44 protein-coding genes and 1 tRNA gene are annotated in these 46,249 nt (G+C 60.0%); 31 read left to right on the top strand and 14 right to left on the bottom strand.

Annotation, left to right across the window (positions count from 1 at the left end; all coding sequences use genetic code 11):
• The first annotated feature begins 66 nt into the window (after positions 1–66).
• Positions 67–142, top strand: a tRNA-Gly gene (locus L972_RS04570).
• 231 nt (positions 143–373) lie between these two features.
• On the opposite strand, the gene L972_RS04565 is transcribed toward L972_RS04570, so the two are convergent.
• The 3 genes from L972_RS04565 to L972_RS04555 all read right to left on the bottom strand — a co-directional run bounded on the left by L972_RS04565 (position 374) and on the right by L972_RS04555 (position 3,728).
• Entirely contained in the window at positions 374–583 is a 210-nt protein-coding gene (locus tag L972_RS04565; RefSeq protein ID WP_005338972.1) for a cold-shock protein, read from the bottom strand.
• Between the two features lie 274 nt (positions 584–857).
• Entirely contained in the window at positions 858–1,526 is a 669-nt protein-coding gene (locus L972_RS04560; RefSeq protein WP_047436096.1) for a LysM-like peptidoglycan-binding domain-containing protein, read from the bottom strand.
• A 99-nt stretch (positions 1,527–1,625) separates the two neighbouring features.
• Positions 1,626–3,728, bottom strand: a complete 2,103-nt coding sequence (locus tag L972_RS04555; RefSeq protein WP_047436093.1) for a methyl-accepting chemotaxis protein — start codon at positions 3,726–3,728, stop codon at positions 1,626–1,628.
• Positions 3,729–4,000: 272 nt separating this feature from the next.
• Between L972_RS04555 and gltX the strand changes: the two genes are divergently transcribed.
• Positions 4,001–5,416, top strand: a complete 1,416-nt coding sequence (gene gltX, locus L972_RS04550) for a glutamate--tRNA ligase (protein WP_047436090.1) — start codon at positions 4,001–4,003, stop codon at positions 5,414–5,416.
• Positions 5,417–5,560: 144 nt separating this feature from the next.
• Here the strand turns inward: gltX and L972_RS04545 are convergent, their stop codons facing one another.
• Positions 5,561–6,811, bottom strand: a complete 1,251-nt coding sequence (locus L972_RS04545; RefSeq protein ID WP_005335445.1) for a methyl-accepting chemotaxis protein — start codon at positions 6,809–6,811, stop codon at positions 5,561–5,563.
• A 101-nt stretch (positions 6,812–6,912) separates the two neighbouring features.
• Here L972_RS04545 and L972_RS04540 point away from each other — a divergent pair, with 101 nt between their 5' ends.
• From L972_RS04540 to L972_RS04490, 11 genes are all read left to right on the top strand, one after another.
• Positions 6,913–7,665, top strand: a complete 753-nt coding sequence (locus tag L972_RS04540; protein ID WP_005354446.1) for a potassium channel family protein — start codon at positions 6,913–6,915, stop codon at positions 7,663–7,665.
• 146 nt (positions 7,666–7,811) lie between these two features.
• A complete protein-coding gene (locus L972_RS04535; protein WP_005335443.1) occupies positions 7,812–8,417 on the top strand; it encodes a TIGR04211 family SH3 domain-containing protein in 606 nt (201 codons plus the stop codon).
• A 312-nt stretch (positions 8,418–8,729) separates the two neighbouring features.
• Entirely contained in the window at positions 8,730–11,894 is a 3,165-nt protein-coding gene (gene putA / locus L972_RS04530) for a bifunctional proline dehydrogenase/L-glutamate gamma-semialdehyde dehydrogenase PutA (RefSeq protein ID WP_047436087.1), read from the top strand.
• Positions 11,895–12,133: 239 nt separating this feature from the next.
• Entirely contained in the window at positions 12,134–12,913 is a 780-nt protein-coding gene (gene nudC, locus L972_RS04525) for an NAD(+) diphosphatase (RefSeq protein ID WP_047436085.1), read from the top strand.
• Positions 12,914–13,095: 182 nt separating this feature from the next.
• Positions 13,096–14,163: a uroporphyrinogen decarboxylase gene (gene hemE, locus L972_RS04520; RefSeq protein WP_005335440.1), complete on the top strand. Its 1,068-nt coding sequence runs from the start codon at positions 13,096–13,098 to the stop codon at positions 14,161–14,163.
• 112 nt (positions 14,164–14,275) lie between these two features.
• Positions 14,276–15,205, top strand: coding sequence for an ROK family protein (locus L972_RS04515; RefSeq protein ID WP_047436083.1), 930 nt, complete (start codon positions 14,276–14,278; stop codon positions 15,203–15,205).
• A gap of 60 nt (positions 15,206–15,265) precedes the next feature.
• Positions 15,266–16,276: an erythrose-4-phosphate dehydrogenase gene (gene epd, locus L972_RS04510; RefSeq protein WP_047436081.1), complete on the top strand. Its 1,011-nt coding sequence runs from the start codon at positions 15,266–15,268 to the stop codon at positions 16,274–16,276.
• A 61-nt stretch (positions 16,277–16,337) separates the two neighbouring features.
• On the top strand, positions 16,338–17,501 hold the full coding sequence (locus tag L972_RS04505) for a phosphoglycerate kinase (RefSeq protein ID WP_005340965.1): 1,164 nt from the start codon (positions 16,338–16,340) through the stop codon (positions 17,499–17,501).
• Between the two features lie 115 nt (positions 17,502–17,616).
• Positions 17,617–18,696 carry a class II fructose-bisphosphate aldolase gene (gene fbaA, locus L972_RS04500; RefSeq protein WP_005340963.1) on the top strand — a complete coding sequence of 360 codons (1,080 nt, stop codon included), beginning with the start codon at positions 17,617–17,619 and terminating at the stop codon, positions 18,694–18,696.
• A 159-nt stretch (positions 18,697–18,855) separates the two neighbouring features.
• Positions 18,856–20,160, top strand: coding sequence for an NAD(P)/FAD-dependent oxidoreductase (locus L972_RS04495; RefSeq protein WP_139714615.1), 1,305 nt, complete (start codon positions 18,856–18,858; stop codon positions 20,158–20,160).
• 240 nt (positions 20,161–20,400) lie between these two features.
• On the top strand, positions 20,401–20,988 hold the full coding sequence (locus tag L972_RS04490; protein ID WP_047436078.1) for a hypothetical protein: 588 nt from the start codon (positions 20,401–20,403) through the stop codon (positions 20,986–20,988).
• A gap of 54 nt (positions 20,989–21,042) precedes the next feature.
• On the opposite strand, the gene L972_RS04485 is transcribed toward L972_RS04490, so the two are convergent.
• From L972_RS04485 to cutA, 4 genes are all read right to left on the bottom strand, one after another.
• Positions 21,043–21,456, bottom strand: coding sequence for a hypothetical protein (locus tag L972_RS04485; protein WP_042080037.1), 414 nt, complete (start codon positions 21,454–21,456; stop codon positions 21,043–21,045).
• Positions 21,457–21,526: 70 nt separating this feature from the next.
• Complete coding sequence (locus L972_RS04480; RefSeq protein WP_047436076.1) at positions 21,527–22,018, bottom strand: GNAT family N-acetyltransferase; 492 nt, start codon at positions 22,016–22,018, stop codon at positions 21,527–21,529.
• Positions 22,008–23,807, bottom strand: coding sequence for a protein-disulfide reductase DsbD (locus L972_RS04475; RefSeq protein WP_047436074.1), 1,800 nt, complete (start codon positions 23,805–23,807; stop codon positions 22,008–22,010). Before L972_RS04475 ends, L972_RS04480 begins: the two co-directional genes overlap by 11 nt.
• The gene (gene cutA / locus L972_RS04470) at positions 23,804–24,121 is read right to left on the bottom strand and encodes a divalent-cation tolerance protein CutA (protein ID WP_047436072.1); all 318 of its coding nucleotides are present in this window, start codon (positions 24,119–24,121) and stop codon (positions 23,804–23,806) included. The genes L972_RS04475 and cutA overlap by 4 nt, the downstream gene beginning before the upstream one ends.
• 244 nt (positions 24,122–24,365) lie before the next feature.
• Here cutA and L972_RS04465 point away from each other — a divergent pair, with 244 nt between their 5' ends.
• Complete coding sequence (locus L972_RS04465; RefSeq protein WP_047436071.1) at positions 24,366–24,722, top strand: hypothetical protein; 357 nt, start codon at positions 24,366–24,368, stop codon at positions 24,720–24,722.
• 162 nt (positions 24,723–24,884) lie between these two features.
• Here L972_RS04465 and L972_RS04460 read toward each other — a convergent pair whose 3' ends face one another.
• Entirely contained in the window at positions 24,885–25,331 is a 447-nt protein-coding gene (locus tag L972_RS04460) for a PACE efflux transporter (protein ID WP_047436069.1), read from the bottom strand.
• Between the two features lie 125 nt (positions 25,332–25,456).
• On the opposite strand from L972_RS04460, the gene L972_RS04455 reads away from it, so the two are divergent.
• Positions 25,457–26,338 carry a LysR family transcriptional regulator gene (locus L972_RS04455; RefSeq protein ID WP_042080104.1) on the top strand — a complete coding sequence of 294 codons (882 nt, stop codon included), beginning with the start codon at positions 25,457–25,459 and terminating at the stop codon, positions 26,336–26,338.
• Between the two features lie 6 nt (positions 26,339–26,344).
• Here L972_RS04455 and ygfZ read toward each other — a convergent pair whose 3' ends face one another.
• Positions 26,345–27,253: a tRNA-modifying protein YgfZ gene (gene ygfZ / locus L972_RS04450; RefSeq protein WP_047436067.1), complete on the bottom strand. Its 909-nt coding sequence runs from the start codon at positions 27,251–27,253 to the stop codon at positions 26,345–26,347.
• 111 nt (positions 27,254–27,364) lie between these two features.
• Here ygfZ and L972_RS04445 point away from each other — a divergent pair, with 111 nt between their 5' ends.
• Positions 27,365–27,634 carry an FAD assembly factor SdhE gene (locus L972_RS04445; protein ID WP_047436065.1) on the top strand — a complete coding sequence of 90 codons (270 nt, stop codon included), beginning with the start codon at positions 27,365–27,367 and terminating at the stop codon, positions 27,632–27,634.
• A 19-nt stretch (positions 27,635–27,653) separates the two neighbouring features.
• Complete coding sequence (locus L972_RS04440) at positions 27,654–28,046, top strand: protein YgfX (protein WP_047436271.1); 393 nt, start codon at positions 27,654–27,656, stop codon at positions 28,044–28,046.
• 155 nt (positions 28,047–28,201) lie between these two features.
• Here L972_RS04440 and nadB read toward each other — a convergent pair whose 3' ends face one another.
• A complete protein-coding gene (nadB, locus tag L972_RS04435; protein WP_005335413.1) occupies positions 28,202–29,809 on the bottom strand; it encodes an L-aspartate oxidase in 1,608 nt (535 codons plus the stop codon).
• Positions 29,810–29,991: 182 nt separating this feature from the next.
• Between nadB and rpoE the strand changes: the two genes are divergently transcribed.
• The 11 genes from rpoE (at position 29,992) to cysQ (ending at position 39,647) form a co-directional block, all read left to right on the top strand.
• Positions 29,992–30,573: an RNA polymerase sigma factor RpoE gene (gene rpoE / locus L972_RS04430; protein WP_005335411.1), complete on the top strand. Its 582-nt coding sequence runs from the start codon at positions 29,992–29,994 to the stop codon at positions 30,571–30,573.
• 22 nt (positions 30,574–30,595) lie between these two features.
• Positions 30,596–31,198 (top strand): RseA family anti-sigma factor, encoded by a 603-nt coding sequence (locus L972_RS04425; RefSeq protein WP_047436063.1) that lies wholly within the window; start codon positions 30,596–30,598, stop codon positions 31,196–31,198.
• Positions 31,199–31,219: 21 nt separating this feature from the next.
• The gene (locus L972_RS04420; RefSeq protein ID WP_047436059.1) at positions 31,220–32,200 is read left to right on the top strand and encodes a MucB/RseB C-terminal domain-containing protein; all 981 of its coding nucleotides are present in this window, start codon (positions 31,220–31,222) and stop codon (positions 32,198–32,200) included.
• A 93-nt stretch (positions 32,201–32,293) separates the two neighbouring features.
• The gene (locus L972_RS04415) at positions 32,294–32,755 is read left to right on the top strand and encodes a SoxR reducing system RseC family protein (RefSeq protein WP_047436058.1); all 462 of its coding nucleotides are present in this window, start codon (positions 32,294–32,296) and stop codon (positions 32,753–32,755) included.
• Between the two features lie 116 nt (positions 32,756–32,871).
• Positions 32,872–34,665 (top strand): translation elongation factor 4, encoded by a 1,794-nt coding sequence (gene lepA / locus L972_RS04410; RefSeq protein WP_005335396.1) that lies wholly within the window; start codon positions 32,872–32,874, stop codon positions 34,663–34,665.
• 3 nt (positions 34,666–34,668) lie between these two features.
• A complete protein-coding gene (gene lepB, locus L972_RS04405; protein ID WP_005335395.1) occupies positions 34,669–35,592 on the top strand; it encodes a signal peptidase I in 924 nt (307 codons plus the stop codon).
• Positions 35,593–36,264 carry a ribonuclease III gene (gene rnc / locus L972_RS04400; protein ID WP_005335394.1) on the top strand — a complete coding sequence of 224 codons (672 nt, stop codon included), beginning with the start codon at positions 35,593–35,595 and terminating at the stop codon, positions 36,262–36,264.
• A complete protein-coding gene (gene era, locus L972_RS04395; protein WP_005335393.1) occupies positions 36,261–37,160 on the top strand; it encodes a GTPase Era in 900 nt (299 codons plus the stop codon). The genes rnc and era overlap by 4 nt, the downstream gene beginning before the upstream one ends.
• On the top strand, positions 37,161–37,871 hold the full coding sequence (recO, locus tag L972_RS04390; RefSeq protein ID WP_041210624.1) for a DNA repair protein RecO: 711 nt from the start codon (positions 37,161–37,163) through the stop codon (positions 37,869–37,871). It abuts the gene before it with no gap.
• An 83-nt stretch (positions 37,872–37,954) separates the two neighbouring features.
• Positions 37,955–38,692: a pyridoxine 5'-phosphate synthase gene (gene pdxJ / locus L972_RS04385; protein ID WP_047436053.1), complete on the top strand. Its 738-nt coding sequence runs from the start codon at positions 37,955–37,957 to the stop codon at positions 38,690–38,692.
• Positions 38,693–38,879: 187 nt separating this feature from the next.
• Positions 38,880–39,647 carry a 3'(2'),5'-bisphosphate nucleotidase CysQ gene (gene cysQ, locus L972_RS04380; protein WP_139714614.1) on the top strand — a complete coding sequence of 256 codons (768 nt, stop codon included), beginning with the start codon at positions 38,880–38,882 and terminating at the stop codon, positions 39,645–39,647.
• 78 nt (positions 39,648–39,725) lie between these two features.
• Here the strand turns inward: cysQ and L972_RS04375 are convergent, their stop codons facing one another.
• From L972_RS04375 to L972_RS04365, 3 genes are all read right to left on the bottom strand, one after another.
• A complete protein-coding gene (locus tag L972_RS04375) occupies positions 39,726–40,022 on the bottom strand; it encodes a YciI family protein (protein WP_047436050.1) in 297 nt (98 codons plus the stop codon).
• Between the two features lie 24 nt (positions 40,023–40,046).
• Entirely contained in the window at positions 40,047–40,610 is a 564-nt protein-coding gene (locus L972_RS04370) for a septation protein A (RefSeq protein WP_047436048.1), read from the bottom strand.
• A 90-nt stretch (positions 40,611–40,700) separates the two neighbouring features.
• Positions 40,701–42,224, bottom strand: a complete 1,524-nt coding sequence (locus L972_RS04365; RefSeq protein WP_047436047.1) for an aminotransferase class V-fold PLP-dependent enzyme — start codon at positions 42,222–42,224, stop codon at positions 40,701–40,703.
• 175 nt (positions 42,225–42,399) lie between these two features.
• On the opposite strand from L972_RS04365, the gene trhA reads away from it, so the two are divergent.
• From trhA to L972_RS04350, 3 genes are all read left to right on the top strand, one after another.
• Positions 42,400–43,035 (top strand): PAQR family membrane homeostasis protein TrhA, encoded by a 636-nt coding sequence (gene trhA / locus L972_RS04360; protein WP_005335337.1) that lies wholly within the window; start codon positions 42,400–42,402, stop codon positions 43,033–43,035.
• A 127-nt stretch (positions 43,036–43,162) separates the two neighbouring features.
• A complete protein-coding gene (locus L972_RS04355) occupies positions 43,163–44,824 on the top strand; it encodes a putative transporter (protein WP_005335335.1) in 1,662 nt (553 codons plus the stop codon).
• Between the two features lie 231 nt (positions 44,825–45,055).
• A partial coding sequence (locus L972_RS04350) for a retention module-containing protein (RefSeq protein WP_047436044.1) occupies positions 45,056–46,249 on the top strand: 1,194 nt, incomplete at its 3' end.

Raw genomic sequence — 46,249 nt, 5'->3', positions numbered from 1 at the left:
CCAAGGTCGGGGTCGCGAGTTCGAGTCTCGTTTCCCGCTCCAAACATTTGTAAGTGACATTCCGTTGCGGGAATAGCTCAGTTGGTAGAGCACGACCTTGCCAAGGTCGGGGTCGCGAGTTCGAGTCTCGTTTCCCGCTCCAATCTCTCTTCGACGTTTTCATAATCTCTTTGAATTGCCCTTCACATCGCGCTGCGATGCTTTGCCGTATCTGGCGTCTACTCAGCGTGTCTCTGCCGCCTTCTGCAAACAGGGGGGGGTTACTCTGTGGGCTGATCGAGGCAAGCGGTTGTGACAGGTGGTGGAAGGCGAAAATTGCGGGCAAAAAAGAGGAGGGGCCTTGGCTCCTCCTGCATGATTCACTGGCGCGGGCTTAGACCAGAGTAACGTTCTCAGCCTGAGGGCCTTTTTTGCCCTGGGTCACAGTGAACTGGACTTTTTGACCTTCAGCCAGGGTTTTGAAACCGGTGCTCTGGATGGAGGAGAAGTGAACGAATACGTCCGGACCCTGGGATTGTTCAATAAAGCCAAAACCCTTGGTTTCGTTGAACCATTTTACCTGGCCGGTGCGAATGTCAGACATGTGCTAAATCCTATCAATAACAAAATGAAACTAAGCCCGTGCTGGGCTGCATTTGCCTTGCAAGCAGGGGTTGGCTCATGACTGACCACGTCTCTTTGTCCCAGTAGCACGTAGAACAATCCCTGTCTAAAGCACAAACGATTGTACGTTAGCGCCGATCCTTGTCAATTTGACCCCTTTCGTTTTTTGAACAAGCTAAAAATATTGTGAAGTCAGTAGCTTATTTGAAGATATTTGACTGAAAAAAACGGGAGGCCAGCGCCTCCCGTTTTTGTTATTCCTTGAGGGCGAACCCTTCGCCCTGCCGGTCGTAGCGGTAAACCGCCTGACCGTATGAGCGGATCTCCACCCGCTGGATGCGGCGGGTGTCGTCCACCAGGATGAAGATAGAGCGGCCCGATTGCAGGCGGGTCAGCGGCCGATCCGGCCCCTCGATGGCGATCAGGCGGCTCAGCTCGGCACCCGGCAACTCGAATTTGCGCCAGATGGAGTAGAGGGTCTCACCCGCCTGCACATCGTGTTGCAGCCAGGTGCCGTTGACCTTCTCTTCGACCGGCTTGGCAGCCGCGGGGGCACTGCCTGCTGCGCCACTGCCGACAGTTAGAGCTTGAGCAGGTACGGCCAGCGGCACTTCCAGCGAGCCGGAAGGGGCGGCTTTGGGGGCGGATGGTGCCGGCTCCCAGGCCAGCACCAGCAGCCAGAGCGGGATCAGGATCAGCAGACCTATGGTGTTTTTGCGGGGCAGCGGGCTGGACAGCTTGAATTTGCCTGCTTTGGCATCCTGGCGGCGTTGGCCGAGGTTGCTCATCCCTTGGCCAAAACGTTGGCGCAGGGACAGGGTCGCGGCATTGATGCGATGGAGCAGGGATCCTTGTGATTCGTCTTGGCGACGCTGCTGGGCTCGTCTGTTATGGCCTCGTGGGCGACGGTCCGGGGTGGGCACGGCATTTACCTCTCACTACATTGCCTGCCATCAGGCAAATTCGCCGCCTATGGTAAACGGACTCGCCCCCGAGGGGGAGAGTCCTGAGGCGGAAAATTATCAGCTGAGACGAAATTGACCCAATAATTGCTGCAATTTGTCGGCCGCCTGACGCAATGCCTGACTGGCTTTGGCCGTTTCGGTCGCATCCTGAGCAATGTCGTTGGCCAGTGCGTTGGTTTTTGACAGGTTGCCGGAGACGGTTTCTGAGACAGAGCTCTGCTCTTCGGCGGCGGAGGCGATCTGATAGGTCATGTCGTTGATGGTGGAGATGGCCTGGTAGATGCTGCCGAGCGCCTCTTCCGCCAGATCCGCCTCGCCCACCGCCTGATGGGTCAGCTGCTGGCTCTGGGTGATGGCGTTGACTGCATTGGTGGAGCTCAGGCGGATCTTCTCGATCAACTCCTGGGTGTTCTGCACCGCCTGCTGGGTATTACCCGCCAGTTTGCGCACCTCGTCGGCCACCACCGCAAAGCCGCGGCCCTGTTCGCCAGCTCGGGCTGCCTCGATGGCGGCGTTGAGAGCCAGCAGGTTGGTCTGATCGGCAATCCCCTGAATGACGGTGAGGATACTGGTGATCTGGGCGCTGTCGTGAGCCAGCCCTTCCACCACTTCTGCCCCTTTCCCGGCTTCTGCCGCGACCTTGTGCATAGACTGGATCACCTGCTGGAAGCGCTCCTTGCCCTGATCGGCGGCGCTTTGCGCCTGTTTGGCCGAGTCGGCGGTGTTGTTGGCGTGGGTGGCGACCTCCTGACTGACGTAGGACATCTCCTGCACCGCGGTCAGCATCTGCTCCATCTCTGCCTGATGATGCTGCAGGTTGGTGTCGGTCTGACCGGCGATGCGGTCGGTATCGCCGGCGTAACGGTTCACCTCGCTGGCAGTCTTGAGCACATCCCCGAGCAGCCCCTGCAGCTTGTCGATAAAGCGGTTGATGCCCTTGGCCAGATCCCCCAGCTCGTCTACCGAGCGGGTGTTGAGGCGTTTGGTGAGATCCCCTTCGCCATCGGCGATGTCATCCACCAGACTCACCATCTGACGGATGGGGCCGGTGATGCTGCGGGCGATCACCAGCATGGTCACCAGCGCCAGTACCAGCACGATAAAGGCGCCGACCAGCTGCTGGGTCACTGCGGCCCGGTTCATCCCATTGAGTTGGCTCTCCAGCTGATCGGCCCCCGCCAGTACCACCTTGTAGGGCAGGGTGACGATGATGGCCCAGTTGCGGCTCATTCCCGGCACCATGATGGGGACGGAAATGCGGAATGACTCGTCCAGCTCCTGACGCTGAACTTCCGGTTTCAGGTACTGCTGCCACTGGTTGCCCAGCACCTTACTTGCGCTGCTACCGAGCAGGCTGGCATCGCCGCTGGTGCCGGTGATGACACCGGCGGCGCTGACGATCAGGGTTTCCCCCTTGCCGTCATAGATGTTGCTGTTGAGGGACTGTGCCTGACGGCTGATGGAGTCCACCGCCAGATCGAGCGCGGCGATCCCCTTGAACTGACCATCCACCATGATGGGGGTGGTGATGGTGCTCACCAGCACCTGCTGGCCGTTGATATCCACCTTGAAGGGATCGATGAGGCAGGAGCGTCCTTCCCGTTTCGGGCAGGCGTAGTAGTCGTTGGCCGGGTTGCCGAATTCGTCCGGGTCGGTTTTTTCGATGGAGAGCAGCAGATCGGTACCGATTTGATCCTTGTCGCGATAGAAATAGGGCACGAAGCGTCCCTTGTCGTCACTGCCCAGCGCACTCTGGCCAGCAAAGCTGGCATCCTGACCGTCGAAACCGTTTGGCTCGAAGCCGGCGAAGGCGCCATAAAGTTGGGGTTCAAGGGCGAGCTGCGCCTTGAGCAGGTCAGTGGCCTGCTGGCGATCCAGCGGCAGTTTGCCCTGTTGCTGCAGGGCGAGGGCGCTGGCCATCTGCTGGGTGTAGGAGAGCCCTTTTTGCAGCAGCTGGGTGATGGTAGCCGCCTCGGCGCGGGCATTGGCGCTGACCTTCTGCCATGCCTCCTGCTGCAGCGCTTCACGGCTGGAGCTGATGGTGAGTTGTTGGGTCTGTTGGCCGGAGTATTGGTTGAGCAGGATCAGGATGACCAGGGCTACGGTCATGGCGATCCCGGCCATCACTAGAATGCGATTCTGGATAGAACGGAACTGCATCGTCTCTTCCTTGTTCGTGAGAGTGTGGTGAGCGTTATTTGGGTATCGACCGGAGGAGGCAGCTCTCCAGCATTGTGCATAGCAAATCGGAAACGGGGCTTCTGTTTTGCGATCCTCTTCAAATATCGGGCTACAGATGCAAATGGCGACAGATTTAATCCCCTACTTTAGCCCGCAATGGCGTCATGGTTTTCCCATCCGTGATTGTCGGTGCTAAAATGCGACGGTTTTTTTAACGAATTGGCCCAAGGCCCTCTACACAAGGCTTAAAGATGAAAGTCAAAACCCGTTTTGCTCCCAGCCCGACCGGCTTTTTGCATGTCGGCGGTGCCCGTACCGCACTCTATTCCTGGTTGTTTGCAAAGAACCAGGGCGGTGAGTTCGTGCTGCGTATTGAGGATACCGACCTGGAACGTTCCACTCAGGAGGCGATCGACGCCATCATTGAGGGCATGGAATGGCTGGAGCTGAACTGGGATGAGGGCCCCTACTACCAGACCAAGCGCTTCGATCGCTACAACGGTCTGATCGACGAGATGCTGGCCGATGGCCGCGCCTACAAGTGCTACTGCTCCAAAGAGCGTCTGGAAGCGCTGCGTGAAGGCCAGATGGCCAACGGCGAGAAGCCCCGTTATGACGGAAAGTGCCGCGACCACGCCCACGATCACCCGGCCGATGCGCCGCACGTGATCCGCTTCCGCAACCCGACCGAAGGTTCCGTGGTGTTCGATGACCACGTCCGTGGCCGCATCGAGTTCGCCAACACCGAGCTAGACGATCTGATTATCCGCCGTACCGACGGTGCCCCGACCTACAACTTCTGTGTTGTAGTCGATGACTGGGATATGGAGATCACCCACGTGGTGCGTGGCGAAGACCACATCAACAACACCCCGCGCCAGATCAACATCTACAAGGCGCTGAACGCGCCGGTACCGGAGTTTGCCCACGTCTCCATGATCCTGGGTGACGACGGCGCCAAGCTCTCCAAGCGCCACGGTGCAGTCTCCGTGATGCAGTACCGCGATGACGGCTACCTGCCGGAAGCGCTGCTGAACTATCTGGTGCGTCTGGGCTGGTCCCACGGTGATCAGGAGATCTTCACCCTAGACGAGATGATCAAGCTGTTCAGTCTGGATGCCATCTCCAAGTCAGCCTCCGCGTTCAATACCGACAAGCTGCTGTGGCTGAACAACCACTACATGCGCAGCCTGGATCCGGCTTATGTGGCCAAACATCTGGCATGGCACATGGAAAACCAGAATATCGACACCAGCAATGGCCCGGCGCTGGCCGACGTGGTCACCCTGCTGGCCGAGCGCTGCAACACCCTGGTAGAGATGGCTGCCCAGAGCCGCTACCTGTTCGAAGATTTTGAGGCGATCGACGAAGCGGCTGCCAAGAAGCACCTGCGTGGCGTCGCTGCCGAGCCGCTGGCTCTGGCCAAGACCAAGCTGGCTGCACTGGATAGCTGGACCACCGAAGCGCTGCACGAGCTGATTGAAGCGACCGCTGCCGAGCTGGGTCAGGGCATGGGCAAGGTTGGTATGCCGCTGCGTGTGGCCGTCACCGGTCTGGGCCAATCCCCTGCCATCGACGCCGTAATGGCGTTGGTAGGTAAAGAGCGTGTTCTCGCTCGTATCGACCGCGCACTGGCTTACATCGAAGCCCGCATGGCTGCCGAGTAAGCTCTGCCGATGTGGCAGGCGATGGGATAACCCTGTTCTGCCACATGCTGAATAGCAAAAATCCGAAGCCACAGGTTTCGGATTTTTTTATGGCCAGAGCGGTGGCGGGGCATAATGGCGGTCATGCCCGACCAAGGAAAGCTGTCAGACGAGTTTGAAGGACTGGATCTGGCTGTCGAGCTCCTTGCTGTGCTGCTCGACCAGTTCGGAGGCCTCTTGCAGTTCGCGCAGCACCACGACGGAGCCTTCGGCGATCTGCTTGACCTGCTCCAGATTGCCGCGCATCTCTTCGGCGACCGAGCTCTGCTGCTCGGAGGCGGCGGCGATGTGGCGGTTCATGTCGGCGACACCCTGTACCCGCTGCACTATGGTGGCGAGCTGGGTACCGGCCTGGGTCACCTGTTCCACCCCCTTGTCGGCCTGCTGTACGCTTTGGGCCATCAGCTCGCCAGCCTGATGGGCATTGCCCTGCAGCTGTTCGATCATCTTCTGGATCTCGACGGTGGCGGCCTGAGCCCGGTTGGCCAGCTCGCGCACTTCGGAGGCCACCACGGCAAAGCCGCGACCCGCTTCACCGGCGCGGGCCGCTTCGATGGCGGCGTTCAGTGCCAACAGGTTGGTCTGCTCCGAGATGCCGCGAATGGTGTCGACCACAGAGCCAATGCGCTCGACCCCCTGCTCCACCTCGTTGACCACGGTGGCGGAGCGCTGGATGTTGCCGGAGAGGGTGTCGATGGTGCTGACGGTGTCGGCGACGCAGCGGCTCCCCTCTTCCGCCAGCTGGCTGGTTTCGGCGGTGGCGTGAGAGGCCTGATCCGCATGGGCGGCCACTTCGCGAATGGCGCCGACCATCTGGCTCATGGCGCTGGCCAGCTGTTCGATCTGGGTGAACTCTTCGTTGATCGCTTCGTTGGCCTCTTCCATGCAAAGGGTCACCTGGGAGGCGATGTCGTTGAGCTCCTTGCAGGCGGCACGCTGGTTGCCAAACACCTCTTTGAGGTTCTCTTGCGAGTGGGAGACCGCCTTGGCGATGTCACCGAATTCGTCACGAGACTTGAGCAGTACCTTGTGGCTGAGGTCCCGCTTGGCGAAGCGTTCCAGCAGGCCCACCAGATAGTGCACCTGCTTGACCATCAGGCGGGAGCCGGTGAGCAGCAGGATCACGAACAGCAGCCCCATGATGGCGGTCTCCATCAGACCGGTCCAGAGCAGGCGATTGGAGATCGCATCCGCCTTGGCGGGATCGAGCCCTTCGCTGAGCAGGGTCGCTTCCAGATTGTTGGCGTCAAACCAGAGTTTTGTCAGTAGCAGGAGGGTACTGAACACCATCAGCAGCACCACTTTGGGTACCAACCGGATGTTGCTCATTCTTTTCTCCAGCAGGTTCAGCTGCATTGTCATTCTCCTTTTAAAAGCCGTTTTTTCCTTTGCCCTCAGGACTATCGGCATTATCTTCTCTTTTATTAATTTGCACTGTGCTTAAAGTTGGAAAATGTATGCGACATCACTTAACTCATCTGCGGGCGATGGATCTGCTGATGGCATTTCTGTCGATTATCTCGGTTGTGCTGGTGACGGCCCGCTGGTGGGGCCATGAGAGCCTGACACCACAGACCCTGCAGCTCTTCTATGACCTCGACAGTCTGATTTGCTACTTCTTCCTCGCGCACTTTGCTTATGGCTGGATCCGGGCCTCTGATCGCAAGGCCTATTTCAAGGCCAACTGGATCTATCTGCCGGGTAGCCTGCCGATGGCGGAGCAACTGCGCTGGGCGCGGTTGATCCAGCTGTGGCGGGTCTATCAGCTGTTCAAGGAGCACCCGGATCTCTGGGCCATGTTCCGTCGCGAGCGCAACGAGACCACTCTCTCCGGCATCCTGTTCCTCTTCTTCCTGCTGCTGGGGGTGGGCTCCGGCGTCATGTACTGGATTGAGTCAGGCCAGCCCGGCAGCCAGATTGAGACACCTTACGACGCGTTCTGGTGGACGCTGGTGACCCTCTCGACAGTGGGTTATGGCGATCTGGTGCCCAAGACCGAGGAGGGGCGGTTTGTCGCCAGCCTGCTGATCCTGTTCGGAGTCGGTCTGTTCGGTGCCATCAGCGGTTTCATGGCCAGCCTGTTTTTGCAGCCCAACAAGGGGGATGGCGAGACCGACAAGTGGCGTCATCACTACAACAATCAGCAAGAGGAGCTGCTGCGGGAGATCCGTGCCCTGCGCAGCGAGGTGCAGGAGCTGAAAAACAAGTGAGACCGCAGACGGGCAAGTTGCGAGGTGACTCGCAACTCTGCGCTCTTTATCCGGGGGGAGGTGCTTTTTCTTTGCTTGTCCTTTAACCTGCTGGCGGCTTAACATTCAACCTCTTGTCCAAACCTGAAAAAGAGAACCGATCGACCATGCGCGCCCTTCTCGGGATTTTGATCTGCTTGTGTGCCCAACAGGCACTGGCCGATACCCGTTATGTTTCAGACAACATCTTTACCTATATCCACAATGGCCCGGGTACCCAGTACCGGATCCTTGGCAGCGTCAAGGCTGGTGAACCGCTGGAGGTAAAGGCGGTGAACAGCGAGGCCGGTTTCACCCAGGTGGTGGACGGTCGTGGCCGCGAGGGGTGGATCAAGAACAGCGAACTGCAGAGCCAGATCAGCCTGCGCGAGCGTCTGCCCCAGGTGGAAAAAGAGCGCGATGAGCTTAAAGATCGCCTGCAGAACCTCAACGGTGACAACGAGAAACGCTTCACCGAGAAGGATGGCCAGATCGCTGCCCAGAGCAAGGAGATCGCCGCCCTCAAGGCCCAGCTGGTCAGTCAGGGTGAGGAGATGAGCAATCTCAAAGAGCAGAATGATGCCCTGACCCAGAGCTACGACAACCAGGAGCACGACATGCAGATGGACTGGTTTATCCGTGGTGGAGCCATGGTCGGTGCCGGTATCCTGCTTGGCATCCTGTTGCCGATGCTGCCCCGTCGTCGCAGCCGCGGCGATCGCTGGATGAACTGATAGCATCTGGCTGAATGAATTGCTGAGAAGGGTCGCCGTGGCGGCCCTTCTTTTTTTGGGCGCATTGGGCGGAATGCGTGACTGCTTTGCGATAGAGCGCGGCAGATCGTATACAAAATGAAGTCAGATGACCCTCACGCTTGCTGGCGTATTGGCTTCAAAAGGGAATTCATGGGGGGAATGAGCGATCTTTGTTAAAGAGTGGCAACAAATTCATTTCATATAGGGTGCAACATTGTATACATTATCGGCGTTTCGGCGGCGCGTCCGCCTTTGTCGATATCAGCCCTAGGGCGTACAGGAAGACCCCATATGTTCAAAGCTACTCAAGTGCTTGCCGCTGACTATATCCCCTCCGATCTGGCCGCCCTGCGCGAAGCCATCACCCAGAACTATGTGGTGGATGAAAATGCCTATCTGGCCGAACTGTCGGCCATGCTGCCGGGGGATGGCGCCTCGCTGGAGCAGGTGACCCAGCGTGCCCGTACTCTGGTGACCAAGGTGCGCAAGGAGAGCGGCTCCGGTGACGGTATCGACGCCTTCCTGCAGGAGTACAGTCTGGATACCCAGGAGGGGATCATTCTGATGTGTCTGGCCGAGGCGCTGCTGCGCATTCCCGATGCCGAGACCGCCGACGCCCTGATCAAGGACAAGCTCTCCGGCGCCAACTGGTCCTCCCATTTCCGCAAGAGCGACTCCACTCTGGTCAACGCCTCCACCTGGGGGCTGATGCTGACCGGCAAGATCATCAAGCTCGACAAAAAGCTCGACGGCAACCCGGCCAACCTGCTGGGGCGCATGGTCAACAAGCTGGGGGAGCCGGTGGTGCGATCCGCCATGTATGCCGCCATGAAGATCATGGGCAAGCAGTTCGTGCTGGGGCGCGACATGAAGGAGGCGCTCAAGGCGAGCCGTAAATCCCGCGAGCTGGGTTACACCCACACCTACGACATGCTGGGTGAGTCGGCGCTGACCATGCAGGATGCAGACAAGTATCTGACCGATTATCGCAACGCCATCGAGGCGGTGGGCAACGAGCGGATCAGCGACGGTGGCCCGGCCCCCTCCATTTCCATCAAACTCTCGGCGCTCCATCCGCGCTATGACGTGGCGAACCGCGAACGGGTGCTTGGCGAGATGTGTGAGCGGCTGGTGGGGCTGGTGCGTCTGGCCCGCGACAAGGATGTGGCCATCAGCATCGACGCCGAGGAGATGGACAGACTCGAGCTGTCGCTGGATCTGTTCGAGCAGCTCTATCGCTCCGACGCCAACCGTGGTTGGGGCAAACTCGGCATGGTGGTGCAGGCCTACTCCAAGCGCGCCCTGCCGGTACTCTGCTGGCTCACCGCACTGGCTCGCGAGCAGGGTGATCTCATTCCGGTGCGACTGGTAAAAGGCGCCTACTGGGACAGCGAACTGAAATATGCCCAGCAGGCGGGCCTGCCCGGCTACCCGTTGTTTACCCGCAAGGCGGGCACCGATATCTCCTACCTCGCCTGCGCCCGCTACCTGCTGAGCGAGCCGACTCGCGGCTTTATCGCTCCCCAGTTTGCCACCCACAATGCCAATACCGTGGTCAGCATTCTGGAGATGGCGGGTGATCGCCAGTTTGAATTCCAGCGTCTGCACGGCATGGGGGAGGAGCTGCACAATGCCGTGCTGAACGACAATCCCGGCCTGCACTGCCGCATCTATGCGCCGGTCGGCGCGCACAAGGATCTGCTGCCCTATCTGGTACGCCGCCTGCTGGAGAACGGGGCCAACACCTCCTTCGTTCACAAGCTGGTGGACCCCAACACCCCGGTCGATTCGCTGGCCGAGCATCCGCTGCGCACCCTCAAGCGCTACTCCGGCTTTGCCAACGACCGCATTCCGCAGCCCGTGAACCTCTTCACCGACCGCAAGAATTCCAGCGGCGTCAACATGAATATCCTCTCCATCCAGCGCCCCTTCTTCGCCCGCTTGAAAGAGCTGGAGAGCAAGCAGTGGCTGGCGGGCCCCATCGTCGATGGCGAGACCCTCAAGCGCAGCGAAGCCCGCACTGTGCTGAGCCCGCAGGATGTGAGCCTGTCTGTCGGCAAGATCCACTGGGCCGACGAGCAGGCGGTGGAGCAGGCCTTGGCATCTGCCCACGCCGCCTTCCCGCGCTGGCGCGAAACCCCGGTGAGCGAGCGGGCCGCCGCGCTGGAGAAGCTGGCGGACCTGTTGGAAGCGAACCGCGAGCAGTTTGTCTCCCTCTGTACCCGCGAGGCGGGCAAGCTGCTGCAAGATGGCATCGACGAAGTGCGTGAAGCGGTGGATTTCTGCCGCTACTACGCGGTGCAGGCCCGCAGCCTGATGGGGCAGGCGACCCTGCTGCCCGGCTACACCGGCGAGCAGAACGAGCTGTTCCTGCAGGGGCGCGGGGTGTTTGTCTGCATCAGCCCGTGGAACTTCCCGCTGGCGATTTTCCTCGGCCAGGTCGCTGCTGCGCTGGCCACCGGCAACACCGTCATTGCCAAACCGGCGGAGCAGACCGGCCTTATCGCCCATCTGGCGGTGACTCTGGCCCATCAGGCCGGTATTCCGGGCGACGTGCTACAACTGCTGCCCGGTGACGGTACGACTGTTGGCGCCAAGCTGACAGCGGATCCGCGCATCGGCGGCGTCTGCTTCACCGGCTCCACCGAGACCGCCAAGCTCATCAACATGACCCTGGCCCAGCGCGATGGCGCCATCTTGCCGCTCATCGCCGAAACCGGCGGTCAGAACGCCATGATCGTCGACTCCACCGCGCTGCCGGAGCAGGTGGTGCGCGACGTGGTAAGCGCCGCCTTCCAGAGCGCCGGTCAGCGCTGCTCGGCCCTGCGGGTGCTCTACCTGCAGGAGGAGATCGCAGAGCGGGTGCTGGAGATCCTCACCGGCGCCATGCAGGAGCTGAAAGTGGGCAACCCGGCCGAGCACAACACCGACGTCGGCCCGGTGATCGATGCCGATGCCAAGGCGGGGCTGGATGCCCATTTGGCCCGGATGATCCCGCGAGCTCGCCTGATAGCCCAGGCGCCGATGCCCGCCGCGACCATGGAGGGACACTTCGTTCAGCCGACCGCGCTGGAGATCGGCTCCATCCGCGAGCTGGCCAAGGAGCAGTTCGGCCCCATCCTGCACGTGGTGCGCTACGCCACCCGGGATCTGGACAAGGTGATCAGCGACATCAACGGCACCGGCTACGGCCTGACGCTGGGGATCCACAGCCGCAACGAATCCCACGCCGAGGAGCTGGCGAGCCGCATCAACGTCGGCAACGTCTACATCAACCGCAACCAGATCGGCGCCATGGTCGGGGTGCAGCCGTTCGGCGGGCAGGGGCTCTCCGGCACCGGCCCCAAGGCGGGTGGCCCTCACTATCTCGGGCGGTTTGTTACCGAGAAGACCCGAACCATCAACACCACTGCTGTGGGCGGCAACGCCTCCTTGCTGGCGATGGGCGATGCCTGATCCGCGTCGATATCGATAGAGGCCGGATACGGGATGCCGGATAACAACGGGCCGCCTTCGGGCGGCCTCTTTATTTGCACCATCATTTGCACCATCCGTTTTTTACGAATGGGACAATCGGCCACGGCGGGGTCGTCAGCGACCCGTGCTGGTCGTAAGATGGGAGCCATTCTTGCGGCGTTTGCCCCTTGGTCGGCCAGCCGTGGTCAGGGTTTTGTTTTAACGAGAGTGTTTATCTGATGTCATTAACCGAACAAGCCCGCTGGTTCGTGCTGGGGGGCGATCATCTGGTACTGCTCGATCAGCAGGGAGAGGTGCCACAAGGAAGTAAAGCGTGCCTGCCCGCAGCGCTGGCCGGTGCCCGTTTCGAGCGTTTTGATGAGTGGCAGGGGCTGCCCTGCTATCTGCTCGATCTGGGTGATGAGGCCGACACGAGCGCCATGAGCCCGCTGCGCCAGCTGATGGTGGCGGGGGATGAAGAGGGCTTTCGCCTCGCTGGCCGCGCCTGGCAGCTCGTCACCTTTCGGCGTACCCACCGCTTCTGCGGCGAGTGCGGCGCCCCCATGACCCCGAAGGCAGGGGAGTGGGCGCAGGTGTGCCACCATGGCCACACGGCTTATCCGCGCATTTCACCCTGCATTATCGTGGCGGTGCGCAAGGGGCCGGAGATCCTGCTGGCGGCCCATCGCCGTCACTATCAGGCGGACGATCCCATGTATACCGTGCTGGCCGGCTTTGTGGAGGCGGGGGAGAACCTTGAGCAGTGCGTAGCGCGGGAGGTGTTCGAGGAGAGCGGCATCCGGGTGCGCAATGTGCGCTATGTGGCGAGCCAGCCCTGGCCCTTCCCCCACAGCCTGATGATGGGCTTTACCGCCGACTACGAGAGCGGCGAAATCCGGGTGCAGGATGACGAACTGGTCGCTGCCGATTTCTTTACCGCCGACCGCTTGCCGCGTTTGCCGCCCCACGGCACCATCGCCCGGCGGCTGATCGAGCGTTCGCTGGCGGGCGAGGGGTAACGAGGCGCTTATCTTTTCGCCAATCTTTTTGCACTTCTTTTTAAAAACGGGGCGGTCAGGTTTGCGCCCCTTCACATCTTTGCAACCGCGCGCCCATTTGCCACGTTTTGGGCAGTCCGCTTGGCTGGGCAAAGTGGTATTATGGCCGCCATTTTATGCGTGATACGAACTCAGGAACTGGGATGAAAGAGCTGAAGAACGATCGATACCTGCGCGCTTTGCTGCGTCAGGACGTGGATATGACCCCGGTATGGATGATGCGCCAGGCTGGCCGTTATCTGCCGGAATACAAGGCGACTCGCGCCCAGGCGGGGGATTTCATGTCCCTGTGCCGCAATGCCGAGCTGGCCTGTGAAGTCACCCTGCAGCCGCTGCGCCGCTACCCGCTCGATGCCGCCATCCTCTTCTCCGACATCCTCACCGTGCCCGATGCCATGGGGCTGGGGCTCTACTTCGAGCAGGGTGAAGGCCCGCGTTTCGAGCGTCCGATCACCTCCATGGCCGACGTGCAGGCGCTGCCCATTCCGGATCCGGAAGATGAGCTGGGCTACGTGATGAATGCGGTGCGCACCATCCGCCGTGAGCTCAAGGGCGAAGTGCCGCTCATCGGCTTCTCCGGCAGCCCCTGGACCCTGGCCACCTACATGGTGGAGGGGGGCAGCTCCAAGGCATTTACCAAGATCAAGCAGATGATGTACGCAGAGCCGCAAACCCTGCACCTGCTGCTCGACAAGCTGGCCGACAGCGTGATTGCTTACCTAAACGCCCAGATCAAGGCGGGTGCCCAGGCGGTCATGGTGTTCGACACCTGGGGCGGCGTGCTCACTCCGCGCGATTACCGCGATTTCTCCCTGCAGTACATGCACAAGATTGTCGATGGCCTGATCCGCGAGCACGACGGTCGCCGCGTGCCGGTCACCCTGTTCACCAAGAACGGCGGTCAGTGGCTGGAGCAGATTGCCGCCACCGGTTGCGATGCGCTGGGTCTGGACTGGACCACCGACATCGCCGACGCCAAGCGTCGGGTCGGCGACAAGGTGGCGCTGCAGGGCAACATGGATCCCTCCATGCTCTACGCCACTCCGGCTCGCATCCGTGAAGAGGTCGCATCCATTCTGGCCGGTTTCGGTCACGGTAATGGTCACGTCTTCAACCTCGGCCACGGCATCCATCAGGATGTGAACCCGGAACACGCTGGTGTGTTCGTCAACGCGGTACACGAGCTCTCCGCCCAGTACCACGGTCGCTAAGGCCGGGGCGAGAGAAGAAGAGTGTGTTTGATATCCGGGGCCGTCAGGCCCCGTTTTACATTAAAAAATGGCGCTGCGACGACGAGAGCGTGGCGCCCGTGCAGGAGGCAAGATGAGCAGCAAGTCACTGGATTGGGGTATCGATCTTGGCGGTACCAAGTGTGAATGCGTGGTGCTGGATGGCGACGAGGTGCTGCTGCGCCACCGCATCCCCACCGAGCGTGCCGGCGGTTATGACCATATGATCGGCCAGATCGCCAAGCTGGTAGCTGAGTGCGCCGAGAAGATTGGCCAGCGCCCGGCCGTCATCGGCATGGGCACCCCCGGCGCGCGGGATCCACAGACCGGCCTGATGAAGAACTGCAACACCACCGAGCTCAACGGCAAGCCGTTCAAGGAGGATCTGGAGCGCAAGCTGGGCATGCCGGTGCTGATCGCCAACGACGCCAACTGCTTCGCGCTGGCAGAAACCCATCTCGGTGCAGTGCGCCAGCACCATCCCGATGCGAAAGTGGTGTTCGGCATCATCATGGGCACCGGGGTCGGCTCCGGCATCGTCATCAACGGCCGCATTCTCAACGGTCATCACGGCATCGCCGGTGAGTGGGGCCACAACGTGCTTTCCCCCGATGGTCCCGAGTGCTACTGCGGCAAGCGCGGCTGCGTCGAGACCCTGATCAGCGGCCCGGCGCTGGAGGCCTGGTACGAGGCCAAGGCCAAGCGCCACCTCTCGCTCGCCCAAATCGCGGCCGCCACGGCTCACGATCATGTGGCCAAGCTCACCATCGACCGGCTGCATCTGCTGTTTGGTCAGGCGCTGGCCAACGTGGTCAACATTCTCGACCCGGATGTGATCGTCATCGGTGGCGGGGTGGGCAATGTGCAGAGCCTTTACAGCGCCGGGCGGCAGACAATTTTGCCCTTCCTCTTTAATCCCCGCTTCGCAACCCCCATTATTGCTCCTGCCCTTGGTGACAGTGCCGGGGTATTCGGGGCCGCACTGCTGGCCCGCGGTGAATTCAAGGAGGCCCTGCTGTCGTAGCCTGGGCTCCCGGGCGGCCGGTGTGCCGCCCTGTTGCTGGTTCAAGGAAACGGATTCTCGATGATCAAGATTGCCATCAATGGTTACGGGCGGATCGGTCGCAACGTGTTGCGAGCCCTCTATGAAAGCGGGCGCGACAAGACCATCAAGATCGTCGCCATCAACGAGCTGGCGGCCCCCGAAGCCATGGTGCACCTGACCCGTTACGATACCAGTCACGGTCGCTTCCTCCATCCGGTGCAACTGGCGGGCAACAGCATGCTGGTGGGGGAGGATCTCATCTCCCTGTTTGCCGAGCGGGATCCGTCAAAGCTGCCGTGGCGGGCGCTGGGGGTGGACGTGGTGCTCGATTGTACCGGGGTATTCGGCTCGCGGGCCGATGCCGAGCTGCATCTGGCGGCGGGGGCGGGCAAGGTGCTCTTCTCCCACCCGGCGGATGCGGATGTGGATGCCACCGTGGTCTACGGGGTCAACCATCATACCCTCACCGGAGCGGAGCGGATCGTCTCCAACGCCTCCTGTACCACCAACTGCGTGGTGCCGGTGATTGAAACATTGCATCGAGAATTCGAGATAAATTGTGGTACTATTACGACAATTCATTCGGCCATGCATGATCAGCAAGTCATCGATGCCTACCACAGTGACTTGCGCCGAACCCGCGCTGCCAGTCAGTCCATCATTCCGGTGGACACCAAGCTGGCAAAGGGGCTGGAGCGTATCCTGCCCCACTTCGCCGGCAAGTTCGAGGCGATCGCGGTGCGGGTGCCGACCATCAATGTAACAGCGATGGATCTCAGTATTACTGTTCGTAAAAAAGTGACAGTTACTGACGTAAATCAAGCCCTGCAACGGGCATCCAGAGGTACATTACACGGTATTCTGGATTACACGGAAGAACCGCTGGTCTCCGTAGACTTCAATCATGATGCACACTCCTGCATCATTGATGGTACCCAGACCCGGGTGAGCGATGCCAACCTCGTCAAGATGTTGATGTGGTGCGATAACGAATGGGGCTTCGCAAACCGGATGCTGGATACCACCCGGGCCATGATGGCCGCAGGCTGAGCCTGCCCCGGGCGAAAGGTTACTGTTTTTAACATTACCTGGAAAATATAGAGGACTGAATATGTCTGTTATCAAGATGACTGACCTGGATCTGGCGGGTAAACGCGTTCTGATCCGTGCTGACCTGAACGTACCGGTAAAAGACGGCAAGGTCACCTCCGATGCACGTATCGTTGCGACTCTGCCGACCATCAAGCTGGCTCTGGAAAAGGGCGCCAAGCTGATGATCACCTCCCACCTGGGTCGTCCGACCGAGGGTGAATACAACGAAGAATTCTCCCTGGCTCCGGTTGTCAACTATCTGAAAGACGCTCTGTCCTGCCCGGTTCGCCTGGCCAAGGATTACCTGGATGGCGTAGAAGTCGCTGCCGGTGAGCTGGTTGTGCTGGAAAACTGCCGCTTCAACAAAGGCGAGAAGAAAAACACCGAAGAGCTGGCCAAAAAATACGCCGCCCTGTGTGACGTCTTTGTAATGGATGCGTTCGGTACTGCTCACCGCGCCGAAGGTTCCACCTACGGTGTGGCACAGTTCGCACCTGTTGCTTGTGCCGGTCCGCTGCTGGCGGGTGAACTGGAAGCCCTGGGCAAAGCCATGCTGAAGCCCGAGCGCCCGATGGTTGCCATCGTTGGCGGCTCCAAGGTCTCCACCAAGCTGACCGTTCTGGAATCCCTCTCCAAAATCGCTGACCAGCTGGTTGTCGGTGGTGGCATCGCCAACACCTTCATCGCTGCTGCCGGTCACAACGTCGGCAAGTCCCTGTGCGAGCACGACCTGATCGACACCGCCAAGAAACTGGCTGCCGAGACCAACATTCCTGTGACCACCGACGTGGTTGTAGGTGCCGAGTTCTCCGAGTCCACTCCGGCGACCATCAAGTCTGTTAACGATGTGACCGACGGCGACATGATCTTCGACATCGGCCCGGATTCTGCCAAGGCTCTGGCTGACATCATCATGAACGCCAAGACCATCCTGTGGAACGGTCCGGTCGGTGTGTTCGAGTTCGACCAGTTTGCTGAAGGCACCAAGGTTATCGCTGAAGCCATCGCTGCTTCTCCGGCCTTCTCCATCGCTGGCGGTGGCGACACCCTGGCTGCTATCGACAAGTTCGGCATCGCTGACAAAGTCTCCTACATCTCCACTGGCGGCGGCGCCTTCCTGGAGTTCGTAGAAGGCAAGGTACTGCCGGCTGTTGCGATTCTGGAACAGCGCGCCAAAGCCTAATTGACCCGGAACGGGGGGCAAAAGCCTCCCGTTTCGTTTATCATGTGCCCGCTGTGCCGGTTCATGATGAACCCCCCATTTTTTATTAACGGCATACGAGACAGGACGATTAAACATGTCTAAGAAAATTTTCGACTTCGTAAAACCCGGCGTGATCACTGGTGATGACGTTCAGAAAGTGTTCGCCATCGCTAAAGAGAACGGCTTTGCTCTGCCGGCCGTAAACTGCGTTGGTACCGACTCCGTGAACGCCGTACTGGAAGCTGCCGCCAAGGTTAAAGCGCCGGTTATCGTTCAGTTCTCCAACGGTGGTGCAGTGTTCACCGCCGGTAAGGGTCTGAAGCTGGAAGGTCAGAAAGCTGCCATCCTGGGTGCCATCTCTGGTGCCAAGCACGTTCACGCTGTTGCCGAAGCCTACGGTGTGCCGGTAATCCTGCACACCGACCACGCTGCCAAGAAGCTGCTGCCGTGGATCGACGGTCTGCTGGAAGCGGGCGAGAAGCACTTTGCTGAAACCGGCAAGCCGCTGTTCTCCTCCCACATGCTGGATCTGTCCGAAGAGTCTCTGGAAGAGAACATCGACATCTGCTGCGAGTACCTGACCCGCATGGCCAAGATGAACATGACTCTGGAGCTGGAACTGGGTTGCACCGGTGGCGAAGAAGACGGCGTCGACAACAGCCACATGGATCAGTCCGCTCTGTACACCCAGCCGGAAGATGTTGCTTACGCTTACGAGCGTCTGTCCAAGATCAGCCCGCGTTTCACCATCGCTGCCTCCTTCGGTAACGTACACGGTGTATACAAGCCGGGTAACGTCAAGCTGACCCCGTCCATCCTGGACGCTTCCCAGAAGTACGTTTCCGAGAAGTTTGGCGTTCCAGCCAAGTCTCTGGACTTCGTATTCCACGGTGGTTCAGGTTCCACTCTGGAAGAGATCCGCGAGTCCATCTCCTACGGCGTAGTGAAGATGAACATCGACACCGACACCCAGTGGGCAACCTGGGAAGGTCTGCTGAACTTCTACAAGAAGAACGAAGCTTACCTGCAAGGCCAGCTGGGTAACCCGGAAGGCGCCGACAAGCCGAACAAGAAGTACTACGATCCGCGCGTATGGCTGCGTGAAGGTCAGACTTCCATGATCGCTCGTCTGGAGAAAGCATTCTCCGACCTGAACGCCATCGACGTACTGTAATTCGTTACCGCACCTTGATTGCATGAAAAGGCGCCCTTCGGGGCGCCTTTTGCATTTCTGTGATCCGCACCGGTTGGTGAGTGGAGGGGGAACTGGGTATTATCGAAACAACTTTGCTTATTTTATTAAACAATTTGCAACCAAGGCAGGATGCTGAGTATGCAGGCAGGAAAGCACAACGGATATCAGGAGCACGTCGCCTCCTACTACGCGGCCACCCGCAACGACTCGCAACAGTGGCCCGAGCTGGAGGGGGAGCACAAGGCTGACGTCTGCATCATCGGCGGCGGCTTTACCGGTCTCAATACCGCCATCAATCTGGCTGATGCCGGTTACAAGGTCGCCTTGCTGGAGGCCAACCGTATCGGCTGGGGCGCCTCCGGGCGCAACGGCGGCCAGCTTATTCGCGGTATCGGTCACGATACCAGCCAGTTCGCCCGCTGGATTGGTGAGGAAGGGGTGCGCGAACTCGACCTGATGGGGCTGGAGGCGGTGCAGCTGGTGCGCGAGCGGGTTGAGCGTTTCAATATCGACTGCGACCTCACCTGGGGTTACTGCGATCTGGCCACCCGTCAGCGCCATCTGGCAGGTTTCGAGGAGGATCTCGACCATCTGGCGAGCCTTGGCTATGAGCACGAACTCAAGCTGGTGCCGCGCGAAGATATCCATAGCGTGGTGGGGTCGGATCGCTATATCGGCGGCCTCATCGACATGGGCTCAGGCCATCTCCATCCCCTCAATCTGGCGCTCGGCGAGGCGCGCGCCGCAGCCAGCCTCGGGGTTTCCCTGTTTGAACACTCCAGAGTGACCCATATCGATTACGGCAAGCAGGTTGAAGTGACCACCGCCCACGGCCGGGTCACTGCCGACTATCTGGTTATCGGCTGCAACGCCTATCTCAACGACCTCAATCCGGAGCTGGGCGGGCGGGTGCTGCCGGCCGGCTCCTACATCCTTGCCACCGAAGTGCTGGATCGCCGCTTGCGCCAGCGCTTGCTGCCGCAAAACATGGCGGTGTGCGATCAGAACGTGGCGCTCGACTACTACCGTCTCTCCGCCGACGGTCGCCTGCTGTTTGGCGGGGCCTGCAACTACTCGGGAAGGGATCCCCGCGATATCAAGGCCTTCATGTTGCCCAAGATGCTGCGGGTCTTCCCCGAGCTGGCTGGCACCGCCATCGAGTTTCAGTGGGGCGGGATGATCGGGATTGGCGCCAACCGGCTGCCGCAGATTGGCCGATTGAAGGCTCACCCCAACGTGCTCTACGCCCAGGCCTACTCGGGTCACGGCCTCAATGCCACCCATATGGCGGGCAAGCTGGTAGCCGAGGCGATCCGCGGCGAGAGCCGTGGTTTCGATCTCTTCGCCAGCGTGCCCCATATCACTTTCCCGGGTGGCCCGGCGTTGCGCTCCCCGCTGCTGGCGCTGGGGATGCTGTGGCACCGGATGAAGGATATCTTCTGACCCCCATTGTCAGCCTGCGCAGTGCTGGCTGAACGTGGCCCCTTTTTGCCAACCCCTTGTTTATAGCGGGTTGGCACTATCGTTCCGCCTGATAGACCAAAAGATGCATTCGTGCCAATCCCTTCCGGTTGGCGCTATCTTTTAGGTGTGAGTGCGGTTATCTGCCAAGGGGACGAGGGTGTGTCTGCTTGCCGGAATAGTTGCCGAAAAGGGGCCGAGGACGGGGGGAGGAGGGCCAAGATGGAGATAAATGTGGTCGCGTCAGGCGGGCTCAGCCCGCTGGCGCAACGGCAGGGTTCTCGCGCCGTGCAGGCACAGGAGAGGGCTGCAACTTCACCATCAACGGGCAGTGACAGCCTGGTGCGCGATCTTGGCGCCGTGCTGGATGAGCTGGGGCTGTCACCGCAAGGGGAGAGCAGCGGCGGTGGCACTGTTTCAATCAGGGACTCGCTGGAAGCGTTCATCAACACCATGATGGGCTCCCTGCAACAGCAGCAGGAGCAACAGCTGGCATTGCAGCAACAACAGCGGCAAGAGCAGGAACAGCGCAAACTCGCCATCGCCGACAGCAGCGAAAACCCGCTCAAGCGGGATCTGGAGCGCCTGCTGGAGACGCTGGATCAGCAGGGCGGACAGGGAAAAGAGAGCGAGCAAGGGGTCGAAAGCGAAGCGGTGAACCCCTTGCAGAGCCAGCTGACCAAGCTGCTGGAGAGCAGCGGTGCGGCAGAGAGCGGGGTCACCCTCAAGGAGGTGCTGTCAGGGTTGGCCAGCAAGTTGCCGAGCGAAACCGCCGAGCGAAAAAGGTATCGGGTCGATACCCAGATTTGAGCTGGTTGGCAACGGCAGTCCAGTCGTTGCAGTGCGTAAGGGGCGGGCAGCCCTTTATTGGGCCGGTTCCGCCAGCCGCCACCCCTGTTCGTCCTTCATCATCCACACCTCGGCCTCTTGTGGCAGCACCTGGCCCGCCTCGAACTCGCCATATTTGCGCTCGAGCTCCATCAGCCCCATCTCCTGCTGGAAGGGGCCAACCCGGTCGTAGACCAGGTCCTCGTCGTGCAACACCTGCAACTGATCGAGCCCCTGCTTGAAGTGGAGCTGGTAACTCACCTTGACCAGATAGACCCCCTCCATCCGCTCCTCCTTGCCGAGGATGGTGAAGTCGCTGATATCGAACAGGTTGGCGTCTGTCTCGGCCAGCAGCTTGGCGGTGACCTGCTGGCGGATATCCTCTTCACCGGGCCCTGCACTGCAGCCATAAAGCCAGAGGGCTAGCAGGGGGATGAACCACTTTTTCATCAAAACTCCGGACAAGTGCAAAACGAGAGGGGCGATTGTGCCACGCGAATGCGCGGCGGCAAACCTCGGCTCACGGTTCCAGTGAACGTTCCAGCACGATGGCCTCGGCCCGATAACCAGCCAGCTTGCGGCGATAGCACTCGGTGAACCCTCTGCGCAGCCAGAAGGATAGAGCACTCTCATTGCTGGCAATCACTGACAGGCGAAGCCGGGTAGCCCCCCATGAGCTTGCCAGCGTGCAGGCGTGAAGATAGAGCGACTGACCACGGCCACTCCCTTGCCAGGGTTCCCCCACCAGTAACAGACCCAGATAGGCGGTGTCTGGATTGGGATAGCAGCGCAGCAGATCAATGACAGCGGTGAGTTCTCCCTGCTCCCAGCGGCCGATGAGATGTTTGTCGGAGAGAGACAGGCCGGATGGGCAGGCGACAAGTTCCTCTTCTCCTGCCTGTGCAGAGAGAGGGTCATTGCTCACCGCCGCCTGATAGGAGGGGGCCTGCTCGAACAGCCGCTGCAAGGCAGGTGCATCGCTTGTCTGCAGGCGACGCAACTCAGTGTGCATCACTTACCATCTCGAGATGTTTGGCAAAGGGGATAGGCCCCATAAAACCGGTGACCCGCTGCCCTGTCAGCTCCTTGCCCTCGCGGTCGAAGAAGATCAGGGTCGGCAGGCCCAGCACATTGAGGGTATTGAGCAGCTCGATATCGGCATCGTCGTTGGCGGTGACATCCGCCTGCAGCAGCACCATCTGGCCGAAGCGCGCCCTCACCGCCGGGTCGCTGAAGGTCTTGTGCTCGAACTCCTTGCAGGCGACGCACCAGTCGGCGTAGAGGTCAAGCAGCACCGGCTTGCCGCGGGCGGCGGCCAGCTGCACCTTGAGATCATCCAGCGTCTTGATGCGGATAAACTGCGGCGCCGTTTGACCGGCATCCGCCGTGATGGCAGCAGGGGTGGCCGGTTGCAGCAGATCCTTGCCCACTACCACGGCGCTGATCATCGCCAGCAACAGCACGAAGCCGCGTACGCTCTTGGCCACCGAGTGGGGCTGGTGCTGGTTGTGGTGATAGAGATAGCCGCACAGCAGCAGCCCCCAGCCGAGCCAGGCGAGAGTGGCAATCTGATCGCTCCAGAGCCGTGACAGCAGCAGGATCGGCACCGCCAGCAGGGCAAAGCCAAACAGCTGCTTGATCACATCCATCCAGGCGCCTGCTTTGGGCAGCAGCTTGCCACCCGAGGTGCCGAGCAGCAGCAGCGGTAGCCCCATCCCCAGTGACAGCGCATAGAGCGCCGCCCCGCCGAGCCAGAGATCGCCGCTATGGGCCACGTAGATCAGCGCCCCCGAGAGCGGCGCCGTGGTGCAGGGGGAGCAGACCAGCCCGGAGATCATCCCCATGATGGCGACCCCGACCACAGAGCCGCCCTGCTGGCGGTTGGAGAGGCCGGAGAGACGGGTTTGCAAACTGCTCGGCAGTTGCAGGGTATAGAGTCCGAACATGGAGAGGGCCAGCAGCACGAACATCACCGAGAGGGCGATCAGCACATAGGGATGTTGCAGCGCCGCCTGGAATTTCAGCCCCGCGGAGGCGACCACCAACCCCAGCAAGGTGTAGGTGACCGCCATCCCCTGCACATAGACCATGGAGAGCAGGAAGGCGCGACCGGTAGAGAGGCGATGGCCGGCACCGGCGATGATGCCGGTCAGAATGGGATACATGGGGAAGACGCAGGGGGTGAAGGCGAGCCCCAGCCCCAGTGCGAAGAAGGCGACGATGCTGAGCCAGAACCCCTGATTGCCGAGGGCAGCGGCCAGCTGATCCTGCTGGCTAACCGGTGCGACACTTTGTGCCGTATCAGCAGTGGACGCTGTGGTTGCCGTGACCAGCGGGGCCACATCGATCAGCTTGTCGGTCGGCGGATAGCAGAGGCCTTCGGTACAGCCCTGATAGCGCACCCGCAGGGTGGCATTTTCCCCCACCTCCTTTAGCGGCACCACGATGCTCACCTGCTGGTAGTAGACCCGGGTCTTGCCGAAGAAGTCATCCTCGTGCTCGGTGCCTTCCGGCAGGGGCGGCTCGCTGAAGGTGAGGTTGTTCCCCTTGAAGCGCAGGCTGTGGCGATAGAGGTAGTAGTCGTCGGCGATGTGGAGGGTCAGCAGCAGCTGATCGCCACGCTGTTCGCTCTCGATCTGAAAGGCCTCATCGACCTGCAAAAATTTGGGCTTGGCATTGGCTTCAATGCCCAGCGAGCTGAGCAGATCGGCGCCGCTGGCGTGGGCAGGGGAGCTGCCCACCGCTGTCATCAACAGGGCACAGAGCAGCAGCAGGGGAGAGAGCAAGCGGGTGAACGTCATGAGGTCTCCCCATTGAGCCAGTCGAGATAGGCAGGTAGTCCGGCACTTACCGGCAGGGCCAGCAGCTCGGGCACCTCATAGGGGTGATTGGCTTGAATACATGCCTGTAGCTCGGCAAAGCGCGATTGGCGGGATTTGATGATGAGCTGGATCTCGGTGGCGCGCTCCACCTTGCCTTGCCAACGATAGACGGAGGTGACGCCCGGCAGTTGATTGATGCAGGCGGTCAGTCGCTGGTTCAGCAGCTGTTCGCAGAGAAGGTCGGCACTGGTTTGATCTGGGCAGGTGCAGAGCACCACAATGGCGTCGGTCATAAAGCGGATCTTCACCTCGTTGGGGTAAACCGGGCAGGCGCCCTTGCCGTCTCATCCCTGTCTGCGGATGAAGGTGAAAAAAGCGCCCGAAAATCAGCGGCTACTATACCCCAGAGGCGCTTCAAATAGCATCTGTAGCCATTTGTGAGCCAGCGCCAAAAATTTGTGGGGGGCATGAGATAGACGCTGTCATGGGGACAGGGCAGAATGAGCGGGCTTGTTCCCAATTGACGTAAGGAAATGTATGACCCAACAGAATGAGCAGCAGAGAAACCGCATGTTGAGCCTGCTGCGCGAAGGTGAGCGCCGCATGTTGGTTCAATTGGCCGGGCTGCTGCGCACGACCGCCGATGAAATCAATGCCGAGCTGGAGAAAGAGGAGCTGATGGCCACCCTGGAGCAGCCCATCACGGTGGAGTATCTCAACGGCGTGGTGCAGCACCATCTGTTCGAGCGCAAACACAAGGGAGATATGGCGGTTGCCCAGCAGATCCTGAGCGATTATCAGAGCGAGCTGGAAGCGCTGCAGGCCGCTCAGGCCCAGCCTGAAGAGGCTGTCGCTGCCGACGAGAGCGGCGAAGAGCTCAAGGCCCAGGCTTGAGCGACGGGCAGGCCTGAATCCTTACCTCTGAATCAGCCGGCCTGCCAGCGCTGATCCCTCTTTCGGCCCCATCATGTCTGCCATGATGGGGACGTGTCGTTTCTTCTGTAGTCTTTCCTTGTTGCCCTTCACTTCTCGGTTTCAATCCAACGGATTCGTGCCTTAGCGCGCCTCTTGTGGCATGCCGTGCGGCACTTCGCGGGGGATGGGGAACACCTTGTCATAGCCCCAGTTGTAGACGAAGGCATAGATCAGGTAGAAGACGACGAAGCCCAGATCCAGCACCAGCGCCTCCAGCAGGCTGACGCTCAGCCACCAGGACATGACCGGCAGCGCGACGATCAGCAGACCGCCCTCAAAGCCGAAGGTATGCAGCACCCGTTGCCACAGGGTCTTGTGGGTATGGCCCTGATATTTCAGCAGCAGCTTGTCGACCCCGATGTTGTAGATGTAGTTCCAGACGGTGGCCAGCACCGAGAAGAACAGTGCCAGCGGGCCCATATGGTTGAGCCCGACCCCGGTAACCCAGCTGGCCAGCGGGGCGGCAATCAGCAGGCCAATAAATTCAAAGCCAATGGCATGGCGCAGGCGATCGTTACGGGTACGCATAAGTCACTCTCTCAATCAGGTTCATTCACGAATTGTTGGTTAATCTATAGATCTTTAGCGATAGATTCATGTTGGTATCCATCGCTAAAATAGATGGATGAGAGAGCTTGCCGGAGGGCCATAAGATGACGCCATCATTGGAACAACTGAGGATCTTGCTGGCGGCCGCCGAAACCGGCTCGTTTTCCGCTGCCGCCCGCAAGCTGGGCAAGGCACAGTCGGTAGTGAGCAGCGCCATCGCCAATCTGGAGATCGATCTGGCGCTCACCCTGTTTGACCGCAGCGGTCGCTATCCGCAGCTGACGGAGGCGGGGGCGCGCATGGTGCAGGAGGCGGGGATCCTGCTGGCGCAGAGTGAACGATTGCAATCCATTGCCGGGGAGCTGGCGGCCGGAGTGGAGACGCGCCTCACTCTGGCCATCGATGATGACTCCCACCTCCCCTGGCTCGGCACCCTGCTGGAGGAGTTCGCCACTCGTTACCCGACCGTGGAGCTGGAGCTGCTCTTCCCGTTGATGGAAGATGTGACCGAGATGCTGGTGACCGGTCGGGCCCAGCTCGGCATCAGCTATCAGAAGGTGCATCCCCAGCGGGAGATTGTCGCCCGTTCGCTGGGGGAGGTGACCATGCCGCTGGTGGTGTCACCGGATCATCCGCTGGCGCGCAAGCAGCCGCTGCGGGAGGTCGATCTGCAGGGGGCACGCCAGCTGATGGTCACCGGCCGACGGGAAGGGAGCGAGCGCCAGCGTTTTCGCATCTCGGCTCAGGTGTGGTGGGTCGAGGGGGATCTCGGGGTGCTGGAACTGGTCAAGCGGGGTCTTGGCTGGTCCGCCATTCCGGAATTTCTGCTGCATCAACCGCTAAAGCGGGGTGAAGTGGTGGTGCTGGAGCCGGACTTTATCGCCAGCCACGCACTGGCGCTGGAGTTGCAGTGGCATCGCGCCCGCCCGCTGGGGCAGGCGGGGCGCTGGCTGAAGGAGGCACTGCTGGCGCGGGTGCCTCGCTAGCCGACCTTACTCTGTCAGGGCGTAAGGCAGGGGTTGCAGGGTGAGGCGGGAGCCTTCGTCCTGCTTGAGGCGGAATAGGGCGTCAGCCTCGGTATCTTTCGGCAGTACGGCGGTGAGCCACACCTGCCCGGCCTGTTGCCAGGCGTTGAGCACCATGCCGCTACGGCGCCAGTTGTCACCCAGTTGCAGCTCAAGGGTATCGCCGCTGGCGACCTGCTCGCCGGTAGTGCCCGCCAGCAGGAACAGGGCGCGGTTGTTGGCGCCGCGATACTTGGCGCGGGCAACCGTCTCTTGCCCCATGTAGCAGCCCTTGTTGAAGCTGATGCCGTCCAGTGCCTGCAGGTTGAGCATCTGCGGGATGAACTCCCCCTGATGCACCGCTTCCATGTGTGGCAGGCCCGCCTTGATCTCGAGCCCCCACCAGAGTGACTCGTCACCTTGTGGCAGGGCGTCGGCTTGCTGATTGCTCACCAGTAGCCAGCGATCCTGCTCAATCTTCACCGCCATGCCGCCGTCGATAAGACCGCTCTGCAGAAGGCCAAACTGCGCGGCGATCCAGCCATCGCTGCCCGTACCGGCGATCCCGGTAGCGTGACGTTCGTCTGCGGCGATCTCGACCTTGGAGAAGACGGCAAATTTCTTCAGCTCCGGCAACTGACGTTCCAACACTGAAGGGCTGGTCAGCAGCAGCAGACTGTCGTCGAGGCAGAGCAGGCGGAAATTGCTCCACAGCTTGCCCTTGGGATCACAGTGGCCACCCGGGGTCTGTTGCCCCGGTTGCAGGGCGTTGACATCACAGGTGACCTGACCTTGCAGATATTTGGCGCGATCCTGGCCGTTGATACGGGTGATGGCCAGCTTGGTCAGGGGGAAGCGGGTCGGCTCGGCAGGAAAAACAGGTGGTTGCAGGCTCACGATGGTATTCCAGAGAGAAAGTATGTGAGCTGCATGGTAAAGACGTAACTAATGTTTGTCAGCCGGAAAATCCAGCTGGTACCATCCCCCGGTCTTTGTAAGGAGAGTGCCATGTTGAGCCCAGTTGAAAAATCCCGCCTGAAGTGGGCCTGCCGTCGCGGTATGCTCGAGCTGGATGTGATCTTTATGCCCTTTTTCGAACACGAGTTCGACGCCTTGAGTGAAGCCGATCAGCAGACCTTTATCCGCCTGCTGGCGAGCGACGATCCGGATCTGTTCAAATGGTGCATGGGTCATGGTGTCCCTGCCGATCCCGCATTTGCCGCCATGATCCCGATGATCCTGGAGCGCAATCAGGCGCGCCACGACCGCCAGGGGTAATACCGTGGAGCGGGTGATCATGACAGTTCACCCCTCCCGCCATCAGCAATATTTGCTGGTGGCCCTCTTTCTGTTGCTGCTCTGGCCGGTGGCTGGCCTGATTGCCGGTTGGCAGTGGGCGCTGTTGCTGCCCGTCTGGCTGGTGGCGCTCTGGCTGAGCTGGCGCTCCCTCGCCGCGCCCCCGTTCGAGCTTGTCTGGGATGGCCAGTGGCTACAGTGGCAAGGTCGTCGCTATCAGCTCGACAAGAAAAGCCGCATTCTGCCCGGTGTGCTCAGGCTAGCGCTTTGTCCCGATCCGCAAGAGAGTGGCGCCGTGTCGCCACGGCAACTGTGGCTCTTCTCCGATGCCCTTCCCCCCGAACATTACCGCCTGCTGGCGCGAGCCATCCACTTTCTGCCGTCCCGGCGCTGACGCCTGCTTCCCGTGATAACCATGTGCTGATTTATCGCGATAAGCTGCTGCCATGTGGCTAGCGGTACTCTTTTTGTGGCTGAAAAGCGGTTGAAAACAAGTGACCCCGCCGGGGCGGGGTCACTGATTGGTGCAACGCTTTGCGGGAAGGGGGATTAATCCCGCTCCGGGGTCAGCACAGTCGGTTTGGAGTCCGGCAGCATATCCGGATGATCCAGGTTGTAGTGCAGGCCGCGAGACTCCTTGCGCTGCAGGGCGCAGTTGACGATAAGCTCGGCTACCTGCAACAGGTTGCGCAGCTCCAGCAGGTTGTTGGAGACGCGGAAGTTGGCGTAGTACTCCTGCACCTCCTGCTTGAGCAGGTCAATGCGGCGCTTGGCGCGGGCGAGGCGTTTGTTGGTACGCACTATCCCCACGTAGTCCCACATCATCAACCGCAGCTCGTGCCAGTTGTGCTGGATCACCACCAGTTCGTCGGAATCTTCCACCTTGCTCTCGTCCCACACCGGCAGGCGCGGCGGCTCCACGCTCATCGGCAGCTTGGCCAGAATATCGGCCCCCGCCTGATGGGCATAGACCACGCATTCCAGCAGGGAGTTGGAGGCCATGCGGTTGGCGCCGTGCAGACCGGTGTAGGTCACTTCGCCGATGGCATAGAGGCCGGGGATATCGGTCTGGCCGTTGTTGTCGATCATCACGCCGCCACAGGTGTAGTGGGCGGCCGGCACTATGGGCATCGGCTCCTTGGTGATGTCGATGCCGACCGCAAGGCAGCGCTCATAGATGGTCGGGAAGTGCTTGATGATGAAATCGGCCGGTTTGTGGCTGATATCCAGATACATGCAATCCGCCCCGAGCCGCTTCATCTCGTGGTCGATGGCGCGGGCGACGATATCCCGCGGTGCCAGCTCGGCCCGCTCGTCAAACTCCGGCATAAAGCGGCTGCCGTCCGGGCGGCGCAGATAGGCCCCCTCGCCACGCAGCGCTTCGGTCAGCAGGAAGTTGGGGTCGTCCGGGTGGAACAGGCTGGTGGGGTGGAACTGGTTGAACTCTAGGTTCGCCACCCGGCAACCGGCCCGCCATGCCATGGCGATGCCATCGCCAGAACTCACATCCGGGTTGGAGGTGTACTGGTAGACCTTGGAGGCACCACCGGTGGCCAGCGCCACGAAACGGGCACGGATCACCTCGACCTGCTCGGCGTTGCGGTTCCAGACGTAGGCCCCCAGCACCTTGTTGCCCGGCAGGTTGAGCTTGCGGGTGGTGATGAGGTCGACCGCGTTGAAGCGCTCCATCAGCTGGATATTGGGGTGAGCGCGCACCTGATCGATCAGGGTGAGTTGCACCGCTTTGCCGGTGGCATCCGCCGCGTGGAAGATGCGGCGATGGCTGTGTCCCCCTTCCCGGGTGAGGTGGTACTGGGATTCGCCGTCGGCGTTCTCCTCCTGATCGAAGGGGACCCCTTGCTGAATGAGCCACTGGATGGACTCGCGGGCGTGGCGAGCGGTGAACTCGACCACTGCCGGGTCACACAACCCGGCGCCCGCGTTGAGCGTGTCGCTCACGTGGGATTCGATGCTGTCGGTTTCGTCGAAAACGGCAGCGATGCCTCCTTGCGCATAGAAAGTGGCCCCTTCACTGATGGGCCCCTTGCTCAGAACCAGGACTTTGGCGTGGTCTGCCAATCGCAACGCGAGGGACAAACCAGCGGCACCGCTGCCAATGATCAGTACATCGCAAAGGTATTCAACACTTGCTTTCATAAGTATCATTGGCCTGGATTAAGAACTGGCACCATGGTAGCCCAAGCGAGGGCGAGGATGCAGCCTGCATCACATTTTTTTCAATTGAAGCGAACTTTCTCTGATTCTCCCTGTCTGAACTTGTGCGCTTAGGAAGGGCCGGAAAAGAAAAACGATAACCTGATGGGGGTTTTACGGCTCTGATGAGCGACCAGAATCTACTGGACGAACAGCTGGTTGAACGGGTCCAGCGCGGCGATAAAGCAGCTTTCAACCTGTTGGTAAAAAAATACCAGCATAAGGTGGTCAACCTGGTTGCCAGGTATGTCAACAATCCCGGTGATGTGCCCGATGTGGCGCAAGAGGCCTTTATAAAAGCCTACCGTGCATTGCCGACATTCCGTGGCGAAAGTGCTTTTTACACTTGGTTGTACCGAATTGCCGTCAACACGGCGAAGAATTATCTCACCTCCCAGGGGCGCAGGCCGCCCAGCAGTGATGTGGAGGCTGACGAAGCGGAGTCTTATGGTGGTGGTGAAGCCTTGCAAGAGGTCTCAACCCCCGAAAACCTGGCGCTGACTGACGAGATCAAACGCACCGTGTTTTCAGCCATAGAGGCATTGCCGGAAGACCTGAGGACAGCTATCACCCTTCGCGAACTGGAAGGGCTGAGCTACGAAGAGATTGCCGAAATCATGGATTGCCCAGTGGGTACGGTCAGATCCCGTATCTTCCGGGCGAGGGAAGCAATCGATAAAAAGCTGCAACCTCTGATCGAGAATTAACTGGGGAAAGACGGGTTAACTTATGGCAAATAAAGAGCAAATCTCTGCCCTGATGGATGGTGACCTGAGTGACGCAGAGGTACTGAACGAGCTGGAGATGGACTCCGACTTGCAAGATACCTGGGGTCGTTACCACCTGATCGGCGATGCCATGCGGGGTGACCTGCCGGTCAATCTGCAACTGGATCTCAGTGACAGCATTATGGCTGCGCTGGAGGATGAGCACACCATACTGGCACCCAAGCCGGTCGAGACGGCTCCCGTGCTGCAACCAGCCGTTGCGCCGGTCAAGACTGATTCCAATGTGGTTCCGTTGTTCCGCCGTGTCGGTCAGCAACTGGGTCAATATGCCATTGCGGCATCTGTGGCCGCTGCCGTTATCTTCGGAGTGCAGCAGTATCAGGGGCAGGATGGCGTTCCGGCCAATCCGGTTCTCAATACCATTCCAATCGGTGGCAGTGCTGCACCTGTGAGTGTTCACTATCCGCAACAGGATGGTGCCCGTGCCCGTCAGCAGGGGCTGACCGAACAGCAGATGCAGGAGCAGCGGGAGCGGATCAACGCCTTCCTGCGTGACCACCAGTTGCAGCAGCGCCTGTTGCAAGACAGACAGATCCAACAATAACGAATTGTCAGGGATACAAACGTGCGCCAGTCCAGCCGTATTTTGCTGGCCTCTCTCCTGCTGATCAGTGCCAAGGCCTCGGCCGACGATAAGTCGGCCGAGGCCTTGTTGCAGCAGATGCAGAGTGCCGTGCAGCAACAGAATTTCGAGTTGTCCATGGTCAAGGCCCGTCAGGGGCGTCTTGAACCGATCCGGATCAGCCATGCCATCATCAACGGCAAGGAAGTGGCCCACCTCAGTTACCTCGACGGCAAGGCGATCGAGTATCTCCAGCGCCAGAATGAATACACCTTTTTTGAAAACAGCCACGATCCCTACACCCTGAAGGATGCCCGCTTCCCCGGCATCTGGTCGACGTTGGTGAAGATGCCGCTGGCGCAGGTGCTGGAGAGCTATGATCCAGTGCTGGCCGGTCGCAGCCGGGTTGCCGGTGTGGTGGCACAGGTGGTGAGGCTGGTGCCTAAAGAGGCCGATAAATATGGTTTCGTGCTCTGGATTGACGAGCAGAGCCACTTGCTGCTGCGGATCGACATGGTCGAGCGGGAAGGCAATCTGGTGGAGCAGGTACTCGGTGTCGAACTGGATCTGCAGAGCAAACCGGCCCCCTGGCTGGTGAAGCTGGCCAACAGCAAGCAGCCTCCGGCGCTGGCGCTGGAGGATGCCTATCCGGCGCCGCAACAGCAGTTGAACTGGCAGATCACCTGGTTGCCCGATGGCTTCAAGGTGCTGTCGCAAGACCGGCACCAGCTGGTGACCACCAGTATGCCGGTGGATTACATGATGCTCTCCGACGGGCTGGTGGATCTCTCAGTCTATGTCTCCCGGGTGGATCCCAAGCAGGCGGTGCGCCAGCAGCTGATCCGCCAGGGGGCGACCTCGCTGGTGAGCTATGTCAACGAGGTGGGGGTCGAGATCACCGTGGTCGGCGAGGTGCCTGCCGAAACCGCCAAGCGCATCGCCGAGTCGGTCCAGCCGCTGGCCCGCAACGAAGCGGTGCAGTAACGGGGGATGCGGGGTTGTCCCCCGCTTGCCGAGCGTGGCGAGTCGTGGTCAGATCCCCTGATTGTGTGAACCCGAGGTGTTGCCGTGAATGAGATGAGTGAAGAGCTGGCGACCGTGGTGGCCATTGAGGGTGACCATGCCTGGGTGGAGTGCGAGCGTCGCTCCGCCTGCAGCGGTTGTCAGCAGCAATCCAACTGCGGTACCGGCACCGTGGCCAAGGCGTTTCCCCTGAAAGCTCCCCGCTTGCGGGTCAGGCTGACCGCCGAGGTGCGGGTTGGCCAGCAAGTGAGGCTCGGTATCCCGCAGGAGAGTCTGCTGCGCGGGGCTGCGCTGGTCTATGTGCTGCCGCTTTTCTGTCTGTTGGCCGGCGCCTTGCTGGGGCAGCTCTGGCTGGCGCCGCTGCTCTCGGGCGGGGAGAGGATTACCATTCTCTGTTGCCTGCTGGGGGGCGTGCTGGGCTTTTTACTGGTTCGTTACTTTTCCAACCGCCTGGATCAGGGGCGCTACGGCCCGCAGATGCTCGGCGTTATCGTCCCTGTCCGCATCCTCCCCTGACCGAACAGGCGCTATTTCACTGGCGCTGGCGACTAAAGAATGGCCGTCAGCCGGGTTATCCAGTAAAATCGCGCCTCCATAACTGACCTTAACTAATTTTGAGTGACTCTTGCTCGATGAAACACATTCGTAACTTTTCGATTATTGCGCACATCGACCACGGTAAATCGACCCTGTCGGACCGTCTGATCCAGACTTGCGGTGGCTTGTCCGACCGCGAGATGCAGGCTCAGGTGCTTGACTCCATGGATCTGGAGCGCGAGCGCGGCATTACCATCAAAGCACAGAGTGTGACCCTGAACTACCAGGCACAAGACGGTAACACCTACCAGCTGAACTTTATCGACACCCCGGGCCACGTGGATTTCTCCTACGAGGTCTCCCGCTCTTTGGCGGCCTGTGAAGGGGCGCTGCTGGTGGTGGATGCCGGCCAGGGGGTTGAGGCACAGACTCTGGCCAACTGCTACACCGCCATGGAAATGGATCTGGAAGTGGTGCCGGTGCTGAACAAGATTGACCTGCCGGCCGCAGAACCCGAGCGGGTTGCCGAGGAGATCGAAGACATCGTCGGTATCGACGCGGTCGATGCGGTGCGCTGCTCCGCCAAGACCGGTCTGGGTGTTGATCTGGTGCTGGAAGAGATCGTCGCCAAGATCCCGGCGCCGGAAGGTGACCCGGATGCCCCGCTGCAGGCGCTGATCATCGACTCCTGGTTCGACTCCTATCTGGGCGTTGTCTCTTTGGTGCGGATCAAGAACGGTTCTCTGAAGAAGAACGACAAGATCAAGGTGATGAGCACCGGTCAGGTGTGGGGTGTCGATCGTATCGGTATCTTCACGCCCAAGCAGGTGGATACCCAGGGTCTGGGTTGCGGCGAGGTAGGTTGGGTTGTCTGCGGTATCAAGGACATCCACGGCGCGCCGGTGGGCGATACCCTGACTCAGGCCAAGAACGGTGCCGACAAGGCGCTGGCCGGCTTCAAGAAGGTGAAGCCGCAGGTTTATGCGGGTCTGTTCCCTATCTCCAGCGATGACTACGAGTCGTTCCGTGACGCCCTCGACAAGCTCTCCCTGAACGATGCCTCCCTGTTCTTCGAGCCGGAGAGCTCCACTGCGCTGGGCTTCGGCTTCCGTTGCGGCTTCCTCGGCATGCTGCACATGGAGATCATTCAGGAGCGTCTGGAGCGTGAATACGATCTGGATCTGATCACCACGGCGCCGACCGTAGTGTACGAGATCGAGCTGACCGACGGTTCCACCATCCACATCGACAGCCCGGCCCAGATGCCTGCCATCACCAGCATCAAGGAGATGCGCGAGCCGATCGCCGAGTGTCATATCCTGCTGCCGCAGGAGTACATGGGCAACGTGATCACCCTCTGTATCGAGAAGCGTGGCGTGCAGACCAACATGGTCTACCACGGCAAGCAGGTGGCACTGACCTATGAAATCCCGATGGCGGAAGTGGTGCTCGACTTCTTCGACCGTCTGAAATCCACCAGTCGTGGTTACGCCTCGCTGGATTACGGTTTCAAGCGTTTCGAAACCTCCGACATGGTCCGTCTGGATATCATGATCAACGGTGAGCGGGTCGATGCTTTGGCCATCATCACCCACAAGGACAACGCCCAGTATCGCGGTCGTCAGGTGGTGGAGAAGATGCGCGAGTTGATCCCGCGCCAGATGTTCGATATCGCTATTCAGGCGGCCATCGGCAACCAGATCATCGCTCGCAGCACCGTCAAGGCTCTGCGTAAAGACGTAACCGCCAAGTGCTATGGTGGTGACGTGAGTCGTAAGAAGAAACTGCTGAACAAGCAGAAAGAAGGTAAGAAGCGGATGAAGTCCCTCGGCCGTGTCGACGTGCCGCAGGAAGCCTTCCTCGCGATTCTCCACGTCGGAAAGGATTAATAGATGGCAAGCACGTTTTCCCTGATCCTGGTGGTGGTCTGCGCGATCACCGGTGTTATCTGGTGTCTGGACAAGATGATTTGGTCCAAGCAGCGCGCCGCCAAGATTGCCGTGGCTCGTGCCCATGGCGGTGCCCACCTGGATGAGAAGACCCTGGCCAAGGTGGCCCCCGTGCCGGTCTGGATTGAGCAGACCGCCGGGGTCTTCCCGGTCATCACCTTTGTGCTGATCCTGCGTTCGTTCATTTTTGAACCGTTCCAGATCCCGTCAGGTTCCATGATGCCCACCCTGCTGGTGGGCGACTTCATCCTGGTGGAAAAATTTGCCTACGGTCTGCGGGATCCGGTGACCAACACCAAGTTCCTCGAGACTGGCGAGCCCAAGCGTGGCGACGTGGTGGTGTTCAAGTATCCCCTTGAACCGCGCGTTGACTACATCAAGCGGGTCGTCGGCATGCCGGGTGATCGGGTCATCTATCGCAACAAGGAGCTGATGATCCGGCCCAAGTGCGAAGAGCAGGAAGGGAAAACGTGCCCGGGCTTCAAGAAGCTCGACGTCAAGTTTGAACAAAGAGGCGAATTTACCCAGATGGGGATCCCCCTTGACCGCTATACCGAGCAGTTGGGTGATGTCTCCCACGAGACCCTGCGCAATCCGCTGATGCCCGACATGGTTGGCCGTTACTATCGCCAGCCCGGCACCTACCCCGACGAATGGGTCGTACCGGAAGGCCAGTATTTCGTGATGGGGGACAACCGCGACAACAGCACCGACAGCCGCTTCTGGGGCTTTGTGCCCGAGCAGAATCTGGTCGGCAAGGCGGTCGCTATCTGGATAAGTTTTGAATTCGAGCGCGAAGAAGGCTCCCTGCTGCCAAGTTGGGTACCGACAGGTGTGCGCTTCAACCGCATTGGCGGAATCAAGTAAATGAATATCAAGATGAACAGACTGCAGTCCCGTCTCGGGCATGTCTTTGCGGATCTGGAACTACTGACCCGGGCGCTGACTCACCGCAGCGCCGGTTCCCGTCACAATGAAAGACTGGAATTTCTGGGTGACTCGATTTTGAGTCTGGTGATTGCCGACGATCTCTTCCACCGCTTCCCGCAAGCGGCGGAAGGGGATCTCAGCCGGATGCGCGCCACCTTGGTGCGCGAGAAGACCTTGGCCGAACTGGGCCGGGAGTTTGACCTTGGTGATCACCTGATCCTCGGCCCCGGCGAACTCAAGAGCGGCGGTTTTCGCCGCGAATCCATTCTGGCCGACACGGTCGAGGCGGTGATCGGTGCCGTCTATCTGGATACCAATCTTGAGACGGTGCGGACACTGCTGCTGAGCTGGTATGCCAGCCGCCTGGAAGAGATCAAGCCAGGCATCGAGCAGAAAGATCCCAAGACCCGTCTGCAAGAAATTTTGCAGGGAAGCCGCAAATCCCTGCCGACCTACACCGTGACCAACGTCAAGGGCGAGGCACACAACCAGGAGTTCACTGTCCAGTGTGACGTGGAAGGTCTGGATGGTCCCCTCGTCGGGGTCGGCACCAGCCGTCGCAAGGCCGAACAGGCCGCGGCGCAGCAAGCATTGGAAAAACTGTCATGACAGATACTACCTATTGCGGCTTTGTCGCCATCGTGGGCCGCCCGAATGTGGGCAAGTCCACCCTGCTCAACAAGCTGCTTGGCCAGAAGGTCAGCATTACCTCGAAGAAGCCCCAGACCACCCGTCACCGGATTTTGGGGATCGACACAGAGGATAACTACCAGACCATCTATGTAGATACCCCGGGTCTGCACATTGAAGAGAAACGGGCCATCAACCGTCTGATGAACCGTGCCGCCACCAGTTCGCTGGGGGATGTGGCCATGGTGGTGTTCATGGTTGACGGTACCCACTGGACCAAAGACGACGAGATGGTGCTGGGCAAGCTGCGCAATCTCAAGTGCCCTGTGGTGCTGGCGGTCAACAAGATCGACAACGTCAAAGAGAAAGAAGATCTGCTGCCCCACCTCGAGTGGCTGGGCCAACAGATGAACTTCGCCCATATTCTGCCCATCAGTGCCGAAAAGGGCACCAACGTGGAGAAGATCCGCGAGTGGGCCAAGGATCTGCTGCCGGAAAACGTCCACTTCTTCCCGGAAGATTACGTGACCGACCGCTCCTCCCGCTTTATGGCCTCCGAAATCATCCGCGAGAAGCTGATGCGCTTCACCGGCGAGGAGCTGCCCTACTCGGTGACGGTCGAGATCGAGCGCTTCAAGGTGGAAGAGAACGGCCTCTATCACATCCACGGCCTGATCCTGGTCGAGCGCGATGGTCAGAAGAAGATGGTCATCGGCAACAAGGGTGAGAAGATCAAGACCATCGGCACCGAAGCGCGCCTCGATATGGAACGTCTGTTCCAGAACAAGGTGCACCTCGAGCTGTGGGTCAAGGTCAAGTCGGGCTGGGCTGATGATGAGCGCGCCCTGCGCAGCCTCGGGTATGGCGACGACTGATTGCTGACCCCGGCTTTCGTCATCCACAGTCGGCCCTATCGGGAGACCAGCCAGCTGGTCGAGGTCTTCACCCAGGATAGTGGCCGATTTACTCTGGTGGCTCGCGGTTCTCGCGGGCCACGCTCCCCTCTCAAGGGGCTGCTGCAACCCTTTACCCTGCTCACCATCGCCTGGCGCGGCAAGGGTGATCTCAAGAACCTCACCCAGGTCGAATGTCCGGATCACTCCCTGCGTCTCGGCGGCGATCGCCTCTTCTACGGCCTCTATCTCAACGAGCTGGTTTACTACCTGCTGGAAGCGCACACCCCGTTCCCTGAAGTGTTCGATGCCTATGCCCGTGCCATCATGGCGCTGGCCGACGGCGAGACGCCGGAGCTGCCGCTGCGTCGCTTCGAGTTCCTGCTGTTGCAGGCGCTCGGGTATGCGGTGGATTTCGAATACACGGCGGACGACGAGTCGCCCATCGAGCCGACCCTGCTCTATGGCTTCGAGCGTGAATTGGGCTTTGTTGCTTGCGAGCGGGCGCCGGATCCCCGTACCCTGTTTCTCGGTGCCCACCTGCTCGCCTTTGCCGAGGGACGTTTCGATACCCCTCCCTTGCTGCAGGCGGCCAAACGTTTCAGCCGACTGGCACTGCAACCCTATCTGGGCAAACGCCAGTTAAAGAGCCGGGAGCTGTTTTTAAAACGCAAAGCCAGCATTCAAGGCTGACATAGATTACAGACATACGGATATTGGCGCGGGGTGATTCGCTGACCGCGCAGTCAACAGATGAAGCCTTTCAAGGAGTTCTCATGAGTGAAATCTATCTGGGTGTGAACATCGACCATATCGCCACCCTGCGCAACGCCCGTGGCACCCAGTATCCGGATCCGGTACAGGCCGCCTTCGTGGCCGAACAGGCTGGGGCCGATGGCATTACCGTGCATCTGCGTGAAGATCGCCGCCATATCACCGATCGCGACGTGGAGATCCTGCGTCAGACTATCCAGACCAGAATGAACCTGGAGATGGCAGTGACCGAAGAGATGATCGGCATCGCCTGTCGCATCAAGCCCCACTTCGTCTGTCTGGTGCCGGAGAAGCGCACCGAAGTGACCACCGAGGGCGGTCTGGACGTGTCCGGTCAGCTGGACAAGGTGACTGACGCAGTTGCCCGCCTCTCTGCTGTGGGTGCCCAGGTATCCCTCTTTATCGATGCCGATCCCATCCAGATTGATGCAGCTGCCGAGAGTGGCGCCCCCTTTATCGAGATCCACACCGGCCGTTACGCCGATGCCACCACCGATGCCGAGCGCAACGCCGAGTTCAAGCGTATCGCCGCCGGCGCCTCCTATGCCGCTGGCAAGGGGCTCAAGGTCAATGCCGGCCATGGCCTGCACTACCACAACGTCAAGGCCATCGCCGCCATCCCCGAGCTCTATGAGCTCAACATCGGCCACGCCATCATCGGTCGTGCCGCCTTCGATGGTCTGGCTAAAGCCGTGAGCGATATGCGCCTGCTGATGCAGGAAGCCCGTCAGGGGATCTGACTCACCAGACCGGCGGCCTGAGACAGGCTGCCAAAAATAACAAGGGACGCAGCGGCGTCCTTTGCTATTTCAGGCCCTGTTCAAGCGAGGGCGGCACCCGCGCAGTAATAACCCAGCACAATCGGCTATAAGCAGTTGATGTCGAAAGGGTTACACTGGTTGACCCTGTGAGTTGGACGAGATTGTTATGGATCATCCCTTGTACCACCCCGATATCACCGACCTTGAACCTGTCGCCCGCGCGGCGGGAGCGGCCATCATGGCCATCTACAGCCAGCCCTTCGCGGTGGAGTACAAGAGCGACGAGAGCCCGCTTACCGCTGCCGACAAGGGGGCTCATGAGGTGATCGTTCAGGGGTTGGCACGGCTGACTCCCGATATCCCTGTGCTGTCGGAGGAGTCGGGGGCCGAGGTGATGGCGGCGCGCCACAGCTGGTCCCGCTACTGGCTGGTGGATCCCCTCGACGGCACCAAGGAGTTTGTTTCCCGCAACGGCGAGTTCACCGTCAATATCGCGCTGATTGAAGGGGGGGCGCCGCGCTGGGGGCTGGTCTATGCCCCTGTGCTGGACAAGCTCTGGTATGGCGGCAAAGGAGTAGGCGCCTGGCGTATCGCCGATGGCAAGTGTGAGCCTATCCAGACCCGGCCTCATCGTGAAGGAGAGGCGTGGCGAGTGGTGGGCAGTCGCAACCACCTGTCGCAGGCGACCCTCGATTTCTTGGCACCTTTTGGCGAGATCGAGCTGGTCTCTATGGGCAGCTCCCTCAAGTTCTGCATCATCGCCGAGGGGGGCGCCGAGCTCTATCCGCGCCTCGCCCCCACCTGCGAGTGGGATACCGGCGCGGCGCAGGCTGTGCTGGAGGGGGCCGGTGGCAGCGTCACCCAGCTCGATGGCTCACCCCTTGCCTACAACAAGCCCGATATCCTCAATCCCTGGTTTGTCGCCAAGGCATAAACGAGATATCGGGATGCAAAAAGGCCGGACTGGAATGAACTTCCAGTCCGGCCTTTTTATTTAGCTATGCGCTTTGGGTCAGAAGACTTTCTTGAACGGCTTGATGGTCACTTTGGCATAGACGCCAGCTGCCACATAGGGATCGGCATCGGCCCAGGCTTTGGCATCCGCTTGCGAGGCAAACTCGGCGATGACGGTGCTGCCGGTAAAGCCTGCATCGGCCGGATCCTCGGCATCGATGGCCGGGTTGGGACCGGCGGTCAGCAGGCGGCCTTCATCCTGCAGGGCTTGCAGGCGAGCCAGATGGGCAGGGCGAACCTGCTTGCGCAGTGGCAGGCTATCGGGGACATCTTCGGAGTAGATGAGATACCACATGAGAGGATCCTTTTCTGATGAGGGTTACTTTTTGGGTTCGTCTTTTTGCTGGGACAACTGCTCGGCAGGGATGTGGCGGTAGAGGTAGACACCGCTGAGCAGGGTAAAGATCAGCGTCATCCCCAGCAGGCCGAACACCTTGAAGTTGACCCACATCTCCTGCGGCAGGTTGAAGGCCACATAGAGATTGAGCAGGCCACAGACGGCAAAGAAACCGGCCCAGCCGAGGTTGACCCGATCCCAGATGGCGTCGGGTGCCTGCAGCTCCTTGGCCAGCATCTGCTTGATCAGGTTCTTGCCAAAGCCATAGCGGCTGATGAGCAGCCCCAGCGCAAACAGGGCGTTGATGACTGTCACTTTCCACTTGATGAAGGTGTCATCGTGGAAGAACACGGTGAGACCGCCAAAGAAGCCGACCAGCAGGAAGGTAAAAAGCTGCATCTTCTCGACTTTGCGATAGCGGATCCAGCTGTAGGCGAGCTGCAGACCGGTGACCACCACCAGGGCGCCAGTGGCCATGTAGATGTCGTAGAACTTGTAGACCGCAAAGAAAACGATAAGTGGAATAAATTCAATAAATTGCTTCATTTCTGACGCCTAGTCCTCAAAGATGGCCTGCAAATTTTGCCCAGTCTACCTGCACGGTGGACAACGGCAAATGAATAAGACCGCTCATTTTTACGCCGGTTCCGCGCTGTCGCCAAACAGTTGGCGAGCAATGCTGATCCCCAGTCGCTGCTGATCGGCCAGCAGGTCGCGGATATGGCGCTCTTCAATCAGGGGGTTGAGCAGCACGGCGCGCAGCAGGGTGAGGGGTTGGGCACCGTAGCGCACCACGGCGCGCTGGGTACGGGAGACGAAGCTGTGCCCCTCGGCGCGCTGGGCTTTTTGCAGCGCCACGTTGAAGGCGTTGACCTGCTCGTTGGCCGCTTCATCCAGCACCTTGCCCTGCAGATGGGGCGGGATGCAGCGGTAGGAGAGCAGGTTCATCACCGGAGCATACATCAGCTCGAAGGCCGGATTACTGGTGATGAGCTCGGCCATCAGTCGGGCCCGGTCGTAGTTGGCCTCGATGAGGTCGGCATAGCCTTGCTGGCCGAACAGCTGGAAGGCGGCATCCAGATAGAGGGCATTGGCCGGGCGGGTGCCCTCCAGGGTAAAGCGACCCTGATCGAACGAGGTGGCGCGAATAGCGTAGGGCGCCTCTCGCTTGACCGCCATCATCAGGTCGGGCTGGCGGCAGAGCAGCATGCCGGTCCCGAGCGGCACCAGCAGTTGCTTGTGACCATCCAGGGTGACTGTGTCGGCCTGCTCTATTCCGGCCAGCAGGTTTTGATAGCGGGGGGAGAAGAGGGTCGGGCCACCCCAGGCGGCATCCACGTGGAAGTGGATCTGCTCGCGCTCGGCGATGGCCGCCAGTTCTGGCAGCGGATCGATGGAGCCAAAGTCGGTACTGCCAGCCACGCCGACCAATGCCAGTATTTTCAATTTCTGCTCTTTGCACTGGATCAGCGCCTGCTCCAGCGCAGCCAGACTGAGCCGGTTCTGTTCGTCAGTCTCAAGGCGCCAGACACTGCGGGCGCCCAGTCCCAGCAGATCCATCCCCTTGTCGAAGGAGTAGTGCATCAGCCGGGAGCCCAGAATGACGGCGCCGCGATAGCCCTGCTCATAGAGGGCGAACAGGTTGTCGCCACAGGCGCGGTTGCGGGCCAGCCAGAGAGCTGTGACATTGGCGATGGTGCCGCCGCTGGTCATGACACCGAGAGCGGCATCCTTGGCATGCATCTGCTTGCCGTAGAAGGCATCGTCCCGGCCATAGATGAGGCAGTGCAGCTTGGCCAGCACCTCCCGCTCCAGAAAGCTGAGCAGACGGGAGGACTCCATCTTCATCGGATTCTGGTTGAGCATCACGACCAGACGGGAGAGCTCGGCAGTATAGGCCGGCAATGGTGCCGTCATATGACCCATGTAGCGTGGCGAGGTGAGATGGGATGCGCCGGGTACCAGAGTGGCCAGTCGGGCGAGATAGGCTTCGGTCGAGCAGCCGCTGGCGGGCATGCGGGACTGGTCGAGCTGATGGGTGAACAGGTCGCGCTGATAGGGGGCCTGACTGTCGTCGGAGTGGTGGAAGCTCTCCAGCAAGGTGTTCATCGCCTCGCCAAAGGCGGGATCCGCTTGTGCAAACAGCTCAGTCAACTTCATCAGGTTCTCCAGACCAGGTCACCGGGTTAGGCGTCAATGCCGCTTGTCTCGGGCATCGGCGGCAGAGCATACACCAAAGGTTGGCAGGTGACAGCCACTCCATTTTTTAAGCGAACACTTGTACTCCGAAATGGCGCTGGGTAGAGTGAGCCACAGTTATTGTGGAGTCGCTGTTATGAGTGGTGTGATGGATTACTCCCCCCGAGAGGAGCTGGCAAACCGGCTGAGTCACGGTGCGGGATTGTTGCTGGGGATTGTCGGGCTGGTGTTGTTGCTCATCAAGGGATGGGGGCAGGGCACGCAGGCGCTGGTGAGTTACAGCCTTTATGGCGGCAGTCTGGTGCTGCTCTATCTCGCCTCTACCCTCTATCACAGCATGGCGGAAGGGCGGGCCAGACGCTGGTGCAAGGTGTTTGATCACTGCGCCATCTATCTGCTGATTGCCGGCACCTATACCCCCTTCCTGCTGGTGGCGCTCGATACGCCGCTGGCGAAGGGCTTGATGGTGGTGATCTGGGCCCTGGCGCTGGCTGGTGTGGTGTTCAAGCTGGTGTTTATCAACCGCTTCAAGAAGCTGTCGCTCTTTACCTACCTGATGTTGGGCTGGCTGTCGCTGGTGGTCATCTATCAGCTCTATATCCATCTGGCCGGTGAGGGGCTGCTGCTGCTCGGGCTCGGTGGCCTTATCTACAGCCTCGGGGTCATTTTCTATGTGGCCAAGCAGATCCCCTATAACCACGCCATCTGGCATCTCTTTGTGCTGGGTGGCAGCGTTTGTCACTTTATGGCCATTTACGGCTACGTCGCCTAACGTCTTGCAACTAGCCCTTAATTGGTATTTTTAGCGCGTAAAAGGATAAATTCGTGCGGTATCACACAGTTGGCATCAGCGTTTGCTGACAAGCTAGGGCCAGTTCAATTCGCAAAGGATGCACGAAATGAGTGAAATCGCGCTTTCCATCAGCATGTTGTCGCTGGTGGCAGTGCTAGGACTCTGGCTGGGAAACTGGCGAGTCTATGGCGTTGGCTTGGGAATAGGGGGGGTGCTGTTCGGCGGCATCATAGTGGGTCACTTTGCAGGCGCCTCCGATCTCGCGCTGGATGCACAAACGCTTCACTTTATTCAAGAATTTGGCCTGATCCTGTTTGTCTATACCATCGGCATCCAGGTCGGGCCGGGTTTCTTCTCGTCATTGCGCAGTTCGGGTCTCAAACTCAACGCCTTTGCCGCTTTGCTGGTCATCCTTGGCTGCGTGGTGGCTGCTGGCTTGCATCAATTTTTCGATGTGCCGTTACCGGTCATTCTGGGGGTCTTCTCCGGTGCCGTCACCAATACGCCATCCCTCGGTGCGGGCCAGCAGATCCTGGCCGAGCTGGGCGCCGCGCCCGGTTCTACCGGCCTGATGGGGATGGGATATGCGGTTGCCTATCCGTTTGGTATCTGTGGCATTTTGCTCACCATGTGGCTGGTCAGGGTTTTCTTTCGCATCAAGATCGACGATGAAGCCGCCCAGTTCGAGCTACAAACCGGTAAAACCAAGGAGAGCTTGCAGACCATCAACATCGCGGTGCGCAATCCCAACATGCACGGCCTGATGCTGAGCGAGATCCCGAGTCTCGACGAGTCTGATGTCATCTGTTCACGGCTCAAACGGGGCGACGAGCTGATGGTGCCACGGCCGGAATCCCGTATCGAACTGGGTGACTTGCTGCACCTGGTGGGTGAGCGTCACGCGCTGCACAAGGTGTTGTTGGTGTTGGGGGAGGAGGTGGAGACCTCGCTCTCGACCCGGGGCACAGATCTGCGCGTCGAGCGAGTAGTGGTGACCAACGAGCAGGTTCTTGGCAAGAAGATCCGCGATCTGGACATCAAACAGCGCTATGACGTGGTGATCTCCCGTCTCAACCGGGCAGGTATCGAACTGGTGCCGACCAGTCAGACCAGCCTGCAGTTTGGTGACATCCTCAACCTGGTTGGCCGTCTCGACGCCATCGAGGCCGTGACCAATGTGGTCGGCAACGTGCAGCAAAAGCTGCAGCAGGTGCAGATGTTGCCGGTATTTATCGGGATTGGCCTTGGCGTATTGCTCGGCTCCATCCCCTTCTACCTGCCCGGTTTCCCGGCCGCCCTCAAGCTGGGTCTGGCGGGCGGGCCGTTGGTGGTGGCGCTGATCCTGTCGCGGATCGGCAGCATCGGCAAGCTTTACTGGTTCATGCCCCCCAGTGCCAACCTGGCGCTGCGGGAGATCGGCATCGTACTTTTTCTGGCGGTGGTCGGATTCAAGTCCGGTGCTGGCTTCGTCGATACCCTGATCAACGGTGATGGCCCGGCCTGGATGCTCTACGGCATGGCGATCACCCTGATCCCGCTGCTGGTGGTCGGTGTGCTGGCGCGCCTCTACGGCAAGATGAACTATCTGACCCTGTGTGGTTTGCTGGCCGGCTCCATGACAGATCCTCCCGCGCTGGCCTTTGCCAACGCCATGCACCCGACCAGTGGCGCCAGTGCGCTCTCATACGCCACTGTCTACCCGCTGGTGATGTTCCTGCGGATCATCTCGCCACAGCTGCTGGCTATCATCCTCTGGGCGGGAGCCTAGGGTTAATCTTGACGGGAGCATGCCTTGTCATGCTCTCGTCATTATTCTGTAATTTATTGATAGTTTTGGTTTTTACCATTCTCGCAACCTCGTTTTACACACTTCTGTCTGGCTGAACAGTTCAGCCTCAAATCGGTCTATCCTTTCGAATTTTCGAGCTGGTTATTTTTCCCCTCAGTCTGCAAAGTAGGCTGTGGCTTATTGCATTCAAATCAGGATTCAGGAGAGAACATGATCACCAATGCCGTTACCTTGGAACAGGGCGTAACCGTAACCCAACTCAAAGGACAAATTTATCTGGTTGCCGCAGATGGCAGCCGGAAGCTGTTGGCTGAAGGTGATGTGCTGCCGAAAGGGGCGGTGATCGTGTCGCCGGATGGCGCCAGTTTCATGGGCGGCGGACAGTCGTTCAATGTGCAACCAGCCAGCGAGCAGAGTGAGCCTGCCGAAGAGGGGGATGCTCCCCAGCTGGCGCAAAACGGCGCTGCAGGTACACCTGATGATATTAATGCCTTGCAACAGGCGATCTTGGGTGGGGCTGACCCGACTCAGGCCTTTGAAGCCTCTGCCGCAGGCGGTGCACCTGCCGCCGGTGGTGGCGGTATTGGGGGCGTAGCCGGTGCCAGTGGCAACGGCGGTTTTGTTACCATCGACCGTATCGGTGATGCAACCATTGCCGAAGCCGGGTTTGATACCGATAACCCCGCAGATACAGCCCCCATAGGGGATGCCCTTGGTGGTGAGGACGATATCCTGTTTGATGGCGTTCCACCATCCATCACCGTGAACGCCCCAGACAACACCAACGACACCACCCCGACCATTACCGGTACGACGGATGCCCCGGCGGGCAGTACCGTTACCCTGGTCGTGACCGATGCCAACGGCAACCAGCAGACCCTGACCGCTACGGTACAGCCGGACGGCAGCTACAGCGTGGATGTCACCACCCCATTGGCGGAAGGCTCTTATACCGTCACCGCCACTGTGACCGATCCGGCCGGCAACACCGGCACCGCGACCGACGATGGCAGCGTTGATATTGATGACCCGGTCGATGCGGTCGATGACGAGTACACCGTCAACGAAGATGGCTCGGTGAGCCTGAATTTGCTCGCCAACGACAAGGCACCGGATGGTGGTCTGAAGATTGTCTCCATCAACGGCATCGCACTGACGGGCGGTGCGCAGAGCATTCCTGTCAAGAACGGTGTTGTGGAGATTGCCGCCGATGGCAGCATGACCTTCAAGCCGGACGAGAACTTCAACGGCGACATCAGCTTTGACTATGTGGCCCAGGACGCTGACGGCGATACCGACAGTGCCAAAGTCAACATCACCGTCAAGCCAGTGGACGACGCGACGGTCGTGGCGCCGGACAGCAACACCGTGACCGAAGACACCCCGCTGGTGGTGGCTGCCGAT

This window comes from Aeromonas sp. ZOR0001 (genome assembly GCF_000801015.1).
Lineage (GTDB): Bacteria > Pseudomonadota > Gammaproteobacteria > Enterobacterales > Aeromonadaceae > Aeromonas > Aeromonas veronii.
The sequence above is the reverse complement of the archived record's forward strand: the minus strand, read 5'-3'. Positions and strand labels throughout refer to the sequence as shown.

What these genes read in the sequence shown, in the direction of transcription:
- lepA (WP_005335396.1), top strand. Translation starts at nt 32,872, where the DNA reads ATGAAACACATTCGTAACTTTTCGATTATTGCGCACATCGACCACGGT.
- pdxJ (WP_047436053.1), top strand. Translation starts at nt 37,955, where the DNA reads ATGAGTGAAATCTATCTGGGTGTGAACATCGACCATATCGCCACCCTG.
- L972_RS04485 (WP_042080037.1), bottom strand. Translation starts at nt 21,456, where the DNA reads ATGAAAAAGTGGTTCATCCCCCTGCTAGCCCTCTGGCTTTATGGCTGC.
- L972_RS04515 (WP_047436083.1), top strand. Translation starts at nt 14,276, where the DNA reads ATGAGCAGCAAGTCACTGGATTGGGGTATCGATCTTGGCGGTACCAAG.
- L972_RS04565 (WP_005338972.1), bottom strand. Translation starts at nt 583, where the DNA reads ATGTCTGACATTCGCACCGGCCAGGTAAAATGGTTCAACGAAACCAAG.
- nudC (WP_047436085.1), top strand. Translation starts at nt 12,134, where the DNA reads ATGTCATTAACCGAACAAGCCCGCTGGTTCGTGCTGGGGGGCGATCAT.
- L972_RS04480 (WP_047436076.1), bottom strand. Translation starts at nt 22,018, where the DNA reads ATGCACACTGAGTTGCGTCGCCTGCAGACAAGCGATGCACCTGCCTTG.
- L972_RS04495 (WP_139714615.1), top strand. Translation starts at nt 18,856, where the DNA reads ATGCAGGCAGGAAAGCACAACGGATATCAGGAGCACGTCGCCTCCTAC.
- L972_RS04375 (WP_047436050.1), bottom strand. Translation starts at nt 40,022, where the DNA reads ATGTGGTATCTCATCTACTCCGAAGATGTCCCCGATAGCCTGCCACTG.
- era (WP_005335393.1), top strand. Translation starts at nt 36,261, where the DNA reads ATGACAGATACTACCTATTGCGGCTTTGTCGCCATCGTGGGCCGCCCG.
- cysQ (WP_139714614.1), top strand. Translation starts at nt 38,880, where the DNA reads ATGGATCATCCCTTGTACCACCCCGATATCACCGACCTTGAACCTGTC.
- L972_RS04535 (WP_005335443.1), top strand. Translation starts at nt 7,812, where the DNA reads ATGCGCGCCCTTCTCGGGATTTTGATCTGCTTGTGTGCCCAACAGGCA.
- L972_RS04540 (WP_005354446.1), top strand. Translation starts at nt 6,913, where the DNA reads ATGCGACATCACTTAACTCATCTGCGGGCGATGGATCTGCTGATGGCA.
- L972_RS04425 (WP_047436063.1), top strand. Translation starts at nt 30,596, where the DNA reads ATGGCAAATAAAGAGCAAATCTCTGCCCTGATGGATGGTGACCTGAGT.
- L972_RS04505 (WP_005340965.1), top strand. Translation starts at nt 16,338, where the DNA reads ATGTCTGTTATCAAGATGACTGACCTGGATCTGGCGGGTAAACGCGTT.
- L972_RS04545 (WP_005335445.1), bottom strand. Translation starts at nt 6,811, where the DNA reads ATGCAGCTGAACCTGCTGGAGAAAAGAATGAGCAACATCCGGTTGGTA.
- trhA (WP_005335337.1), top strand. Translation starts at nt 42,400, where the DNA reads ATGAGTGGTGTGATGGATTACTCCCCCCGAGAGGAGCTGGCAAACCGG.
- cutA (WP_047436072.1), bottom strand. Translation starts at nt 24,121, where the DNA reads ATGACCGACGCCATTGTGGTGCTCTGCACCTGCCCAGATCAAACCAGT.
- lepB (WP_005335395.1), top strand. Translation starts at nt 34,669, where the DNA reads ATGGCAAGCACGTTTTCCCTGATCCTGGTGGTGGTCTGCGCGATCACC.
- rnc (WP_005335394.1), top strand. Translation starts at nt 35,593, where the DNA reads ATGAATATCAAGATGAACAGACTGCAGTCCCGTCTCGGGCATGTCTTT.
- L972_RS04365 (WP_047436047.1), bottom strand. Translation starts at nt 42,224, where the DNA reads ATGAAGTTGACTGAGCTGTTTGCACAAGCGGATCCCGCCTTTGGCGAG.
- putA (WP_047436087.1), top strand. Translation starts at nt 8,730, where the DNA reads ATGTTCAAAGCTACTCAAGTGCTTGCCGCTGACTATATCCCCTCCGAT.
- L972_RS04475 (WP_047436074.1), bottom strand. Translation starts at nt 23,807, where the DNA reads ATGACGTTCACCCGCTTGCTCTCTCCCCTGCTGCTGCTCTGTGCCCTG.
- L972_RS04355 (WP_005335335.1), top strand. Translation starts at nt 43,163, where the DNA reads ATGAGTGAAATCGCGCTTTCCATCAGCATGTTGTCGCTGGTGGCAGTG.
- hemE (WP_005335440.1), top strand. Translation starts at nt 13,096, where the DNA reads ATGAAAGAGCTGAAGAACGATCGATACCTGCGCGCTTTGCTGCGTCAG.
- epd (WP_047436081.1), top strand. Translation starts at nt 15,266, where the DNA reads ATGATCAAGATTGCCATCAATGGTTACGGGCGGATCGGTCGCAACGTG.
- L972_RS04460 (WP_047436069.1), bottom strand. Translation starts at nt 25,331, where the DNA reads ATGCGTACCCGTAACGATCGCCTGCGCCATGCCATTGGCTTTGAATTT.
- rpoE (WP_005335411.1), top strand. Translation starts at nt 29,992, where the DNA reads ATGAGCGACCAGAATCTACTGGACGAACAGCTGGTTGAACGGGTCCAG.
- L972_RS04415 (WP_047436058.1), top strand. Translation starts at nt 32,294, where the DNA reads ATGAGTGAAGAGCTGGCGACCGTGGTGGCCATTGAGGGTGACCATGCC.
- L972_RS04465 (WP_047436071.1), top strand. Translation starts at nt 24,366, where the DNA reads ATGACCCAACAGAATGAGCAGCAGAGAAACCGCATGTTGAGCCTGCTG.
- fbaA (WP_005340963.1), top strand. Translation starts at nt 17,617, where the DNA reads ATGTCTAAGAAAATTTTCGACTTCGTAAAACCCGGCGTGATCACTGGT.
- L972_RS04445 (WP_047436065.1), top strand. Translation starts at nt 27,365, where the DNA reads ATGTTGAGCCCAGTTGAAAAATCCCGCCTGAAGTGGGCCTGCCGTCGC.
- L972_RS04370 (WP_047436048.1), bottom strand. Translation starts at nt 40,610, where the DNA reads ATGAAGCAATTTATTGAATTTATTCCACTTATCGTTTTCTTTGCGGTC.
- L972_RS04490 (WP_047436078.1), top strand. Translation starts at nt 20,401, where the DNA reads ATGGAGATAAATGTGGTCGCGTCAGGCGGGCTCAGCCCGCTGGCGCAA.
- L972_RS04455 (WP_042080104.1), top strand. Translation starts at nt 25,457, where the DNA reads ATGACGCCATCATTGGAACAACTGAGGATCTTGCTGGCGGCCGCCGAA.
- L972_RS04555 (WP_047436093.1), bottom strand. Translation starts at nt 3,728, where the DNA reads ATGCAGTTCCGTTCTATCCAGAATCGCATTCTAGTGATGGCCGGGATC.
- L972_RS04440 (WP_047436271.1), top strand. Translation starts at nt 27,654, where the DNA reads ATGACAGTTCACCCCTCCCGCCATCAGCAATATTTGCTGGTGGCCCTC.
- gltX (WP_047436090.1), top strand. Translation starts at nt 4,001, where the DNA reads ATGAAAGTCAAAACCCGTTTTGCTCCCAGCCCGACCGGCTTTTTGCAT.
- nadB (WP_005335413.1), bottom strand. Translation starts at nt 29,809, where the DNA reads ATGAAAGCAAGTGTTGAATACCTTTGCGATGTACTGATCATTGGCAGC.